The 41,276-nt window shown below is 66.5% G+C and carries 37 protein-coding genes; 17 read left to right on the top strand and 20 right to left on the bottom strand.

Annotated elements, in window-relative coordinates; all coding sequences use genetic code 11:
- The first annotated feature begins 161 nt into the window (after positions 1-161).
- The 4 genes from ACCC94_RS08430 to rarD all read left to right on the top strand — a co-directional run bounded on the left by ACCC94_RS08430 (position 162) and on the right by rarD (position 3,633).
- A complete protein-coding gene (locus ACCC94_RS08430) occupies positions 162-926 on the top strand; it encodes a TOBE domain-containing protein (protein WP_413348860.1) in 765 nt (254 codons plus the stop codon).
- Positions 927-1,045: 119 nt separating this feature from the next.
- Positions 1,046-1,417: a substrate-binding domain-containing protein gene (locus tag ACCC94_RS08425; RefSeq protein ID WP_413348858.1), complete on the top strand. Its 372-nt coding sequence runs from the start codon at positions 1,046-1,048 to the stop codon at positions 1,415-1,417.
- A 68-nt stretch (positions 1,418-1,485) separates the two neighbouring features.
- On the top strand, positions 1,486-2,460 hold the full coding sequence (locus ACCC94_RS08420; RefSeq protein WP_413348857.1) for a serine/threonine protein kinase: 975 nt from the start codon (positions 1,486-1,488) through the stop codon (positions 2,458-2,460).
- Positions 2,461-2,745: 285 nt separating this feature from the next.
- Positions 2,746-3,633, top strand: a complete 888-nt coding sequence (gene rarD / locus ACCC94_RS08415) for an EamA family transporter RarD (RefSeq protein ID WP_413348855.1) — start codon at positions 2,746-2,748, stop codon at positions 3,631-3,633.
- A 645-nt stretch (positions 3,634-4,278) separates the two neighbouring features.
- Here rarD and ACCC94_RS08410 read toward each other — a convergent pair.
- Complete coding sequence (locus ACCC94_RS08410) at positions 4,279-4,797, bottom strand: glycine cleavage system protein R (RefSeq protein WP_017520206.1); 519 nt, start codon at positions 4,795-4,797, stop codon at positions 4,279-4,281.
- 19 nt (positions 4,798-4,816) lie between these two features.
- Positions 4,817-5,266, bottom strand: a complete 450-nt coding sequence (locus tag ACCC94_RS08405) for an N-acetyltransferase family protein (protein WP_413348854.1) — start codon at positions 5,264-5,266, stop codon at positions 4,817-4,819.
- Positions 5,267-5,560: 294 nt separating this feature from the next.
- Between ACCC94_RS08405 and ACCC94_RS08400 the strand changes: the two genes are divergently transcribed.
- Together ACCC94_RS08400 and ACCC94_RS08395 are read left to right on the top strand one after the other, a co-directional pair.
- Entirely contained in the window at positions 5,561-7,750 is a 2,190-nt protein-coding gene (locus ACCC94_RS08400; RefSeq protein ID WP_413348853.1) for a malate synthase G, read from the top strand.
- 577 nt (positions 7,751-8,327) lie between these two features.
- Positions 8,328-9,857 carry an NCS1 family nucleobase:cation symporter-1 gene (locus ACCC94_RS08395; RefSeq protein WP_413348851.1) on the top strand — a complete coding sequence of 510 codons (1,530 nt, stop codon included), beginning with the start codon at positions 8,328-8,330 and terminating at the stop codon, positions 9,855-9,857.
- A gap of 45 nt (positions 9,858-9,902) precedes the next feature.
- Here the strand turns inward: ACCC94_RS08395 and pcaD are convergent, their stop codons facing one another.
- Entirely contained in the window at positions 9,903-10,700 is a 798-nt protein-coding gene (pcaD, locus tag ACCC94_RS08390) for a 3-oxoadipate enol-lactonase (RefSeq protein WP_413348850.1), read from the bottom strand.
- Between the two features lie 95 nt (positions 10,701-10,795).
- Between pcaD and ACCC94_RS08385 the strand changes: the two genes are divergently transcribed.
- Positions 10,796-11,671: a LysR family transcriptional regulator gene (locus ACCC94_RS08385; RefSeq protein WP_413348849.1), complete on the top strand. Its 876-nt coding sequence runs from the start codon at positions 10,796-10,798 to the stop codon at positions 11,669-11,671.
- Here ACCC94_RS08385 and ACCC94_RS08380 read toward each other — a convergent pair whose 3' ends face one another.
- On the bottom strand, positions 11,672-12,424 hold the full coding sequence (locus ACCC94_RS08380) for a glutathione S-transferase family protein (protein WP_413348848.1): 753 nt from the start codon (positions 12,422-12,424) through the stop codon (positions 11,672-11,674).
- Between the two features lie 187 nt (positions 12,425-12,611).
- Here ACCC94_RS08380 and ACCC94_RS08375 point away from each other — a divergent pair, with 187 nt between their 5' ends.
- The 3 genes from ACCC94_RS08375 (at position 12,612) to ACCC94_RS08365 (ending at position 16,709) form a co-directional block, all read left to right on the top strand.
- Positions 12,612-13,115, top strand: coding sequence for an RNA polymerase sigma factor (locus tag ACCC94_RS08375; RefSeq protein ID WP_413348861.1), 504 nt, complete (start codon positions 12,612-12,614; stop codon positions 13,113-13,115).
- Positions 13,112-14,074, top strand: a complete 963-nt coding sequence (locus ACCC94_RS08370; RefSeq protein WP_413348847.1) for a FecR domain-containing protein — start codon at positions 13,112-13,114, stop codon at positions 14,072-14,074. Before ACCC94_RS08375 ends, ACCC94_RS08370 begins: the two co-directional genes overlap by 4 nt.
- Positions 14,075-14,300: 226 nt before the next feature.
- Positions 14,301-16,709 (top strand): TonB-dependent siderophore receptor, encoded by a 2,409-nt coding sequence (locus tag ACCC94_RS08365; protein WP_413348846.1) that lies wholly within the window; start codon positions 14,301-14,303, stop codon positions 16,707-16,709.
- Positions 16,710-17,234: 525 nt separating this feature from the next.
- On the opposite strand, the gene ACCC94_RS08360 is transcribed toward ACCC94_RS08365, so the two are convergent.
- Complete coding sequence (locus tag ACCC94_RS08360) at positions 17,235-18,101, bottom strand: protein phosphatase 2C domain-containing protein (RefSeq protein WP_413348845.1); 867 nt, start codon at positions 18,099-18,101, stop codon at positions 17,235-17,237.
- Positions 18,102-18,181: 80 nt separating this feature from the next.
- Here ACCC94_RS08360 and ACCC94_RS08355 point away from each other — a divergent pair, with 80 nt between their 5' ends.
- Entirely contained in the window at positions 18,182-19,132 is a 951-nt protein-coding gene (locus ACCC94_RS08355) for an SMP-30/gluconolactonase/LRE family protein (RefSeq protein WP_413348844.1), read from the top strand.
- Positions 19,133-19,162: 30 nt separating this feature from the next.
- Positions 19,163-19,786, top strand: a complete 624-nt coding sequence (locus ACCC94_RS08350) for a glutathione S-transferase (protein WP_413348843.1) — start codon at positions 19,163-19,165, stop codon at positions 19,784-19,786.
- Positions 19,787-20,089: 303 nt separating this feature from the next.
- Here ACCC94_RS08350 and ACCC94_RS08345 read toward each other — a convergent pair whose 3' ends face one another.
- The 5 genes from ACCC94_RS08345 to ACCC94_RS08325 all read right to left on the bottom strand — a co-directional run bounded on the left by ACCC94_RS08345 (position 20,090) and on the right by ACCC94_RS08325 (position 24,991).
- A complete protein-coding gene (locus ACCC94_RS08345) occupies positions 20,090-20,389 on the bottom strand; it encodes a hypothetical protein (protein ID WP_413348842.1) in 300 nt (99 codons plus the stop codon).
- A gap of 11 nt (positions 20,390-20,400) precedes the next feature.
- Positions 20,401-21,843 (bottom strand): cell envelope integrity protein CreD, encoded by a 1,443-nt coding sequence (gene creD, locus ACCC94_RS08340; RefSeq protein ID WP_413348841.1) that lies wholly within the window; start codon positions 21,841-21,843, stop codon positions 20,401-20,403.
- A 455-nt stretch (positions 21,844-22,298) separates the two neighbouring features.
- Positions 22,299-23,714, bottom strand: coding sequence for a two-component system sensor histidine kinase CreC (creC, locus tag ACCC94_RS08335; protein WP_413348840.1), 1,416 nt, complete (start codon positions 23,712-23,714; stop codon positions 22,299-22,301).
- A complete protein-coding gene (gene creB / locus ACCC94_RS08330; protein WP_413348839.1) occupies positions 23,714-24,403 on the bottom strand; it encodes a two-component system response regulator CreB in 690 nt (229 codons plus the stop codon). The genes creC and creB overlap by 1 nt, the downstream gene beginning before the upstream one ends.
- Before the next feature lie 66 nt (positions 24,404-24,469).
- Entirely contained in the window at positions 24,470-24,991 is a 522-nt protein-coding gene (locus ACCC94_RS08325; RefSeq protein WP_413348838.1) for an ATP-dependent zinc protease, read from the bottom strand.
- A gap of 138 nt (positions 24,992-25,129) precedes the next feature.
- On the opposite strand from ACCC94_RS08325, the gene ACCC94_RS08320 reads away from it, so the two are divergent.
- Positions 25,130-26,029 carry an acyltransferase gene (locus ACCC94_RS08320; RefSeq protein ID WP_413348837.1) on the top strand — a complete coding sequence of 300 codons (900 nt, stop codon included), beginning with the start codon at positions 25,130-25,132 and terminating at the stop codon, positions 26,027-26,029.
- A gap of 6 nt (positions 26,030-26,035) precedes the next feature.
- Here the strand turns inward: ACCC94_RS08320 and ACCC94_RS08315 are convergent, their stop codons facing one another.
- Positions 26,036-26,599 carry a DUF2780 domain-containing protein gene (locus tag ACCC94_RS08315; RefSeq protein ID WP_413348836.1) on the bottom strand — a complete coding sequence of 188 codons (564 nt, stop codon included), beginning with the start codon at positions 26,597-26,599 and terminating at the stop codon, positions 26,036-26,038.
- A gap of 97 nt (positions 26,600-26,696) precedes the next feature.
- Positions 26,697-27,239: a DUF2780 domain-containing protein gene (locus ACCC94_RS08310; protein ID WP_413348835.1), complete on the bottom strand. Its 543-nt coding sequence runs from the start codon at positions 27,237-27,239 to the stop codon at positions 26,697-26,699.
- A 290-nt stretch (positions 27,240-27,529) separates the two neighbouring features.
- On the opposite strand from ACCC94_RS08310, the gene mdtD reads away from it, so the two are divergent.
- Complete coding sequence (mdtD, locus tag ACCC94_RS08305; RefSeq protein WP_413348834.1) at positions 27,530-28,966, top strand: multidrug transporter subunit MdtD; 1,437 nt, start codon at positions 27,530-27,532, stop codon at positions 28,964-28,966.
- Here the strand turns inward: mdtD and ACCC94_RS08300 are convergent, their stop codons facing one another.
- Positions 28,967-29,479: an ATP-dependent zinc protease gene (locus ACCC94_RS08300; RefSeq protein WP_413348833.1), complete on the bottom strand. Its 513-nt coding sequence runs from the start codon at positions 29,477-29,479 to the stop codon at positions 28,967-28,969. It abuts the gene before it with no gap.
- 94 nt (positions 29,480-29,573) lie between these two features.
- Entirely contained in the window at positions 29,574-29,783 is a 210-nt protein-coding gene (locus ACCC94_RS08295) for a cold-shock protein (protein ID WP_017520182.1), read from the bottom strand.
- A gap of 322 nt (positions 29,784-30,105) precedes the next feature.
- On the opposite strand from ACCC94_RS08295, the gene dbpA reads away from it, so the two are divergent.
- Positions 30,106-31,482, top strand: a complete 1,377-nt coding sequence (gene dbpA, locus ACCC94_RS08290) for an ATP-dependent RNA helicase DbpA (protein WP_413348832.1) — start codon at positions 30,106-30,108, stop codon at positions 31,480-31,482.
- 203 nt (positions 31,483-31,685) lie between these two features.
- Positions 31,686-33,881 (top strand): YccS family putative transporter, encoded by a 2,196-nt coding sequence (yccS, locus tag ACCC94_RS08285; protein ID WP_413348830.1) that lies wholly within the window; start codon positions 31,686-31,688, stop codon positions 33,879-33,881.
- 118 nt (positions 33,882-33,999) lie between these two features.
- Here yccS and ACCC94_RS08280 read toward each other — a convergent pair whose 3' ends face one another.
- From ACCC94_RS08280 to rpmE, 6 genes are all read right to left on the bottom strand, one after another.
- Positions 34,000-34,734, bottom strand: a complete 735-nt coding sequence (locus ACCC94_RS08280; RefSeq protein WP_413348828.1) for a substrate-binding periplasmic protein — start codon at positions 34,732-34,734, stop codon at positions 34,000-34,002.
- A 61-nt stretch (positions 34,735-34,795) separates the two neighbouring features.
- Complete coding sequence (locus ACCC94_RS08275; protein WP_413348827.1) at positions 34,796-35,569, bottom strand: phosphatase PAP2 family protein; 774 nt, start codon at positions 35,567-35,569, stop codon at positions 34,796-34,798.
- 180 nt (positions 35,570-35,749) lie between these two features.
- A complete protein-coding gene (locus ACCC94_RS08270) occupies positions 35,750-37,018 on the bottom strand; it encodes a malic enzyme-like NAD(P)-binding protein (RefSeq protein WP_413348826.1) in 1,269 nt (422 codons plus the stop codon).
- 103 nt (positions 37,019-37,121) lie between these two features.
- Positions 37,122-38,573 carry a M48 family metalloprotease gene (locus ACCC94_RS08265; protein ID WP_413348825.1) on the bottom strand — a complete coding sequence of 484 codons (1,452 nt, stop codon included), beginning with the start codon at positions 38,571-38,573 and terminating at the stop codon, positions 37,122-37,124.
- The gene (locus tag ACCC94_RS08260; RefSeq protein ID WP_413348824.1) at positions 38,570-39,373 is read right to left on the bottom strand and encodes a thermonuclease family protein; all 804 of its coding nucleotides are present in this window, start codon (positions 39,371-39,373) and stop codon (positions 38,570-38,572) included. Before ACCC94_RS08260 ends, ACCC94_RS08265 begins: the two co-directional genes overlap by 4 nt.
- 25 nt (positions 39,374-39,398) lie before the next feature.
- On the bottom strand, positions 39,399-39,614 hold the full coding sequence (rpmE, locus tag ACCC94_RS08255; protein WP_017520174.1) for a 50S ribosomal protein L31: 216 nt from the start codon (positions 39,612-39,614) through the stop codon (positions 39,399-39,401).
- 175 nt (positions 39,615-39,789) lie between these two features.
- Between rpmE and priA the strand changes: the two genes are divergently transcribed.
- Positions 39,790-41,276: primosomal protein N' (gene priA / locus ACCC94_RS08250; protein WP_413348823.1), on the top strand; the 1,487-nt coding region annotated here is incomplete at its 3' end.

The raw sequence follows: 41,276 nt of genomic DNA, 5'->3' as shown, positions 1-41,276 counted from the left end.
AAGACACAGATTCCGGAGCGCGGCGGGTCGACGTCTATTGCCTGGCGCGCACGCCGGCTCCGGAATAGTCGACCGCTGGGCCACATTCCCGATATCTGCCCCTTGCGTTTTGCAGGCGCGCAACGGAGCCTCGCTGCAGACCAATAAATACTTGCGAAACCATGACCACCCTCAGCCTGTTGACCCAACACGTCACCCGCCGCCCGCAGCGCATTGCCCTGCTGGCGCAGATCGCCCAGCTCGGCTCGATCACCCACGCCGCCAAGGCTGCCGGGATGAGCTACAAGACCGCCTGGGACGCCATCGATGAACTGAACAACCTCTCCGACCGGCCGCTGGTGGAGCGCAGCGTCGGCGGCAAGGGTGGTGGTGGCGCCTGCCTGACCGCCGAGGGCGAACGCCTGCTGGCGCTGTACCAGCGCCTGGAAGCCCTGCGCGAACACATAGTCGAGCACGTCGAGCACCAGGCCGACCTGGAGCTGATCGGCCGCCTGATGATGCGCACCAGCGCGCGCAACCAGTTGCACGGACATGTCGTTGCGGTGGAGCCGGCCGGCCTCAACGACCTGGTGCGCATCGAGCTGCCCGGCGGCTCGCGTATCCAGGCGCGGGTCACCCGCGAGAGCACGGAGAAGCTGGAGCTGACCGACGGCGTACCCGTGGTAGCGCTGATGAAGGCCGGCTGGCTTTACGTCGACCTGCCGCACATCCCCTGCCCGGAGGGGCTGAACGCACTGCAAGGCCACGTCGACGACATCCGCGCAGCCGAAGACGGCCCCAGCGAAGTACGCATCCAGCTGCCCAGCGGCCAGATGCTCTGCGCACTGACCGACCCGGAGCGCATCGAGATCCTTGGCTTGAAGCCGGGCTCGGCGGTGCGCGCACAGTTCTCCCCGGCCCAGGTGATCCTCGGCACGCCGCTGTAGTCTCCCGCGACAAGGGTTTCCCTGCCTCATATCAAGCCCGGCAGCACTGCGCCGCGCTCCAATAGCCGACAGAGTTCCGCCCATGCCGGGCGGAACCATGGCCAATCGGAGCTCCCACCATGCGCCGCCCACTCCTGCTGCTCGCCCTGCTGTTCCTGCCCTTCGCCAGCCACGCCGGCCCCGATGTGCTGCGGGTCGGCGCCAGCAACGAGCTGATGGCGATGCTGGAACCCCTGGTGGATCAGTACCAGATCGAGACCCGCAACAAGGTCCTGCTGATCGGCGGCGACGAAGCGGAACTGGCCGAGCAGGTCCGCCAGGGCACACCCTATGACCTGCTGCTGACCCCGCTGCATCAGTCGGACAAGCAGGCCCGGCCGCTCAAGTGCAAAGTCCGTTCGATGCAGAAACTGACCCTGGTGAAGGGCGAGCGCCGGGCGCTGGCCACGGACTTCGTGCAATACCTGAGAAAACACTGCGCCGACCGCTGAGGCGACTGCCCACCCAAACGAAGCGGACTGGGTAAACTAGGCAGCTTTACCATTGCCGGAACGTCGCCATGTCCCATCCCTTTTCCGCCCTCACCCCCGACCTGGTGCTGGATGCGGTGGAAAGCATCGGTTTCCTCAGCGACGCCCGCGTACTCGCGCTCAACAGCTACGAGAACCGCGTCTACCAGGTCGGCATCGAGGACAGCGAGCCGCTGATCGCCAAGTTCTACCGCCCCGGCCGCTGGACCACCGAGGCGATCCTCGAGGAGCACGCCTTCTCCGCCGAGCTCGCGGAATGCGAAGTCCCGGTGGTGGCGCCGCTGGTGCATGAGGGCCAGACGCTCTTCGAGCATGCCGGCTTTCGTTTCACCCTGTTCCCCCGCCGTGGCGGCCGCGCACCGGAGCCGGGCAACCTCGACCAGCTCTATCGCCTAGGCCAGTTGCTCGGCCGCCTGCACGCCGTCGGCGCCAATCGCCCGTTCGAACACCGCGAGGCGTTGACGCCGCAGAACTTCGGCCACCAGTCCCTGGCCACGCTGCTGGACGGCAACTTCATTCCCAGGAGCCTGTTGCCGGCCTACGAGTCCGTCGCCCGTGACCTGCTGAAGAAAATCGACGACCTCTACGCCCGCGTGAAGTACAAGCCCATCCGCATGCATGGCGATTGCCACCCCGGCAACCTGCTGTGCCGCGACGAGACCTTCCATGTCGTCGACCTCGACGACTGCCGCATGGGCCCGGCCGTGCAGGACCTGTGGATGATGCTCGCCGGCGAGCGCCAGGAGCGCCTCGGACAGCTTTCGGAGCTGATCGACGGCTACCAGGAATTCCACGACTTCGACCCGCGCGAGCTGCCGCTGATCGAAGGCCTGCGCGCCCTGCGCCTGATGCACTACAGCGCCTGGCTGGCGCGCCGCTGGGACGACCCGGCATTCCCGCCGAGCTTCCCCTGGTTCGGCAGCGAGCGTTACTGGGGCGAGCAGGTGCTGGTGCTGCGCGAGCAACTGGCGGCGCTGGACGAGGAGCCGTTGCGGCTGTTCTGAGCCACGCATTTTCATTGCCGGCCGGGCGGCCGGATCGCCAACGGAATCCGCCGCCGCTTGCTCTTCGTAGGAGCGAGCTTGCTCGCGAACCCGCCCGGCTCCGGCACCGCCGGGGGAATCCGTTCGCGAGCAAGCTCGCTCCTACAGGTCTGGACTCCCCGTAACGGCTTCGTTACGCACATTCGCCGACACCGCCGCGACATCCACCGCGGCGGCAAAGACAAGCCCACGCGAGCGCCCTAGAATTGTGCAGCCACTCATTAGCTGCCTAACCAAGGATGTTCCATGGCCACCGCCAATCCCCGCCGGGGCTATGCCCTGGGCCTGACTGCCTATGTCATCTGGGGACTCTTCCCGATCTACTTCAAGCTGCTCGAACGCATCCCCGCCCTGGAAATCATCACCCACCGGGCCATCTGGTCGGCGGTGTTCGGCGCCCTGCTCCTGCTGGTGTGGAAGCACCCCGGCTGGTGGCGCGAGCTGCGCGAGAACCCCAAGCGCATCGCCGTGCTCACCGCCAGCGGCCTGCTGATCGCCAGCAACTGGCTGGTCTACGTCTGGGCGGTGAACAACGGCCATATGATCGAGGCCAGCCTGGGCTACTACATCAACCCGCTGGTCAATGTGCTGCTGGGCCTGGTGATCCTTCGCGAGCGCCTGCGCCCACTGCAGTGGCTCGCTGTCGCCCTGGCGGCGCTGGGCGTGGCGCAGCAGTTGTGGCAATTGGGCAGCCTGCCCTGGGTATCGCTCGCGCTGGCGCTGACCTTCGGCTTCTATGGGCTGATCCGCAAGCAGGCGCCGGTGGCCGCGCTGCCGGGCCTGGTGGTGGAGACCTGGATCCTGCTGCCGCTGGCGATCGGCTATCTCGTACTGTTCGCCGATGGCCCGAGCGTGCACGCGGACTTCTGGACCACCCGGGACGCCCTCTGGCTCGCCGCCGCCGGCCCGATCACCCTGGTGCCGCTGGTGTGCTTCAACGCCGCCGCGCGCCACCTGCCCTACGCGACCCTCGGTTTCCTGCAGTACCTGGCGCCGACCCTGGTGCTGCTGCAGGCGATCCTGCTGTTCGGCGAGCACCTGGACAGCACCCGACTGGTCTCACTCTGCTGCATCTGGGCGGGCCTGTTCGTCTACAGCGTGGACATCTGGTACCGCCTCTCGCGCGGCGACTGATCACTAATTGATCCACTGCCTGCAAGCCACGCCAATCGCGGCTTGCAGGCAATCACCCGCAGATTGTCCACAGCTCTATCCCGCATTTGCGGGGATAACGGCTTTTTCTTCCACAAGCCTCCAGCCGTGCTCTTCTTACTGCGGCCCGCTCTGATAGCACACGCCAGAATGATCAATATTTGATCAATCCAACCCAGGCCCCGTGAACTCCAGCCTGCAGAGACATTCCCCCGGCTTTTCCACAGGCTGATCACCGCTTCGTGTGGATGGACGAAAGCCCCCCGATCAGAAAGTGGACAACCGCCTGAGCGCCAGAAGCTACGTGGCCTGCAGCGTTCCATGAACGGCTTCTCCACAGACTCTTCCAGTGGTTTTGTGCACAGTGACGGGATAGCCGCGAACGCCGAGCCCCCGAGCACGCTCTGTACAGAAAACGACCAAATCGTCGCAAGCCGCGGAAACAGGCTGCTTCAAGCACTTATCAACAGAATGCCCACGCCTCGATCCCCGTAATCTGTGCACAGCGGAAAGACAGGCAGTGGATAAGCAGACTGACACGCAGCCCAAGTAAAATGGGCCCTCTGCCAATCCATTAACAGAGAGCCAACAGGTTTTTCCACAATCCGCGCGGTGAGAGTGGAACAGTCATTCCCCGCTGTGGAAATTCAGCTCCACCATCAGGTCGTCCGCCAGTTCTTCCAGCTTCTGCTGCAGGTTTTCCAGCGGCAGGGTCAGCGGCACGGCCAGCAGCGCCTCGGCGTGGAACAGCGGCTCGCTGCTCATGGGCGCGGGCAGCACTTCGGTGCTCAGGCGCTCCAGGTTCACGCCATGCTCGGCCAGCAGCTGGGTAATGTCGCGGACGATGCCGGGGCGGTCGTTGCCCACCAGGTCGAGGTGGATCGGCTTCCAGTTGCAGGCCGGCTCGATGCCGCTTTCCGCCAGCAGCACGCGGATGCCGTGCTCGCTCAGCTCCTGCAGGCCTTCCACCAGCTCGTCATAGCCCTCGGCGGGCACGGCCACGCGAAGGATCCCGGCGAACTGCCCGGCCATCCGCGACATGCGGCTTTCCAGCCAGTTGCCGCCGTGGGCGGCGATGCATTTGGCCACGCGCTCCACCAGACCGGGCTGGTCCTGGGCGATGACGGTCAATACGAGGTGGTCCATGAGCAGTCTCCGCAAAGGGCTAGGCCGTGAGGTCCAGCCAATAGGTGTAGAACTGGTCGTCCCGCTTGTAGCCCAGGCGCTCGTAGAGCGACTGGCCAGCGCGGTTGGTCTTCGCCGTCTCCAGCATCAGGCCGCAGGCGCCGGTGCTCTCGCCGTGGGCGCGGGCGGCGTTCATCAGCGCCTCGCCGTAGCCATCGCGGCGCGCGGCGGGCAGCACGTAAAGATCACTGACCAGCCAGGACGCCTGCAATGCCAGGGAAGCGAAGAACGGATACAGCTGCACGAAGCCTACCGCCAGCCCGTCGATGCTGCGCGCGATGAACACGGTGGACTGGCCGCTGCCGATGCGCGCCTCGAGGAACTCGCGGATCTTCGCGTGGGGCGCGGGCACCTCATAGAAATCGAGGTAGCCGGAAAACAGCGGAACCAGGTCATCCAGATCGGCGGGGGTGGCAAGCGTCACGGACATGCGGGATTCTCCAGAAGGGAAGAAGCAGTATAGGCACGGCGAGGTCTGCCGGCTGCGACGGGCTGCCACAGGTACCCATGCGGGGAATGCGTGTACAGTTTTAAGATTTATCTGGAACAATCCAGATGATTTTTGCGAACATATGACCTGCTACGTGACTGATATGCGTACTTTGGTCTAACCGCGACGCTAGCCCACTGATTTTTCCCACGGCATCATGTAGTATTCCGCGGCTCGGACTACAAGGCGTTTTGCCTGTGTCCAGAGCTGGTCCTGAGCAGAGTGAGGCAAGCAATGACTGAACGCGTTCAAGTCGGTGGCCTGCAGGTCGCCAAAGTCCTTTTCGACTTCGTCAACAACGAAGCCATTCCCGGCACCGGCATTGACGCTGGCAAGTTCTGGGCAGGTGTCGAAACCGTAATCAATGACCTGGCCCCCAAGAACAAGGCCCTGCTCGCCAAGCGCGACGAGATCCAGGCGAAGATCGATGGCTGGCACCAGGCTCGCGCCGGCAAGCCCCATGACGCCGCCGCCTACAAGGCCTTCCTGCAGGAAGTCGGCTACCTGCTGCCCGAGCCGGCCGACTTCCAGGCCAGCACCCAGAACGTCGACGAAGAAATCGCCCGCATGGCCGGCCCGCAGCTGGTGGTGCCGGTGATGAACGCGCGCTTCGCCCTGAACGCCGCCAACGCCCGCTGGGGCTCGCTGTACGACGCACTGTACGGCACCGACGCGATCAGCGAAGAGAACGGCGCCGAGAAGGGCAAGGGCTACAACAAGGTCCGCGGCGACAAGGTGATCGCCTTCGCCCGTGCCTTCCTCGACGAAGCCGCCCCGCTGGAAACCGGCTCCCACGTCGACGCCACCGCCTACGTGGTGAAGAACGGCGCACTGGCCGTGACCCTGAAGAACGGCAGCGAGACCGGCCTGAAGAACGCCGCTCAGTTCCTCGCCTTCCAGGGCGAAGCCGGCAAGCCGAAAGCCGTGCTGCTCAAGCACAACGGCCTGCACTTCGAAATCCAGATCGACCCGACCAGCCCGATCGGCCAGACCGATGCCGCTGGCGTGAAAGACGTCCTGATGGAATCCGCGCTGACTACCATCATGGACTGCGAAGATTCCGTGGCCGCCGTCGATGCCGACGACAAGGTCGTGGTCTACCGCAACTGGCTGGGCCTGATGAAAGGCGACCTCGCCGAGCAGGTCTCCAAGGGCGGCAGCACCTTCACCCGCACCATGAACCCGGACCGCGTCTACACCAAGGCCGACGGTTCCGAGCTGAGCCTGCATGGCCGCTCCCTGCTGTTCGTGCGCAACGTTGGCCACCTGATGACCAACCCGGCGATTCTCGACGCCCAGGGCAATGAAGTACCCGAAGGCATCCAGGACGGCCTGTTCACCAGCCTGATCGCCATTCACAACCTGAACGGCAGCGCGACCCGCAAGAACAGCCGTACCGGCAGCGTGTACATCGTCAAGCCGAAGATGCACGGCCCGGAAGAAGTCGCCTTCGCCGCCGAGATCTTCAGCCGCGTCGAGGACCTGCTGGGCCTGCCGCGCAACACGCTGAAAGTCGGCATCATGGACGAAGAGCGTCGCACCACCGTCAACCTGAAGGCCTGCATCAAGGCCGCCGCCGAGCGCGTGGTGTTCATCAACACCGGCTTCCTCGACCGCACCGGTGACGAGATCCACACCTCCATGGAAGCCGGCGCCATGGTGCGCAAGGGCGCCATGAAGACCGAGAAGTGGATCGGTTCCTACGAGAACAACAACGTCGACGTCGGCCTCGCTACCGGCCTGCAGGGCAAGGCGCAGATCGGCAAGGGCATGTGGGCCATGCCCGACCTGATGGCCGCCATGCTCGAGCAGAAAATCGCTCACCCGCTGGCCGGCGCCAACACCGCCTGGGTTCCGTCGCCGACCGCCGCCACCCTGCATGCGCTGCACTACCACAAGGTCGACGTGTTCGCCCGCCAGGCCGAACTGGCCAAGCGCGCGCCGGCTTCGGTGGACGACATCCTGACCATTCCTCTCGCCCCGAACACCAACTGGAGCGCGGAAGAGATCAAGAACGAGCTGGACAACAACGCCCAGGGCATCCTCGGCTACGTGGTCCGCTGGATCGACCAGGGCGTCGGCTGCTCCAAGGTGCCGGACATCAACGATGTCGGCCTGATGGAAGACCGCGCCACCCTGCGCATCTCCAGCCAGCTGCTGGCCAACTGGCTGCGCCACGGCGTGGTGACCCAGGAGCAGGTGCTGGAAAGCCTCAAGCGCATGGCTTCGGTGGTGGATCGCCAGAACGCCGGTGACGCCCAGTACCGCCCGATGGCGCCGAACTTCGACGACAACGTGGCCTTCCAGGCTGCGCTGGAACTGGTCCTCGAAGGCACCAAGCAGCCCAACGGCTACACCGAGCCGGTGCTGCACCGCCGCCGTCGCGAATTCAAGGTGAAGAGCAAGGCCAGGAACGGCCTGTAAGAGCTTCGCGCTGCGATGAAAAACCGCCCTTCGGGGCGGTTTTTTTATGGCTGCCATTCGACGAACTGGTGCCACGCCCCCAATCGCGGACGAAGTCCGCTCCTACGCAGGGCTCACCCGTTGACGTAGGAGCGGACCTTGTCCGCGAATCCCTCAGGACGCACCGATTTCGCGGAGAAGCTCCGCTCCTACAAGAAGCATAGGCACCTCCCGCGCCAGGACGGAGCACGGATTCAACTCATCGAACGCGGTGTTCTCGTAGGAGCGGACTCCGTCCGCGATAGCTTCCGGGCGCCGCAAACTCGTCACGTAACGCATGTGCACAATTATTGTGTACAAAATCCCCATCGCGGACTTTCGAAGCGCAGCGCCGACCTGACTCTCAAGTCAATGATTGCTATGGAAAATTAATTTCCTGACCACTTGGACAGCCATCAAGGCCGCACCAATAAAGGGCTCACAGGTGATTCGCACTTGGCTTCAACGAGGCTTGAAAAGCTGTAGACGGTGGCCCTGGCACGGAACTGGCTTTGCACACAAACCATAAAAAGCCGTGCATACAAAAGCCGAGTAGCCCATGACCTCCAGCCCTACCCACCTGTCCGGCGTTTCCCCTGTTCAAGCTGTCGATGGCGCGGCTTCCGCGAAGACCGCCGCCCCGACTCTGAGCCCACGTCTGTACAGCGCCGACCTGGCCCCGACCAAGGCCGCCGGGCGCAACTGGGGCCGTTACAGCCTGTTCGCGCTTTGGACCAACGATGTGCACAACATCGCCAACTATTCCTTCGCCATCGGGTTGTTCGCCCTGGGCATGAGCGGTGCGCAGATCCTCGCCGCCTTCGCCCTCGGCGCGATGGTGATCTACGGCCTGATGAACCTGTCCGGCTACATGGGCCAGAAGACCGGCCTGCCCTATCCGGTGATGTGCCGCATCAGCTTCGGCATCCACGGCGCGCAGGTGCCGGCGCTGATCCGCGCGGTGATCGCCATCGCCTGGTTCGGCATCCAGACCTACCTCGCCTCGGTGGTCCTGCGCGTGCTGCTCACCGCCATCGCGCCGAGCCTTGCGGCCTACGACCAGGATTCGATCCTCGGCCTGTCGACCCTCGGCTGGATCACCTTCCTCGGCATCTGGTGCGTGCAGCTGGTGATCTTCGCCTACGGCATGGAGATGGTGCGCCGCTACGAATCCTTCGCCGGGCCGATCATCCTGGTGGCCTTCGCCAGCCTCGCCGGCTGGATGTACTGGCGCGCCGGCCTGTCGATTTCCTGGTCCAGCGGCAACGCGCCGAGTGGCTCGGCAATGTGGCTGAAAGTACTGGGCGCCGCCGCGCTGTGGGTCTCGCTGTACGGCACCATGATCCTCAATTTCTGCGACTTCACCCGCAACTGCCCGGACCGCCGCACCATCAGCGTCGGCAACTTCTGGGGCCTGCCGGTGAACATGCTGGGCTTCGCACTGATCGCCGTGGTGCTGGCCGGCGCGCAGTTCAGCATCGACGGCAAGCTGGTGCAGAACCCCACGGAAATCGTCGCCGCGATCCCCAGTACCTTCGGCCTGGTGCTGGCCTGCCTGGCCTTCCTGATCGTCACCGTGGCGGTGAACATCATGGCCAACTTCGTCGCCCCGGCCTACGTGCTCACCAACCTCGCGCCGAACCTGCTGAACTTCCGCCGCGCCGGCCTGCTCAGCGCCACCATCGCGGTGCTGATCCTGCCCTGGCACCTGTACAACAGCCCGGCGGTGATCGTGTATTTCCTCGGCGGCCTGGGCGCGCTGCTCGGCCCGCTGTACGGGATCATCGTCACCGACTACTACCTGGTGCGCCGCAGCCGGGTGAACCTGCCCGAGCTTTACAGCGAGAGCCGCGACGCCGCCTACCACTACAGCGGCGGCGTGAACCTGCGCGCCGTGGCGGCGTTCGTACCGGCGGCGCTGATCGCCATCGTGCTGGCGCTGGTGCCGGCGTTCGAGGCGCTGTCGCAGTTTTCCTGGTTCTTCGGCGCGGGGCTCGGCGCGCTGATCCACTACACCCTGGCCGACCGCAAGCGCAGCTACGCGGACGTCTGCGGCGAGCCCATCGCGGTGGATGCGGCGCATCACTGACGCCTGTGGATAAACCGCAAGGCCGCCCGAGGGCGGCCTTGTTGCTCAGGGCGCCAGCAGGAAATCCAGCACCGCGCCTTCGAACTCACGGGGGAACTCGATGTTCGACAGGTGCACCGCCGGCAGCGTGAGCAGGCGCGCGCCGGGGATCGCCTGGGCAATCAGCTCGCTGTGGTCCGCAGCGGTCACCGTGTCGAACTGGCCGGCGATCACCAGCGTGGGCAGGCGCACGCCGTGCAATGCGCTGCGCAGATCGGTTTCCTGCACCGCGGCGAAGGAGCCGGCCAGCCCATGCCGGTTGGTCGCCAGCAGCGTGGCGCGGAACGGCTCGACCTCCGACCGCTGCGAATCCAGCCAGGCCGCCGGGAACCAGTTGGCGAGGAAGGTGGCCGCGGTGCCCTGCATATCCTCCGCCGCCAGTACCTCGGCGATGCGCGCGTCCCACTGCTCCTGTGGCCCGAGCCAGGCGGAGGTGTTCGCCAGGACCAGGCGCTCGATGCGCTGCGGCGCGTTCAGCGCCAGCCACTGGCCGACGAAACCGCCGAGGGAAAGCCCGAGGAAATGCGCACGTTGCACACCGAGCGAGTCGAGCAGCTCGCTCACGTCTTCCCCCAGCCGCGCCAGCGCATAGGGGCCGGGCGGCACGCTGGAAGCGCCGTGCCCGCGAGCGTCATAGCGCAGCACGCGGAAGTGTTCGCTCAGCGCGGCGATCTGCCCGTCCCACATGTGCAGGTCGGTGCCGATGGAGTTGGACAGCACCAGCAGCGGCCGATCGGCGGGGCCGTCCAGGCGATAGGCGATGCGGGCGTTGTCGCGGGTGGTCAGGTAGCGCAGCGGGCTCATGGCAGCCTCCTCGGGATGTGATGAGAGCGAGGCTAGTTGCGGCCGGCCTTCGAAGAAATTACAAAGAATGAACGATCCCTGTCAGGAAAGCTGACATGCCAGACTTCACCCTGCACGACCTGCAGTGCTTTGACGCCGTGGTCGAAGCCGGCGGTTTCCAGGCCGCCGCCCAGCAACTGCACCGCTCGCACCCGGCGGTTTTCGCCGCCGTCGCCCGGCTGGAGCGCCAGCTCGGTTTCGAGCTGCTCGACCGCAGCGGCTACCGCGTCGCCCTGACCGGCGCCGGCGCATCCTTCCACCGCCGCGCCCAGGGCCTGCTGCGCGAACTGGGCAACCTGCGGGACCATGCCGTGCACCTGGCGGCGGGCGAGGAAAGCGAATTGCGCGTCGTGCTCGGCGATTTCTGCCCGCGCCCTGCCCTGCTGGAAAAGCTCGCGCGGTTCTTCGCCACGCAGCCCCGCACGCGCTTGCAGCTGTACTTCGAAAGCGTCAGCGGCCCGCTGGAACGGCTGCTCGATGGCGAGGCCGAGCTGATCCTGCACCGCGTGGACAAGGCCGACCCGCGCCTGGAATGGCTCGACCTGGGTACGGTGGAGTTCATCCCGGTGACAGCGCCGACACTACTGGCGGACAGCGATGACATCCGCCCCGAGCACCTGCGCGCGCTCACCCAGTGCGTGATGCGCGACAGCGCCCGCCACTCGCCGCCGGTGGAATTCTTCACCCTCGAAGGAGCGCCGCAATGCACGGTGCCGGATCAGGCGATGAAGAAGGAGCTGGTGCTGCACGGCCTGGCCTGGGGTCACCTGCCGCGTCACCTGATCGAGGAAGAATTGGCCAATGGCCGCCTGCGCGATCTCAGCGGTCCCCAGTTGCCCGGTCGCCGCGAGGAACTGGTCGCCGCACGCCTGCGTGACCGCGCCCACGGTCCGGTCGCGCAGCGTCTCTGGAGTTTTCTGCAGGAGGCCTGATCAGCTGCGGCTCATCGGGCCGCGCACCGGCCGCTCGCGCATGTGGCTGATCTCGCTGACCGGCGCGCCGGCGGCGATCAGCGCCTCGCGCTGCTGAAGAATGGGCGTGCGGGCGATGGCGCGCTCGAACTGGTTGAGCTTCTGGAACGCCGGCAGCGCGAAGGTCGCGGCGAGCATGGCCGCCAGTTTCGGCCAGCGCTGGGCGTCCAGCTCGTAGCGGGCGAACTGCGCGTTGCGCATGAAACAGGCGACGCTGATGTCGGCGATGGACAGCTCGCCGAACAGCCAGCCGCTTTCCGGCCACTGCGCTTCCAGATAATCAAACACGGCCGGCAGATCGTGCTGGTAGGTCTTCTCCAGCAGCGCCGCGTCCGGCTCGCGGCCCCAGACGCCGCGGCCGATCACCAACTGGTCGAACAGCTGCCAGATCACCACCTGGCCCATGCGGCTGTCGGCGAATTCCTCGATCCAGCGCGCGCGGGCGCGCTCGGCGATATCCGCCGGGTACAACGCGGGCTGTGGATAACGCTCCTCCAGGTACTGGCAGATCACCGAGGAATCGTTCAGCACCAGCTCGCCGTCCACCAGCACCGGCACCTGGCGCAGCGGGCTCAGGCGCTCGAAGTCCTCGTTGCCGAAGAACGGCACGACGGAGTCGATGCGGTAGTCCACGCCCTTCATTTCCAGCAGGACCAGCGCCTTGCGCACGTAGGGCGAGAGGAAGGAACCGATGATCAGCACGGGATCGGACATGGCGAGGCTTTCCGCAAAAAGGGTCGTCCGATTGTAGAACGACGCCGAAAAGCGGGCGACTGGCGGCAAAAGCCGACCGGCGCCAATTGCGCGCTTGACTGCACTTTGCGATCATTTGCGAATGGTTATCGTTTTTTAACTTGATCCCATTTGGGATCATTGGGGGAGTAGCTTGTCGGCCATCCGGATGGGTAGCGGCGAACTCGTTGGCACCTTGTATCGCGATCACCGCGACTGGCTGACCGCCTGGCTGAACCGCAGCCTGGGCTGTCCGCAGCGCGCCGAAGACCTGAGCCAGGACACCTTCGTCCGCGTGCTCGGTCGTCGCGAGCTGCCCTCACTGCGTGAACCGCGCGCCTTCCTGGTGACCGTGGCCAAGGGCATTCTCGTGGATCACTGGCGCCGCGTGGCGCTGGAACAGGCCTACCTCGAAGAGCTGAAGTGCCTGCCCGAAGCCGTGCAGCCCTCCGCCGAGGAGCACTGCCTGATCCTCGCCGACCTGCGCGAGATCGACCGCCTGCTGGGCAAGCTGTCCACCCGCGCGCGCAGCGCCTTCCTGCTCAACCGCCTGGACGGCCTGGGCCACGCCGAAATCGCCGAGCAACTGGGCGTTTCCGTCCCGCGCGTACGCCAGTACATCGCCCAGGGCCTGCGCCAGTGCTACATCGCGCTGTACGGCGAGCCGACGTGAAGGGGCCGGTTTCCCTGCAGGTGCTCGACGAGGCGATCAGCTGGCAGCTGCGCCTGAGTTCCGGCGAATCGCGCCCGGACGATGAAGCCGCTTTCGCCCGCTGGCATTCGGCCCACAGCGAACACGCCCGCGCCTGGAGCCAGCTGGGCATGCTCGACCGCAGTCTCGCTGGCGCTGCGCCCAAGGCCGCGCGCAATGCCCTGCTGCGCTCGCCCGGCGAGTCCCGGCGCAAGGTCCGCCGCCTGGCGGGCACCGGCTTGTCGTTGCTGCTCGTCGGCGCGCTGGCGCTGGGTGTCGGCAACCGCTACATGCCGGTGCGCTATGCCTTCTCCGACCTGGTCACCGCCACCGGAGAACAGCGCGAGCTGCGGCTGCCGGACAATACGTTGTTGAAGCTGAACAGCCGCACCGCCGTCGATGTGCGCTTCGACGCGCAGCAGCGGCGCATCGTCCTGCTCAGCGGCGAGATCCTGGTGGAAACCGCCCACGGCGACAGCCGCCCGTTCATCGTCGAGACCGACGAAGGCCGCCTGCGCGCCCTCGGCACGCGCTTCCTGGTGGAGCGCGACGACGGCCACAGCACCTTGCTGAGCGTCCTGCAGTCCGCCGTCGCGGCGCGCCCCGAACAGTTGCCGGACGAACGTGTGATCAACCAGGGCCAGCACGTGCGCGTGCGTGCCGACGGCTTCGGCGCGGTGGAAGCCAACAGCGCCACCGCCGACGCCTGGACCCACGGCATGCTGGTGGTGGACAACGTGCGCCTGGTCGAGCTGATCGACCAACTGGCGCGCTACAGGCCCGGTTACCTGGGCGTCGATCCGGCGCTGGCGGACCTGCGCATCACCGGCAGCTTCCCGCTGAAGAACATCGACCTGGCGCTCAGCTCGCTGGAGCCGACGCTGCCGGTGCGAGTCGAGAAACACGGCCCGTGGTACGCCCGCGTGGTGCCGCGTCGCTGAGATGCCCCTGTAGGAGCGAGCTTGCTCGCGAACAGAGTCCCCCCGAAGCACAGGCGTCAAGGGGGTTCGCGAGCAAGAACTAGGCGTCCCCCTCGATCCTACGAAAAGCCGTTCGCATCAACCACTGCGTACAGCCGGAAAAATTTTTCACCCCCGCCCTATCACTTTTTGAATCTCGTTCGGCAAGGAGGCATCGAGAATCGCTTTCATTCAGGAGTCGTTTTCAATGCGCCGCCCGTTCGAACTGTCGCTCCGCCCCTGCCTGCTGGCCAGTGCCATCCTGCTGGCCACCTCCGCGGCCATCGCCGCCGAAGCCGTGCGTGACTACCAGCTGCCGTCCGGCCCACTGGCCAGCACCCTCAACCGCATCGCCGCCGAAGCCGGCCTGTCGCTGAGCCTCGACCCGGCGCTGGCCCAGGGCCGCAGCGCGCATGCCGTGCAGGGCCGTTACGATGCTGCCGGCGCGCTGCGCCAGGCCCTGCAGGGCAGCGGGCTGGAACTGGTGGAAAGCGAATCGGGCAGCTACAGCCTGCGCCCGGTGCCGAGCGACACCCTGTCGATGTCCGCCACTACCATCAGCGGCGCGCAGGAAGACCCGGACGGCCCCGCCATCGGCTACCTGGCCACCCGCACTCGCGCCGGCACCAAGACCGACACCCCGCTGCTGGAAACCCCGCGCTCCATCTCCGTCGCCACCCGCGAGCAGATGCAGGACCGCAACGTACAGAGCCTGGACGACGCAGTGCGCTACATGCCCGGCGTGATCGCCAGCAGCTACGGCAACGACACCCGCGCCGAGTGGCTGAAGGTGCGCGGCTTCGAGCCGACCCAGTTCCTCGACGGGCTGCCTCTGCCCAAGGGCGCCTACGTGATGCCCAGGCTGGAAACCTGGGACCTGGAGCGCGTCGCCCTGCTGCGCGGGCCGGCCTCCTCGCTGTATGGCCAGACCCCACCCGGCGGCCTGCTGGACATGACCAGCCGCCGCCCGCAGGCCGAAAGCAGCCACGAAGTGCAGCTGCAAGTCGGCAGCTACGAGCACAAGCAGATTTCCTTCGACAGCACCGGCAAGGTCGACGACGCCGGCAACCTGCTCTACCGCGTCAGCGGCGTGGTGCGCGACAGCAACACGCAGGTCGAGCACGTCGACAACAAGCGCTACAACATCGCCCCGAGCCTGACCTGGAACTTCGACGAGGACACCAGGCTGACCTTCCTCTCCCAGTTCAACCGCGACGATACCGGCATCACCAGCCAGTTCCTGCCGCTGCAGGGCACCAAGCTGTCGACCCCGGCGGGCGAGGTGCGCTACCACAAGAACCTCGGCGACCCGGACTGGGAGTTCTACGACAAGACCTACTACGCCCTGGGCTACGCCTTCGAACACCGCATCAACGACGTCTGGCAGTTCCGCCAGAACCTGCGCTACACCAAGAGCGACCTGTCCTTCCAGGGCATCACCGCCGGCGGCAGCGCGACCTCGGTGGCCGACGACGGCACCCTGTCCCGCGGCGCCAACGTGGTGGACGAAGACATCAGCCAGTTCGCCATCGACAACAACCTGCAGGCCGACTTCGCCACCGGCCCGCTCAAGCACACCCTGCTGCTGGGCCTGGATCACCAGCGCGCCAACACCAACTACAAGTGGCTGTACGGCACCGCGCCAACCAGCAACATCAGCAAGCCGATCTATGGCCAGGACTTCAGCAACGTCGTCTACACCGCGTACAACGACTACAACCAGAAGATGCGCGACACCGGTCTGTACGCCCAGGACCAGATCGCCCTGGACAACTGGCGCCTGACCCTCGGCGGCCGCCAGGACTGGGCCCACACCGGTTCGAAGTTCTACAACGCCGATGGCGCCACCGACACCCGCCGCGACAGCCAGTTCAGCGGCAACGCGGCGCTCAGCTACGTGTTCGACAACGGCGTGGCGCCCTACGTGTCCTATGCCGAATCCTTCCAGACCGAAGCCGGCGGCACCAACGGCGCGGCCTTCGAGCCAAGCACCGGCAAGCAGGTCGAGCTGGGCGTGAAGTACCAGCCGGTGGGCACCGACCTGATGCTCAGCGCCGCCGTCTACGACCTGACCCGCAAGAACATCGTCCTCACCGGCAGCGACTTCATCAGCCGACCGGTGGGTGAAGCGCAGGTGCGCGGCTTCGAGCTGGAGGCGGTGGGCAACGTCACCGAGAACCTCAAGGTCACCGCCGCCTACACCTACGCCAACAGCAAGATGACCAAGGTCGCCAACCCGCTGGACAAGAACCGTCCGCTGCCGCTCACCCCGGAGAACCAGGCCTCGCTGTGGGCCGACTACACCTGGCACGACGGCCTGCTCGACGGCTTCGGCCTGGGCTTCGGCACCCGCTACGTCGGCGAGACCCACAACATCGCCATCGGCAGCATGGGCTACGTGCGCGACAAGTCGGACGGCGACACCGGTTCCTACACCCTCTACGACGCCGCGGTGCACTACGACCTCGGCCGCCTGGACAACAGCCTCAACGGCCTGAACGTCGCGCTGAATGCCAACAACGTATTCGACAAGGAATACATCTCCACCTGCGACGGCTTCTACTGCTACTACGGCGACCGTCGCAACGTGGTCGCGAGCGTCAACTACAAGTTCTGAGGTAACAGGCCCTCGTAGGGCACATAACGCGCCAGCGTTATCCGCCGTTCCCTCGGCGGATAACCTGTTCCAGGTTATTCGCCCTACGCTCCGGTGTTTCAGACCACGTAGGAGCGGACTGCGTCCGCGATTGGTCCGCATCGCGCCGGGGGCCATCGCGGACGGAGTCCGCTCCTACCCGAAATATCGCTCCGGGGCATGCCCTCTCCCCCGCCCTGGCTGCGCGCCCCGCTCCAAAGGGAGAGGGCGCCGCCCGTGCCGGCTGACTCGTCGGCTTGAGCTTGCACCATACGGTCCCCTCTCCCTTCAGGGAGAGGGTTAGGGAGAGGGAAAATCCCAAGCACGAACCGTCAGAAGAAAAACGATCGCAGGGCGCATAACGCGCCAGCGTTATCCGCCCCCTCGGCGGATAACCTGTCCCAGGTTATGCGCCCTTCAGTGGAGGCCCGCTCCGTTGTTTCAGGCCACGTAGGAGCGGACTCCGTCCGCGATAGGTCTGCATCGCGCCGGATGTCATCGCCGCTCCTACGCCATGCCCACCATCACTTCTCCCCACACCACGCTCGCATCGTCGTGGATCTTCAGGCGCGGGTATTCCAATGCCTGGCCATCGGCGCTTTCGACCGCGCGCAATTCGTCGATCAGGGCCTCCACGCCCCGCTCGGGCAGCGCCGCGAACAGCGCATCGAGATCGTACTGGCGGAAATCCAGCAAACGGTCGAAGCCATCGGTCACCAGCATGAACGCCTTCAGCCCCGCCGGATCGAGCACCCGGCGCTGCACGTGGGGAATCCAGCGCTCGCTCGGGTCCAGGCACCAGTAGCCTTGCGGTGTGTTGGCCAGAGCGCGGTTGCGCCGCACCCATTCGCGACTGGCCTGCCAGAGTTGCGCGTGGCTCCAGTCCGGATTCGCCTCGCGCAGCGCCAGTAGCCGCTGCACCGACTGGCGATCGATCTCTTCCAGCGGCGTATCGCCGAAGCTCTCGACGCGGCCATCCGCCCAGGCCAGGTGGATGCAGGTATCGCAGAGGTTGAGCAGCTCCAGCGAGCCGTCGCCCAGCACCCGCACCAGGCTCAGGCAGGCGGTCGGCAGGCTAAGGTCCAGGCTCACGGCCACGCCGGAATCGCGCTGGAAATCGGCGGCGATGCCCGCCTGCAGTTGCGCCAGCAAATCCTCGGTCGGTCGATACGGCTGCTCTTCCAGCAGGCGCTGCAGGTGCGCATTGGCGCTCTGCGCCAGCCAGCGCGCGTCGCTCTCGCCACCCACCAGCCCCTGCCCGAGGCTGGTCGCGCCATCCAGCACCCAGGCCGCCTGCGCGGTGTAGCCGATGGCATCGTCGTTCACCGGCGAACCCTGGCGGCAGGCCGCCCCGCGTACGGAAATCGTCGTCACAAGCCGTTCTCCTTCATTTCGTCGGCCACACTGACCGGCGTACAGTCTCACCTGATTCGAACCCTGCCAAGGAGCGCCCCATGCCTCGCGTTCTGTCGCTGCTGCTCGCCGGCCTGTTGCTGGCCACCGGCGCCCACGCCACCCAGGTGAAATACTTCGACCTGCCCAAGGGCTCCGGCCCGCACGATGTGGCCCCCACCGAAGACGGCAAGGTCTGGTACACCGCGCAGAAGCTCGGTGCGCTCGGCCGCCTCGATCCGCAGACCGGGCAGACCGAACAGGTCAGCCTGGGCAAGGGCTCCAGCCCTCATGGCGTGATCGCCGATGGCAACGGCGACGCCTGGATCACCGACAGTGGCCAGAACGCCATCGTCCATGTGGATGCCCAGCGCCTGGGCGTGGAAGTCATCCCGTTGCCCAAGGAAGCGGCCAACGCCAACCTCAACACTGCGGTATTCGATGACGACGGCGTGCTGTGGTTCACCGGGCAGAACGGATTCTACGGCCGCCTCGACCCGAGCAGCCGCGACCTCAAGGTCTGGCCGGCGCCGCGCGGCAAGGGTCCGTACGGCATCGCCGTGGCGCCGGACGGCGGCCTCTGGTACGCCTCGCTGGCGGGCAACTACCTCGGCCAGATCGACGGCCTCGCCAATCGCGTCACCCCATTCGATGCGCCAAGCCCGCAAGGCGGCCCGCGCCGCCTCTGGGCCGACTCCGTGGGGCGGCTCTGGGTCAGCCAGTGGAACGCCGGGAGCCTCGCGCGCTTCGACCCCAGCGACAACCAGTGGAAAACCTGGAAGCTGCCGGGCGATCATCCGCAGCCTTATGCGGTTTACGTCGATGCCATGGACCAGGTATGGCTGAGCGACTTTTCCGCCAATGCGCTGCTGCGCTTCGACCCGCAGAGCGAGACATTCACCGCCTACCCCAGCGACCAGCAACACGCCAACGTCCGCCAGCTGCTTGGCCGGCCCGGCGAGGTGTGGGGCGCCGAATCCGGCACCGATCGCCTGGTGCTGATCCAGAACTGATGCCACGACCAAACCCAGGAGTTGCTGTCGATGAGTACCCGCCCCGTCCTGTTCCACGCCCCTGCCTCGCCCTTCGTGCGCAAGGTCATGGTGCTACTGCACGAGACCGGCCAGGCCGATGCCGTGGAACTGTACGCCGCCGTCCATACGCCCATCGCGCCGGATGCCGGCGTGCTGCACGACAACCCCGCCGGCAAGATTCCCGCCCTGCGCCTGGTCGACGGGCAGACCCTGCACGATAGCCGGGTGATCCTCGAGTACCTCGACCAGCAGCACGCCGGCGAGCCGCTGATTCCCCGCGAAGGCGCCGCGCGCTGGCGCCGTCTCACCCTAGCGTCCCTGGCCGACGCCGTGCTCGATGCGGCCGTGCTGATCCGCTACGAAACCGCCATGCGCCCGCAGGAGAAACACTGGGACAAATGGCTGGACAACCAGCAGCTGAAGATCACCCGCACCCTCGCCTACTTCGACGGCGAGGCCCATGCCGAACTGGCCGCGAACTTCGACATCGCCGCCATCGGCGTAGCCTGCGCCCTGGGCTACCTGGACTTCCGCCAGCCGCACTGGGACTGGCGCGCCGACTACCCGCAACTGGCCCGCTGGTTCGCCGACATCAGCCAGCGGCCGTCGATGCAGGCTACGGCCCCTGCCTGACTCATCGATGGGTATCGCTGCGCTCCCCCCCATCCTATGGGGCGCAGCTCAGGGATCGATCCGCTGTAAGCCATACCCGCCAGCCGGCACCGCCCAGACCCCTCTCCCTTTGGGAGAGGGTTGGGGTGAGGGCATAGCCCGCGCGCCAGAATTTCACCTCGCAGCGAACGTGCCGCATCACCCGACGCTGAAACCGCTCATCACGCACCGCGCGCCGCTGCGGTCCCGGTTCGAACAACCCGGCGATCCGCCGCGCCAGCCGCCGGCCCATCTCGCGCTCTTCGCGCAGTCCGTTCCACGCACTCATGATTGCCTCCCCAGCCGGTAGAGCGGCAGCGCCAGCAGCAGGCCGAGCTGCGCGACGCCCATGCACATTTCCAGGAACGAGCGCACATGAGGATTGTTCGCCGCGTCCTCGACGCCGGTGAGCTGCGTCCACAGCTCGCCCGGCAGCAACAGCGCCAGGTGCGCCAGCGGCTTGCCGGTAGCCACCAGCAGGGCGATCCAGTCGAAGCGGCCCAGCAGCATCAGCACGGGCAGGCACAGGCCACTGACCAGAAGGCCGGCGAACAGGCACAGGGAAAAACGCATCAGGTTGGGCATTTCCAGTCTCCTCAGCGCTGCACGCGCACGTCTTCCAGGGAAAACTCCAGGTCATCGCCACGCGGCTTGCCGAGGCCGTACCAGTCCAGCCGGCGGGTCAGCACCATCACGCCGCCGAGCACGCCGAACAACAGCAGCGAACCCATCAGCAAGGCGTAGTCCTCGGCGCTGAGCAGCGCGTAGAGCATCCCGTAGAGCCCGGCCAACCCTGCGCTGAAACCGGCGCCACGCCCCAGGCTGTGCAGCACGTGGCAGAGGTAGAAGCCGATCAGAGCGACGCAGGCGCCAGCGGACAGCAGGTAGGCGAGTTCGAAACCGATGTGCTCGGAGAGCGACAACAGCAGCAGGTAGAACAGCGCCAGCGCCATGCCCACCAGCGCGTACTGGATGGGATGCACCGACAGGCGCTTGAGCACTTCGAAGAGGAAGAAGCCGGCGAAGGTGAGGACCAGGAACAGCAGCGCGTATTTCACCGCGCGGTCGGTCTTCAGGTACTGGTCCACCGGGTCCACCAGCGCCACGCCGAAGCGGTGCTGGCCGAACTCGCTGCACTCGGCGGAGCTGGCGCGGGCGGTATCCGGATCGACCGCTTCGACTGCACGGGCGACATCGGCCTGGACCGGTGCGGCGCAGGCACGCAGCTGGTCCTCCAGGTTGGTGGCGAAGAAGCTGGTGCGCCAGCGCGCGCTGAAGCCCTGGTCGCTGACGCTGCGTTCGGTGGGCAGGAACTCGCCACCGAAGCTGGGGTGCGGCCAGTCCGAGACCAGGTTGACCTGGCTGTCGCGGCCGACCGGGGTGATGTCCAGTCGGCTGCTGCCCAGCAATGACAGCTCGAACGCATAGTCGAAACGTTGCTCGCGGTCGCTGGTCTTGAGCGGCAGCACCGCGTGCACGCCGTTGCCGAGGAACTGGCTCCGGGTGCCCGGCTGGAAGTCTCGCAGCTCGTCGCCGACCTTCAGCTTCGGCGCGTTCTCGATGCCGCGCACATCGCTGATGCCCACCGCCAGCAGCGGGTCGTCGAAGCGGTAGCTGTCCAGATCGCTGGTGATGCCGTAGTTGGCCGGGATGGCGAAGCTGCCGCTGACCTGGCTGTCGGCATGGTACAGGCGCGCTTCGTAGATGCCGCGGTGACGCAGCTCGGTGCGCATCTGCCCGTCGAGGCTGAACACCTCCGGCAGGAAATACAGCCGCCCGCGCACCTCGCGCTCCTGCAGCACGCGCTGCTGGCTCGCCTTGTCCAGGCGCCAGGAACGGACGGTGCGGGTGTAGGGCACGACCACCAGCGGGCCGGTGAGCTGCTGGCTGTAGCTGGCGCTGCGGGCGATGTCCTGGAGGACTTCGTCGCGGTAGTTCTGACGCTCGTCGACGAGGCCGTCGATCATCAGCAGGGGTATGAGCAAGAGGACGATCAACAGCGCGATGGCGCCGAGCTTGATGCCGAGATGGCGGTTCATCGAGGGCTTCTCCGTAGGTGGACGACGGAGCAAGCCTGGGGCCCGCGCGTGGGAGCGTTCGGGACGGAATGTGGAGACTGTGTGGGTTTTGTGTGGCGCTAGCTTTTCGTGGGAGCGGATTCATCCGCGATGCTGCCCGGCGCGAGGCAAACCTATCGCGGATTAATCCGCTCCTACATCATCTCCTGCGTGATGGTTTGCCCTCTCCCTGAAGGGAGAGGGGACTGGTGCGGAGCAGGATGAAACCATAGCGTCAGCCGGCACAAGTGGCTCCCTCTCCCTTCGGAGCGGGGCACGCAGCCAGGGCTGGGGGAGAGGGAGCCCCAAGCAAGGGCTTTCAGAAGAAGACAGCGGCTCCTACGAAAGCCCGCTCGGTGTTTCATCTTGCCTGTAGGAGCGAGCTTGCTCGCGAACCTGAGCCTCGCAGCGGGGCTGATTCGCGAGCAAGCTCGCTCCTACAAGGGCAGAAGCAGACTCGCGCGCACGCCGCCCTGAACGTTCTCGACGCTCAGCTCGCCGCCATGCAGCGCCGCCACCTCGGCCACGAAATTGAGGCCGAGGCCGGTGCTCTTGCGCCCGCTTGCCGGCCGCGGCAGGGAGTAGAAGCGCTCGGTCAGGCGCGGCAGGGCGAAATCCGGAATGGCCTCGCCCTGGTTGAACAGCTCCACGCGCCAGCCCTCGCCTTCCGGCTGCGCAGCGAAACGGATCACGCCGCCGGCCGGGGTGAAATCCAGCGCGTTGTCCAGCAGGTTGCCCAGCGCCTGGCGCAGCAGGAAGCGCTCGCCGTGCACCATCGCCTGCGGCGCAATGCCATTCTCCAGCTGCACGCCCTGGACGCGTGCCAGGCGCTCGTCGATCAGCTCATCCGCCAGCTCCTGCAACGCCACCGGCACACGCTCCTCCAGCCCCTGGCGCTGCTCCACCTGGGCCAGGTTCAGCAGACGCTCGATCAGTTGTTGCAGGCGCTCGCCTTCCCCGGCGATGTTGCCAACGAAGCGCGCGCGCTGCTCGGCGGGCATCTCGCCTTCGAGCAGCTCAGCGGCGCCACGGATGGCCGCCAACGGGCTCTTCAGTTCGTGGGTCAGCGTGTGCACGTAACGCTCGACGTAGTCCTTGCCCTCCAGCTGCACGCGCATGCGCTCCACCGCGTCGGCCAGTTGCGCCATCTCGCCGCCTCGATAACGCGGCAGTTCCGCGCGCCGGCCTTCGCTGACCGCCTGGGCGTAGCGGGTCAGGCGATCCAGCGAGCGGCTCAGCCACCAGGACAGCCCCGCACCGACCAGCAGCCCGAGCGCGATCAGGCCAGCGCCGAGCCAGGCCAGGCGGCGCTGCGAACGATCGATGTAGGGCTGCAGCGTGCGGTTGGGCTTGGAAACGGAGACCACGCCAATGATCTTCTCGCCATCACGGATCGGCGCGGCGACATACATCACCGAGGATTCCGGATCGTCCGCCGACTCGCGGCTGGAGCGTGCGCCGTACTGGCCGCGCAGGGTCAGGAAGACATCATTCCAGCGCGAATAGTCCTGGCCCACGGCCTGGCCGAGGGAGTCCAGCAGGACGATGCCGTGGGCGTCGGTGACGTAGATGCGGTGGTTCACCGCCGTCTTGTTCACGCCCCAGATGTCCGCCTGCGGGCTGCGCGCGCCATAGGCGCGGAGCATCTCCGGCAGCCGGCTCTGGTCGAGGGTGCCGTTCTTCACGTCGGCCTGCAGCACCTCGGCCAGCAGGTTGGCTGTGTCCACCAGGGTTTCCTCGCTGGACTGCCGCACGCCGGGGCGTATTTCGTCCATCACCGTGCGCAGGACGAACCAGCCGGTCAGTCCGACGAAGAAGAAGTAGACCAGGAAGATCCGCAGCGAAAGACGCATCAGCTCTTGTCCGGCGCGTAGCTGTAGCCCAGGCCGCGATGGGTCTGGATCGGCTCGGCGGCGGGCGCGACCTGGCGCAGCTTGGCGCGCAGGCTCTTGATGTGACTGTCGACGTTGCGCTCGTAGCCGGCGTCGGCGGCGACGCCCAGGGCATCGAGCAATTGCTCGCGGCTGAAGACGCGCTCAGGGCGCGCCAGCAGCGTCTGCAGCAGGCGGAATTCGTGACGGGTCAGGGCCAGCGGGTGGCTGCGGTAGCGGATCTGGAAGCGTTCCTCGTCCACCTCGAACGGGCCGTTGCTAGCGGGTGCAGTGGCCGGCGTTTCGCGCGGCGCGGTGCGCTTGAGGATGGCTTTCACCCGGGCGGCAACTTCGCGCGGGCTGAAGGGCTTGACCACGTAGTCGTCGGCGCCGATCTCCAGCCCCACCACGCGGTCGATCTCGGCGTTGCGCGCGGTGAGGAAGATCACCGGTACTTCGGAAAAGCGTCGCAGCTGTTTGCAGGCTTCGAAGCCGCTGATGTCGGGCAGGCCGACGTCGAGGATGACCAGGTCGAACGCATCGCGCTGCAGGCGCTCGAGGGCGGGTCCGGCGAGGCTCAGCCAGGTGGTCTCGAACCCCTCCGCCTGCAGGGCATAGAGCAGCGTATCGGCGATGGCGGCTTCATCTTCGACGATGAGGATGTGGGGCATGGGATTCCGCTTCCCGGGAAGGTCCGCAGAAGGGTCCATCATGCCCCGCGCCGCGTCAATCGGGGATCAGGAGCAGTCCGGCTTGCCAGCGACGAAGCGCCCGCCCGAGTCGACGGCGACGTGGAACTTGCGCAGGCCCTTGGCGCCCATCAGGAACGGGTAGTTGAAGTGGCTGCGGTCGGTGAGGTTGACCTCGATGGTGCGCTGGTCGCCGCCCAGGCACACCGGCAGCTCGATCACCGGACGCTGGCTGAGGCCGGGAGTGGAAGCTTCCTCGTCCTCGTCGCCGCCACCGTCGGAGCGATTCTTGATCTTCGAGATGCGCGCCAGCTTGTGCTCGTACACCGAGTCGCCGCCGTCCTTGGTGGCCAGCTTGAAGCGTACCCAGTCCTCGCCGTCGCGCTGGAAGATCTGGATGTCCTTGGCCGACAGCGAAGAGGTGTAGGCGCCGGTGTCCATCTTGGCCTGCAGGGTCTGGTTCAGTTCGGGCAGGCTGACCCATTCGTAGCGGCCGTACAGCTTGGCGTCGGCGGCCAGTGCCAGGCCGGGAAGTGCAATCAGGGAAAGCAGGGCGAGGGCGCGTTTCACGCGGAATCTCCGGGGGTGGAATACGTCGCATAGGACTAGCACGGCGGCCATTGGTTCGCCATACCTGCGCCGCTTGGGCCGGAACAATTGTCTGCGTATCATGGCCCGCGCCACCGTCGCACAAGGAAAGGAAAACCCATGCGGGCACGTCCTCTGCAAACGCTGGCCGGCGTGATCGCCGGCCTCCTGTTGCTGCTCAACACCCTGGTCCTGATCGGGCCGATGATGCTGATCGCCCTGCTCAAGCTGGTCGTCCCCGGCCAGGGCGCGAAGGATGCCTGCTCCCGCGGGGTGATGTGGATCGCCGAGACCTGGGCGGAGATCGACAAGGCCATCTTCGCGCTGATGACCCCGACCGTCTGGGACATCCGCGGCGCTGCCCAGTTGCGCGGCGATACCTCGTATCTGGTGATCAGCAACCACCAGTCCTGGGTCGACATTCCCGCCCTGGTGCAGGCTTTCAACCGCAAGACGCCCTACTTCAAGTTCTTCCTGAAGAAGGAGCTGATCTGGGTGCCCTTCCTCGGCCTGGCCTTCTGGGCGCTCGACTACCCCTTCATGAAGCGCTACAGCAAGGCCTTCCTGGAGAAGCACCCGGAGCTCAAGGGCAAGGACCTGGAAATCACCAAGGCCGCCTGCGAGAAATTCAAGCGCATGCCGGTCACCGTGGTGAACTACCTGGAAGGCACGCGCTTCACCCCGGCCAAGCAGGCCCAGCAGCAGTCGCCCTACCAGAACCTGTTGCGGCCCAAGGCGGGCGGCGTGGCCTTCGTGCTGGCGGCACTGGGCGAGCAGCTCGATACCCTGCTGGATGTCACCCTGGTCTACCCGAAGGGCCCGCGGCCGGGCTTCTGGGACCTGCTGTGCGGACGCGTTCCGCGCGTAATCGTCGACATCCAGGCGCGCGAGATCGACCCCGCGCTGTGGCAGGGCGATTACGAGAACGATGCGGAGTTTCGCCAGTACGTGCAGAACTGGGTATCGCAGTTGTGGGAGCAGAAGGACGCGCGCATCGAGCAACTGCGCCAGGAGTTCTGACGCTCGTTACGCCCCCCGCCCGGCCACCGGCGCAGCCGGCGCCAGCGGGGCAGTCGGCGTGCCCCAGAGCCCGCCGAGCGTACCCAGCAACTGGTTACTCAGGCCCTGCTCGGTGAAGTAGTCGAGGATCACTCCGGCGAAGCGGCCGATCATCGACTGGTCCATGCCCAGCACGCCGAAGATCTGGTCGACGTCCTGCAGGTTGTTGATCCCGCCCAGCAGCGCCGCGGCGTTGCCCAGTCCGCCGAAACCACCCAGCGCGCCGCCCAGATCGCCCAGCGAGCTGTTGCCGGCAAGCTGGTCGAGGTTGGGCAGGGTCTTCTGCAATTGCGCCGTGTCGGTGTCCTTGAGGCTGTTCATCGCCATCGCCAGCAGGGCGCCGGTGCCGCCGATGGCCTGCTGTTCACTGACGCCCAATTGTCTGGTGAGGTTGCCCAGCAGCGCGTCGGCCGCCGGCGGCACGCTCTGCGTCTGCGTGACCGGCTCGCTGGTGTCGGTGAAGGTAGCGGCGAACACGGGGGAAGCGGCCAGCCAGGCGGCAGCCAGGAAGACGACGGAACGGGTGGGCATCGACGGCTCCGGAAAACGGATGCCCGGCCCCAGAGCGGGGCCGGATCGTCGATAGGACCCAGGCGGTGGACGGCGGTTCCGCGCCGGCCGGCGGATATCAGGCGCCGGTGCCCCAGAGGCTGCCCAGGGTACCGAGCAGGTTGCTGTTCAGGCCCTGCTTGCCGAGGTAATCCAGCAGCACGCTGGAGAATTTGCCGGTCATCTCCTGGTCCATGCCCAGTGCGCCGAATGCCTTGCTCACGTCGCCCATGCTGCTGACGTTGCCGAGCAGGCCGCTGGACGCGCCGCCGCCGAGGTTGCCGAGCTGGCCGCCGAGGCCGCCCAGGGCATTGCTGCCGGTGAGCTTGTCGAGGCCGGGGACGGTCTTGGCCAGTTGCGAATAATCCGCGGTGCTGAGCTTGTTCTTTGCCAGGCCCAGCAGCGCGCCGGTGCCGCCAAGCGCCTGCTCGTCACTGACGCCGAGCTGGCCGGTGAGGGCATCGAGCAGGCCACTGGTCTGCGGGGTGGAGGCAACGCGCGAGGGATCGGCGCCGGTCGCGCCGGAGACCGCCTTGGCGGCATCGCCGAGGTTGAAGGCAAAGGCGGAGGATGCCGCCAGCAGGGCGGCGAGTGCGAGGGTGACGCGGGGTTTGACGGACATCGCTGGCTCCAGGCAGTTGCAAACGCCATATCGACCCAGCGCGACGGTCATCGTTCCGCCACCGCGGCCGACGCAATCGCAAGGCACGGGCCGATCACGCGGCCAGCCACAGCGCAAACCGGCGCGGTACGCCGGGGAACCTTACGCTCGGCCAACCGCCTCCCCACGGGTCATTCGTACAATCATCGGCGTCTACTGCAGGCAAGAATGGCGCCCGCCTTCGCCGCGTTTTCTCCCGCGATCGGCAAAGATTCCCTAAGCTAGACGCATCCACGCCCAACGGACCGATCATGAGCGAACCCTTCATCCTCACACCCCGCGTGGCCCGCCTGCTGCCCTGGCTGGTGGCCATCGCCTTCTTCATGCAGGCCCTGGACGGCACCATCCTCAACACCGCGCTGCCGAGCATGGCCCGCTCGCTGGCAGAAGATCCGCTGCGCATGCAGGGCGTGGTGATCGCCTACCTGCTCACCGTGGCGCTGCTGATCCCCTCTTCCGGCTGGATTTCCGACCGCTTCGGCACGCGCCGGGTGTTCCTCTTCGCGATCTTCCTGTTCAGCTTCGGCTCGCTGCTCTGCGCGCTCTCGCCGAGTCTCGGCACCCTGGTCGGCGCACGCGTGGTGCAGGGCATAGGCGGCGCGCTGATGATGCCGGTGGGGCGGCTGGTGATCCTGCGTGTTTACCCGCGCACGGAGCTGGTGCGCATCCTCAGCTTCGTCACCATCCCCGGCCTGCTCGGCCCGCTGGCCGGGCCGACCCTGGGCGGCTGGCTGGTGGAATACGCCAGCTGGCACTGGATCTTCCTGATCAACCTGCCGGTGGGGTTGGTCGGCTTCATCGTCGCCCTGCGGCTGATGCCGGACCTGCGCGGGGTGCGCGCGACGCGCTTCGATTCGATCGGCTTCCTGCTGTTCGGCGCCGCCATGGTGCTGATCACCATCGCCCTGGAAGGCCTGGGCGAGCTGCACATGCCCCACGTGCGCGTGGTCCTGCTGCTGGTGGGCGGGTTGGTGCTGCTGGCGGCCTACTGGCTGCGCGCGCTGCGCATCGAGTCGCCGTTGTTCCCGCCGTCGCTGTTCGCCACTCGCACCTTCGCCGTCGGCGTATTGGGCAACCTATTCGCCCGCCTGGGCAGCGGTTCCCTGCCCTTCCTCACGCCGCTGCTGCTGCAGGTCGGCCTGGGCTTCTCGCCGTCGCGGGCGGGCATGACCATGATCCCGATGGCGCTGGCGGCCATGCTGATCAAGTCACTGGCGCGCCCGCTGCTGGACCTGTTCGGGTACCGCAGGCTGCTGGTCGGCAACACGCTGTTGCTGGGCGCGATGATTGCCAGCCTCGGCCTGGTGGACCAGGACACGCCTTACGCGCTGCTGCTGGTGCAACTGGCGATACTGGGCGGCATCAACTCGCTGCAGTTCACCGCGATGAATACCCTTTCCCTCATCGACCTGCGCGACGACAACGCCAGCGCCGGCAACAGCCTGCTCTCGGTGGTCATGCAATTGTCCATCGGCATGGGCATCGCTTGCGCGGCGGCGCTGCTGGGCGGCTTCAATGGCGATCAGGAAAGTGCCCAGGGCGACGTGCTGTCGGCCTTCCACGCCACCTACTTCAGCGTCGGCATCCTCTCGATGCTGGCGGCGGCGATCTTCTTCCAGCTCAACTCGGACGACGGCCGCACCACGCCACGCCGGGTCGATCCGGAACATGGCGTGGACGAGCACTGATCAGGGCTTGCAGGTGGGCGCGACGGTCTGGGTCTTCGACGCGTCCACCGCGCCCAGGTGCTCCAGGGTGCGGCGACCGAGCAGTACCGGGTAATCGAGGGTCTGGCGGTCACGCAGGGTGAATTGCTCGCGGTACACCTTGCCGCCCAGGCACACGTCCATCAGCACCACCGGGCTGCGCTCGACGCCGCCCTCGGTCTTGAACTTGAGCACGCGCTCGACGCGCCGCTCGAAGGGCAGGCGCTCTTCCTTGCCGGTGGCAGGGTCGGTGAGCATCACGTCGTACTGCACCCAGCGCTCGCCGTTCTTCTTGATCCGGACGACGTTGCGCGCGTCCATCACCGAGGTCTGCGCACCGGTATCCAGCTTGGCCTTGAGCGGCGCCTGCTCGGGCATCAGCGTGAGCGTTTCCACCCAGCCCCAGGTGGTGGGCTGCGCGGGCGCGTCGGCGGCGAGGGCGCTGCCCGAGACGAGCAGGCCGGCGATCAGCAGGCGGAAGGCGGGCGATGGCATGGATGGCGGCTCCGGTAATCAATGGCGGCACTGTAGGCAATAAAAAACCCCGGATGTTTCCACCCGGGGCTCTTTTGGCTGACGCCAGGGGATCTTAGATCACCTGTACGCGCTCGGCCTGCATGCCTTTCTGGCCCTGCACGACTTCGAAGCTGACCTTCTGGCCTTCGGCCAGGGTCTTGAAGCCATTACCTTCGATAGCGCGGAAGTGTACGAACACGTCCGGGCCGCTTTCCGGGGTAATGAAGCCGTAGCCTTTGGTCTCGTTGAACCACTTGACGGTGCCGTTCTGACGATTCGACATGGTGTTCTCCTTGGAACGTACTTTTTGAAAATAGCCACGAATGGCCAGGAACTGAGTTGCAAGGAGTTACAAGGAGTCGAGCAGGACGGGGTGGAATAACCGACCGCATCAGGTCACGATCGACGGCGACCCATGCAAACACAGTCCGGAAACTCTACGACAAAAATCTGCGGAAAGCGAATCTCTTGGAAAAACCGTTTATCGCCGCTTCGGCAAATTCGGACGAGCGGGCTCAAACCCTTGCCATACCAGCTTCTCAGCCCTGCTGAGGGTGCTCTCCTGCTACACTGCGCGGCCATATGGATTCACCCGGGTTTGCTTCGTGACCACCTCCGCATTTTCCAGCCTCGCGCTGTCGGCCGACCTGCTGGCCAACCTCGACTCTCTCGGCTACCGCGAGATGACGCCGATCCAGGCCGCCGCCCTGCCGGCGATCCTCAAGGGCCGCGATCTGATCGCCCAGGCCAAGACCGGCAGCGGCAAGACCGCCGCCTTCGGCATCGGCCTGCTCAGCCCGCTGAATCCGCGCTACTTCGGTTGCCAGGCGCTGGTGCTGTGCCCGACCCGCGAGCTGGCCGACCAGGTGGCCAAGGAGATCCGCCGCCTGGCCCGCGCCGCCGACAACATCAAGGTGCTGACCCTCTGCGGCGGCACGCCCTTCGGCCCGCAGATCGGCTCGCTGGAGCACGGCGCCCACGTGGTGGTCGGCACGCCGGGACGCATCCAGGAGCACCTGCGCCGCGGCACCCTGAAGCTCGATGGCCTGAACACCCTGGTACTCGACGAAGCCGACCGCATGCTCGACATGGGCTTCCACGACAGCATCGCCGACATCATCGGCCAGGCACCGGCGCGCCGGCAGACCCTGCTCTTCTCCGCTACCTATCCCGATGGCATCGGCCAGCTCGCGGCGAAGTTCCTGAAGAACCCCGAGCGCGTCGAAGTGGAAGCGCTGCACGACGACAGTCAGATCGAGCAGCACTTCTACGAGATCGATGCGAAGCAGCGTCTGGATGCCGTCGTACGCCTACTTCAGCATTTTCGCCCGCAATCCTGCGTCGCTTTCTGTCATACCCGCCAGCAGTGCATGGAAGTGGTCGAGCAACTCAACGCCCGCAAGATTTCCGCCCTGGCGCTGCACGGAGACCTGGAACAGCGCGAGCGCGACCAGGTGCTGACCATGTTCGCCAACCGCAGCTGCAGCGTGCTGGTGGCCACCGACGTGGCCGCGCGCGGGCTGGATATCGCCGCGCTGGAAGCGGTGATCAACGTCGAGCTGTCGCGCGACGCGCAGGTCCACGTGCACCGCATCGGCCGCAGCGGCCGCGCCGGCGAGAAGGGCCTGGCGCTGTCGCTGGTGACTCCCGCCGAGGCCAGCCGCGCCCAGGCCATCGAAGACCTGCAGGGCGCGCCGCTGAACTGGGAGCGCATCGACTTCCTCAAGGCCAACGACGCCCCGCTGCTGCCGCCGATGACCACCCTGGCGATTGCCGGCGGGCGCAAGGACAAGCTGCGCCCCGGCGACATCCTCGGCGCGCTGACCGGCGACGCCGGCCTCAAGGGCACCCAGGTCGGCAAGATCGCCATCTTCGACTTCCAGGCCTTCGTCGCGGTCGAGCGCGATGTGGCCAGGCAGGCGCTGAAGCACTTCAACGAAGGCAGGATCAAGGGCCGCTCGTTCAAGGCGCGCATCCTCTGACCGGGAACTCCCTGTAGGAGCGAGGGGGACGCCATCGTTATTGCTCGCGAACGCAGCTCGTCGGACTTATCGGTGGCATGCGGTTCGCGAGCAAGCTCGCTCCTACGAAGAGCATCCATGCTGCACCTTGTCGCGCTCGCGATAGCAGCGCGGCAGGCGTTCCGCTAGTCTGAGCGGCAGACATCCGGAAGTCCCGCACGCGCATGTTTTCCTCCCCACTGCTCCAGTCTCTGCGGCGCCTCTGGGCGCTGGACAAGTTCGCCTACAGCCTGCGGGTGTTCGTCGCCCTCAGCGGGGTCATGCTCGCCTGCTGGCTGCAGGGTCAGCCGGCGCTGGTGATCCCGCTGTTCCTCGGCGTCATCGCCAGCGCCCTGGCGGAAACCGACGACCACTGGCTCGGCCGCCTGCAGGCGCTGCTGGTAACCCTGGCCTGCTTCACCGTCGCCTCGCTGGCGGTGGAGCTGCTGTTCCCCTACCCGCTCCTGTTCGTCGCCGGGCTGGCGCTCTCGACCTTCGCCATGACCCTGCTCGGCGCGCTCGGCGAGCGCTACGCAGCCATCGCCTCGGCGACCCTGATCCTGTCGATCTACACCATGATCGGCGTCGACCAGCGCGGCGGCACGCCCAGCGACTTCTGGCGCGAACCGCTGCTGCTGGTGGCCGGCGCGCTCTGGTACGGACTGCTTTCGGTGCTGTGGAACGCGCTGTTCGCCAACCAGCCGGTGCAGCAGAGCCTGGCGAAACTGTTCCTCGAACTGGGCGAGTACCTGAAGATCAAGTCGACCCTGCTGGAGCCGCTGCGCCAGCTCGACGTCGAGGCCCAGCGCCTGGCGCTGGCGCGGCAGAACGGGCGGGTCGTGGTGGCGCTCAACCAGGCCAAGGAAACCATCCTCGCGCGCCTGTCCCACGGACGCCCGAGCCCGAAGATCAGCCGCTACCTGAAGCTCTACTTCATCGCGCAGGACGTCCACGAGCGCGCCAGCTCCTCGCACTATCCGTACAACCAGCTGGCCGAAGCCTTCTTCCACAGCGACGTGCTGTTCCGTTGCCAGCGCCTGCTCAACCAGCAGGGCAAGGCGTGCAAGGCACTGGCGAAGGCCATCCAGCTACGCCACCCGTTCGACTACAACGACAGCGAACTCGCCCTGGCCGACCTCAACGCCTCACTGGAGTACCTGCGCCAGCAGGGCAACCCGGCCTGGCGCGGGCTGCTGCGCTCCCTCGGCGCGCTGGCGGCCAACCTCACCACCCTGGACCGCAAGCTCAGCGGCGCGAGCAACCCGGACGCACTGGACGACGAGCAGGACAGCACCCTGCTGGACCGCTCGCCGCGCTCGCTGAAGGACGCCCTGGAGCGCATCCGCCTGCAGGTTTCGCCGACCTCGCTGCTGTTCCGCCACGCCCTGCGCCTGTCGCTGGCGCTGGCCGCCGGCTACGGCATGCTGCACCTGATCCACCCGACCCAGGGCTACTGGATCATGCTCACCACGGTGTTCGTCTGCCAGCCGAACTACGGCGCCACGCGCATCCGCATGGTGCAGCGGATCCTCGGCACGCTGGTCGGCCTGGTGGCTGGCTGGGCGCTGATCGACCTGTTCCCCAACCCGCTGATCCAGTCGCTGCTGGCGGTGGTCGCCGGGGTCGCCTTCTTCGCCACGCGGAGTACGCGCTACACCCTGGCGACGGCGGCGATCACCTTGCTGGTGCTGTTCTGCTTCAACCAGGTGGGCGACGGCTACGGGCTGATCCTGCCGCGCCTGTTCGACACCCTGCTCGGCGCCCTGATCGCCGGCATCGCGGTGTTCCTGGTGCTGCCCGACTGGCACGGGCGCAGCCTGCACCGCCTGGTCGGCGGCACCCTGGCCTGCAACAGCCGCTACCTGCGGGAAATCATGCAGCAGTACGCCAACGGCAAGCGCGACGACCTCGTTTACCGCACCGCCCGGCGCAACGCGCACAACGCCGACGCGACGCTCTCCACCACGCTGTCGAACATGCTGCTGGAGCCCGGCCACTTCCGGAAGGACGCCGAGATCGGCTTCCGCTTCCTGGTGCTGTCCCACACGCTGCTCAGCTACCTTTCCGCCCTCGGCGCGCACCGCAACCAGCTGCCGCCGGATGTGAACGACGACCTCATCGCCGAAGCCGCCGAACGTCTGACCGCCAGCCTCGACGACATTGCCGCGCGCCTCAACGAGCGACGCCCGGTGGCCATCTACAGCGACGAGGAGGACGCATTGGCCAAGCGCCTGGAAGAGCTGCCCGAGGAACAGGACGACGCCCACCGCCTGGTGCAGACCCAGCTGGCACTCATTTGCCGACAGCTCGCGCCGCTGCGCACCCTGGCGGCGCACCTGCTGAAGAAGGACATCGGCGCGGAGCAGGCCGACGCCGCCTGACGCCCTTGTAGGAGCGAGCTTGCTCGCGAACCGCACGGCACCGCTGTCGCCGGGAGACTCCATTCGCGAGCAAGCTCGCTCCTACGAAAAGCCATCCCGGCAATCCCCACACAGCCCGCTACAACCCATGCTCGCGCATCAGCTCGTCGTAGCTGCCATCCGCGCGCATCTCGCGGATCGCCTGGTTGAACGCCGCGACTATCTCCGCGTGCCGGGGCACATGCCGGCCGACCAGGATGTGCAGGCCATTCTCCGTGAGCGGCAGCGGGAGGAATTCCAGCTGCCCCTTGAGCTCGGCAAGGTCGCCATTGAAGTGCACGCGGGCGGTGATTTCGTCTTCCAGCGTCAGGTCGACGCGGCCGGCCTGCAGCATGAGCGCCGCGTTGACGAAGCTGAACACCGGCACCCGCTGCAGTTTCGGATCGTTGTTGAACGCCTCGGAATAGGCGTAGCCGCGCACCATGGCGATGCGGTACGGGTAGAGATCGGCCAGCCTGGCGAAGGTGATGGGCGAGCCCTGGCGCTTGATCAGGCGTATACGGTTGACCAGGTAGGGCTCGGAATAAATACCGAAGGATTCCCGCTCCGCCGAGTACCAGGCGTCCGCCACCACGTCGTACTCGCCGTTCGCCACCCCGTGCAGCACGCGTGGCCAGGGCACTTCGATGTACTCGCTGGCATAACCGGCGCGCTTGAGCGCTGCCTGCACCAGATGCACGGCGACGCCGTTGCCGGGCAACTGGCGGTCCGCGTAAGGCGGCCAGCGGTCCGCGGCGACGCGCAGCACTTCCCCGGCCCGCGCCGCGCTGGAGACGCACAGGAACAACAGGATCAATAACAGGCGCAGCAGCATCGGGAGTGTCGTCCAGGGAGAAGCTTTCAAGACTAGACGCTGCCCCCGGCGCCACGCCAACTCAGAACAGCATCGCCGCGCGCAGGCTCATGCCGCCGCCGGTCTCCGGCACCACGGTCACGTTGTAGCGCTCGCTCTCCGGTCCTTGGAGGAACAGGTTGTAGGTGAAGTTGGCGAAGAAGTTGCCCACAGCCATCCCCACCAGCACGTCGGTGGGGTAGTGCTTGTCCCCTTCCACGCGCGACAGCGCGGTCAGCCCGTCGAGGGTGTAGAGCCCGGCCTTGGCGGTGTAGCGCCAGGTCGGGTCCATGTCGATGTAGTCCAGGTTGCGGCGGGTGAAGCTGTTGTGCACGGCGGTCACCGCGGTGTGCTTGGAAGGGAAGGAGTCGTCGGGAATCCCGTCCGGCCGCTCGCGCCCGGACCACTCCTTGGCCTCCTCGACGAAGCCGGTCACCGCGTAGCGGTCCGCCGCCAGCAGCGTCAGGTTGCGCCCGCGCCAACTCCACTTCTCCTCGTTGCTCACATCCTGGGGCGAGGCCACCAGGGCCGTGACGACGCTCAGGCCAGTGGCCAGATTGAGCATGCGGTCTGCGGCCTGGTTGGCGTCGCCGCCGAAGAACCAGTCGTGGTTGCTCGCCGACCTCTGCCACTTGTGGTCCCAGTTGCCCGCGGCGATCACCGCCGCACCAGCCACCGGGCCCCAGACGTCGGCGCTGGTGACAGCGCGCTGAGCCGAATCCCCCACGCGCTCCCAGCTCATCTGCGGCGCCCCGGCGCAACCGACGAGCCCCGCGCTGGCCGCCAGGGTGGCGACTGCCAGCAAAGTCCGAATCATGATGTTCCCCCATGCGCCCGGCCCGCTCCAGGGCAGCGGACGCGTCAATGCATGAGGGAGGAAGGATAGTCGGGACGATTCTGACGGCCCCTGCCTTCAGTCATTAATCAGTAACTCCAGGTTTCCTTCAGCAGAAAAAGAAAAACCCCGCCGAGGCGGGGTTCTTCAAATCAGACGGGATCAGCCTTTGAAGACGTCTTCCACCGACTGCAGCGGATAGTGCTTCGGATACGGCAGGGTCGCCACGCCGGTCTCGATGGCAGCCTTGGCCACGGCGTCGGAAACGACGGTGATCAGGCGCTTGTCCATCGGCTTCGGAATGATGTACTCGCGACCGAACTCGATGGCGCTCACGCCGTAGGCGTCGCACACGTCCTTGGGTACCGGCAGCTTGGCCAGGTCACGCAGGGCGAGGGCGGCGGCGATCTTCATCTCTTCGTTGATGCGGGTGGCGCGTACGTCCAGGGCACCGCGGAAGATGAAGGGGAAGCCCAGCACGTTGTTGACCTGGTTCGGGTAGTCCGAACGGCCGGTGGCCATGATCACGTCGTCGCGGGTGGCGTGGGCCAGTTCCGGCTTGATTTCCGGGTCCGGGTTGGAGCAGGCGAAGACGATCGGGTTCGGCGCCATGCGCTTGAGGTCTTCGGCGCTCAGCAGGTTGGCGCCGGACAGGCCGACGAACACGTCGGCGCCTTCCAGGGCGTCAGCCAGGGTGCGCTTGTCGGTCTCGGTGGCGAACACCGCCTTGTACTGGTTCAGGTCGTTGCGGCCGGCGTGGATGACGCCCTGGCGGTCGATCATGTAGATGTTCTCGACCTTGGCGCCCATGCTCACCAGCAGCTTCATGCAGGAGATGGCGGCGGCGCCGGCGCCCAGGCAGACGATCTTCGCGCTTTCCAGCTTCTTGCCGGCGATTTCCAGGGCGTTGAGCATGCCGGCGGCGGTCACGATGGCGGTGCCGTGCTGGTCATCGTGGAACACCGGGATGTCGCACTGCTCGATCAGCGCGCGCTCGATCTCGAAGCACTCGGGTGCCTTGATGTCTTCCAGGTTGATGCCGCCGAAGGTGATGGAGATGCGCTTGACGGTATCGATGAAGGCCTGCGGGCTCTCGGCATCGACTTCGATGTCGAATACGTCGACACCGGCGAAGCGCTTGAACAGTACGCCCTTGCCTTCCATGACCGGCTTGGAGGCCAGCGGGCCGAGGTTGCCCAGGCCGAGGATGGCGGTGCCGTCGGAAATGACCGCGACCAGGTTGCCCTTGCCGGTGTACTTGAAGGCCAGTTCCGGATCACGCGCGATTTCGCGCACCGGCTCGGCGACGCCCGGGCTGTACGCCAGCGACAGGTCGCGGGCGGTGACGGTCGGCTTGGTCAGCTCGACGCTCAGTTTTCCGGGGCGGGGTTGGGCGTGATATTCGAGGGCAGCGGTCTTGAGATCAGACATTTGGGCACTTCCGCTTTTGTTGCTTGTTGGACAGACGGGGGTCCGAGCATACGCACAAACCCCGCACCTGCCAAGGTAGCCCAAGCCCCTGCTGTCAAGACCTCTAGCGTACGACTTTCAGCCAGTCGCCAGGTTTTGGCTGACCAGTTGGATACAAGTCATTCAATAAACGTATACGATTTATCGAGTCAGATTCCGGACCGGATTCAGCCTTCGCGAACTGCTCGACAGACTGCCCGGATTTGACCTGAACGACGGCGATCCGGCGCGGTTGCGCGTATTTCTGTTCGTCTGCGCGCATCGGACGGAAGCTGCGAATGACCTGCATGAACTCGTCGTCCACGCTCTCCAGGGAGGCGCGGCCTTTGACCGCACCCACGAAGAGGTAGGCGCGGTCCTTCTGGTAGACCACCGCGACACGCCGCGCCGGTGACCCCGGCACCACGCCGGTGGCGACCTGCAGGCCGGCCTGCTGGAAGCTTTCTTCGTTCGATAGCCGCCCACCGGTGCCCTTGCGCAGGTATTCCGAGGGGGTCAGCTGGCCTTCGCGCTGCACCAGCTTCATGCCGATGTAGGCCTGCTGGTCGGCGGTATAGCCCACCAGCGCGGTCGGCTGGTTGAGGATGCCCCAGCCCGCCGGGTAGGTCAGGGTGAAGTCCAGTTCCGAGTGGTAGAAGCTCTGCCCACGGCGCACGCCGCTGGAAGCGGAGTCGCCGAAGGGCATGCCGTCGATGGCCTTGAGGTAGCGCTCGGCGCCGACCTCGTGCTGGCTGTTGGCGGCCAGGGTCTGCGCGGGGCCGATGACCTGCTTGAGACGCTGGTCGTTGTCCGGGTGGGTATCGAACAGGCCGTGGTAGCCGACCGGCTGGGCGGCCTGGCCCTTGCGCGCGGCCTCGTCGCGGGCGAAGTCTTCTTGGTTCTTCAGCACCCGCACCACCTGGATCATGGCGGTCGGGTCGTAGCCGGCGCGGGCCAGGTACTTGGCGCCGAGGCCGTCGGCCTCCAGTTCCATGTCGCGGCCGTAGCCGCGCACGAATGCGGTGCCGAGCACGTTGGTGAGATCGGCGGCGGCGTTGACTCCGGTGCCGATGGCCACGGCCTGGCCGAGGATGTTCCAGGCGCTGGACTGGCTCTGCTGGCGCACGCTGTGGCGCGCGGTGACGTGGCCGACTTCGTGGCCGAGCACCGCGGCGAGCTCCGCTTCGGAGCCCAGGTAGGCCATCAGCCCGCGGTGGATATAGATGTAGCCGCCAGGCAAGGCGAAGGCGTTGATGTCCGGAGTGTCGATGACCGTGAAGTGATACTGCAGGTTGGGCCGGTCGCTGGCGCGGGCGACGCGCTCGCCGACCTGCTGCACATAGGCCTGCAGCTTGCCGTCTTCGTAGCGCGGATACTGCTGGGCGATCTGCTGGCTGTACTTCTGCCCCATTTCCAGCTCGCTCTGCTCGCTCATCATCACGAAGTCGGACTTGCCGGTGGCCGGGTTGGTGGCGCAGCCGCCGAGGACGCTCAGCAGCGCCAGCAGGGCCAGGATTCCGAACGAGCGCAAGCTCATGGCAATACCTCCATCATCGCCGGGTCGGTCACAGGCAGCATCCAGCGCGCCTGTCCGGGTTTCACGCCACCACGCTCGGCGCGGTCGATGACCCAGCCGCGCGCCTCCACCTGTCGACCCTTGAGATCGCGCAGGGTTGCATCGTCGAAGCGCTTCACGAGCTTCGCCTCGATCCGCAGCACCAGCGGGCCGTCGAGATCGATCCACAGGCCGCCGCGATTGCGTTGTACCTGCTCGACCCGTCCGCGAACCACCGCGAATCCGCTTTCGTGAAGCTGTTCTGCCGTCTGTACCGGCGAGCGCTTCCACAAACCGAGCCCGGCGTTGCGCGCTTGCCGCTCGGCGGCCTGCTGGCAGGCGGTGAGGTCGGTGTTGGGGGCGATAGCTACAAGGTAGCCCAGGCCTTCGGCGAGCAGGCGCGATTCGAGGTTGTTGCCGTGGGCGTCATAGGCGTGGGCCAGGGTGCGGCCGTACTTGTCCTTGCCCTGCTGGCCGGCAACCAGGCCAACCTCGCCGTCATTGGCCGCCACCAGTTCCTGCAGACGGCGCTGGGCGGCGACGGCAAAAGGCTCCTCGGAGCGGCCGTGATGGGCCAGTTCCGGGGCGTTCACGCCGATCAGGCGGACGCTGCGGCCGTCGGCGAGCTTGAGCGTGTCGCCGTCCACCACCCGCGCCACGCGCACCGTTTGCGCCGACGAAGGTTTCGGGCAGGCAGCGGCGCTGGCGTCCAGGGAAAAAAGGACGGCCATAAAAAAGGCGCCCACGAGGGACGCCTTTTTCGAATTGCCGTGAAAAACCATCGTAGGCCTTTCCCGGAAATCGATCTTACTTCTTGCCGCCGAACATGGCGAAGCGCTGGTTGAAGCGATCGATACGGCCGCCGGTATCCAGGACTTTCTGCTTGCCGGTGTAGAACGGGTGGCATTCGGAGCAGACGTCCAGGTGGATAGCCTTGCACAGGGTCGAACGGGTTTTGATCACGTTGCCGCAGCTGCAGGTGGCTTCGATTTCTTCGTACGCGGGATGGATTTCCGGTTTCATGGTCTCTTCCTCTCGGTGGTGTGCCGCCACCCAGTCTCTGGCAGAAGCCGAGCCACGGCCATCAAGGACCGCGGGCGGGATCTTTTACCGGGCACCGCACGCAAATTAAGGGCGTGGATCATACCAGAGATCGCTTTCAACGCAAGATCAGGCATGACCGACCGTCGCATCGCCCATGCTACCATCCGACGCTCCTCGCCGCCCCGGAATCCGTCGCGTGCCCGCACCCATCCTCCTGCGTCTCGCCCTGCCCTCGCCGCTGCGCCGCCTGTTCGATTACCTGCCGCCGCGCGGGGTCGACGCAGCACGCCTGCAGCCGGGCGTACGCCTGCGCGTGCCGTTCGGCCGCCGCGAGATGGTCGGCGTGCTGGTGGACAAGGTGGAAACCTCCGACGTGCCGGCGGACAAGCTGCGCCCGGCGCTGGCCGTGCTCGACCGCGAGCCGCCGATGCCGGCGCACCTGCTGGAGCTGTGCCGCTGGACGGCGCAGTACTACCAGCACAGCCTGGGCGACACCTTTTCCTGGGCGCTGCCCAACCTGCTGCGCCAGGGCGACCCGGCCGAGGCGCGCCAGCAGCGCTTCTGGCATGCCGAATCCGGCGCCCGCGAGGAAGACCCGCGCCTGGCCCGTGCGCCGCGCCAGCGCGAGACGCTGAAGATCCTCAAGCAGCACCCGCACGGCGTCGCCCACGACCTGCTCAGCCAACTGCAGATCAACAAGGACAGCCTCGACCTGCTGCAGGAGAAGGGACTGGTCACGCTGGAGGTGCGCGTCCACAGCGTGGCGCCGCACCATGGCCCGTGGCTGGCGCAGGCGGAACTGCCGCTGAACGCCGAGCAACGCGCCGCCTTCGAGGCGGTGCGCGCCGGTTTTGGCAACTTCCACAGCTTCCTCCTGGCGGGCGTCACCGGCAGCGGCAAGACCGAGGTCTACCTGCAGCTGATTCGCGAGACCCTCGAAGCCGGCAAGCAGGCGCTGGTGCTGATCCCCGAGATCAACCTCGGCCCGCAGACCCTCTCGCGCTTCGAGCGCCGCTTCAACGCGCGCATCGCCCTGCTGCACTCGGCGCTGACCGACCGCGAGCGTCTCGACGCCTGGCTGGCCGCCCGCGATGGCGAGGCGGACATCATCATCGGCACCCGCTCGGCGCTGTTCACCCCCATGAAGAATCCGGGGCTGATCATCATCGACGAGGAACACGACGCTTCCTATAAACAGCAGGAAGGCCTGCGCTACCACGCCCGTGACCTGGCCATGGTGCGCGCGCGGCTGGAGAGCGTGCCGATCCTGCTGGGCTCGGCCACCCCCGCGCTGGAAAGCCTGCACAACGCCCAGAGCGGCCGCTACGGCCTGCTGCGTCTGACCCAGCGCGCCGGCGGCGCGCACCAGCCGAAGTTCCACCGGCTGGACGTGAAGAGCCTGCCGCTGGATTCGGGCATCTCCATGCCGCTGCAGCGTTCGATCAAGGAAACCCTGGCCGCCGGCCAGCAGGTGCTGGTCTACCTGAACCGCCGCGGCTTCGCCCCGACCCTGCTGTGCCACGACTGCGGCTGGATCAGCCAGTGCCCGCGCTGCGACGCGCGGATGACGGTGCACCAGGGCAGCGGCGAGCTGCGCTGCCACCACTGCGACCACCGCGAGCGGCCGCCGCGCAACTGCCC

The sequence above is a fragment of the Pseudomonas sp. Pseusp97 genome, assembly GCF_047304025.1.
Classification (GTDB): domain Bacteria; phylum Pseudomonadota; class Gammaproteobacteria; order Pseudomonadales; family Pseudomonadaceae; genus Pseudomonas.
Note: the sequence above shows the minus strand (reverse complement) of the source record. Positions and strands in the feature narration are given on the sequence as shown.

Bases quoted from the DNA above. Each gene is read 5' to 3' on its own strand.
- ACCC94_RS08410 (WP_017520206.1), bottom strand. From the start codon at position 4,797: ATGGACCACCTCGTATTGACCGTCATCGCCCAGGACCAGCCCGGTCTG.
- ACCC94_RS08395 (WP_413348851.1), top strand. From the start codon at position 8,328: ATGACCTCCAGCCCTACCCACCTGTCCGGCGTTTCCCCTGTTCAAGCT.
- ACCC94_RS08400 (WP_413348853.1), top strand. From the start codon at position 5,561: ATGACTGAACGCGTTCAAGTCGGTGGCCTGCAGGTCGCCAAAGTCCTT.
- ACCC94_RS08355 (WP_413348844.1), top strand. From the start codon at position 18,182: ATGCCTCGCGTTCTGTCGCTGCTGCTCGCCGGCCTGTTGCTGGCCACC.
- ACCC94_RS08375 (WP_413348861.1), top strand. From the start codon at position 12,612: ATGGGTAGCGGCGAACTCGTTGGCACCTTGTATCGCGATCACCGCGAC.
- rarD (WP_413348855.1), top strand. From the start codon at position 2,746: ATGGCCACCGCCAATCCCCGCCGGGGCTATGCCCTGGGCCTGACTGCC.
- creC (WP_413348840.1), bottom strand. From the start codon at position 23,714: ATGCGTCTTTCGCTGCGGATCTTCCTGGTCTACTTCTTCTTCGTCGGA.
- ACCC94_RS08315 (WP_413348836.1), bottom strand. From the start codon at position 26,599: ATGCCCACCCGTTCCGTCGTCTTCCTGGCTGCCGCCTGGCTGGCCGCT.
- ACCC94_RS08300 (WP_413348833.1), bottom strand. From the start codon at position 29,479: ATGCCATCGCCCGCCTTCCGCCTGCTGATCGCCGGCCTGCTCGTCTCG.
- ACCC94_RS08275 (WP_413348827.1), bottom strand. From the start codon at position 35,569: ATGATTCGGACTTTGCTGGCAGTCGCCACCCTGGCGGCCAGCGCGGGG.
- yccS (WP_413348830.1), top strand. From the start codon at position 31,686: ATGTTTTCCTCCCCACTGCTCCAGTCTCTGCGGCGCCTCTGGGCGCTG.
- ACCC94_RS08420 (WP_413348857.1), top strand. From the start codon at position 1,486: ATGTCCCATCCCTTTTCCGCCCTCACCCCCGACCTGGTGCTGGATGCG.
- ACCC94_RS08430 (WP_413348860.1), top strand. From the start codon at position 162: ATGACCACCCTCAGCCTGTTGACCCAACACGTCACCCGCCGCCCGCAG.
- ACCC94_RS08295 (WP_017520182.1), bottom strand. From the start codon at position 29,783: ATGTCGAATCGTCAGAACGGCACCGTCAAGTGGTTCAACGAGACCAAA.
- ACCC94_RS08270 (WP_413348826.1), bottom strand. From the start codon at position 37,018: ATGTCTGATCTCAAGACCGCTGCCCTCGAATATCACGCCCAACCCCGC.
- ACCC94_RS08260 (WP_413348824.1), bottom strand. From the start codon at position 39,373: ATGGTTTTTCACGGCAATTCGAAAAAGGCGTCCCTCGTGGGCGCCTTT.
- ACCC94_RS08405 (WP_413348854.1), bottom strand. From the start codon at position 5,266: ATGTCCGTGACGCTTGCCACCCCCGCCGATCTGGATGACCTGGTTCCG.
- mdtD (WP_413348834.1), top strand. From the start codon at position 27,530: ATGAGCGAACCCTTCATCCTCACACCCCGCGTGGCCCGCCTGCTGCCC.
- ACCC94_RS08385 (WP_413348849.1), top strand. From the start codon at position 10,796: ATGCCAGACTTCACCCTGCACGACCTGCAGTGCTTTGACGCCGTGGTC.
- rpmE (WP_017520174.1), bottom strand. From the start codon at position 39,614: ATGAAACCGGAAATCCATCCCGCGTACGAAGAAATCGAAGCCACCTGC.
- ACCC94_RS08380 (WP_413348848.1), bottom strand. From the start codon at position 12,424: ATGTCCGATCCCGTGCTGATCATCGGTTCCTTCCTCTCGCCCTACGTG.
- pcaD (WP_413348850.1), bottom strand. From the start codon at position 10,700: ATGAGCCCGCTGCGCTACCTGACCACCCGCGACAACGCCCGCATCGCC.
- ACCC94_RS08265 (WP_413348825.1), bottom strand. From the start codon at position 38,573: ATGAGCTTGCGCTCGTTCGGAATCCTGGCCCTGCTGGCGCTGCTGAGC.
- ACCC94_RS08310 (WP_413348835.1), bottom strand. From the start codon at position 27,239: ATGTCCGTCAAACCCCGCGTCACCCTCGCACTCGCCGCCCTGCTGGCG.
- creD (WP_413348841.1), bottom strand. From the start codon at position 21,843: ATGAACCGCCATCTCGGCATCAAGCTCGGCGCCATCGCGCTGTTGATC.
- ACCC94_RS08345 (WP_413348842.1), bottom strand. From the start codon at position 20,389: ATGCCCAACCTGATGCGTTTTTCCCTGTGCCTGTTCGCCGGCCTTCTG.
- creB (WP_413348839.1), bottom strand. From the start codon at position 24,403: ATGCCCCACATCCTCATCGTCGAAGATGAAGCCGCCATCGCCGATACG.
- ACCC94_RS08350 (WP_413348843.1), top strand. From the start codon at position 19,163: ATGAGTACCCGCCCCGTCCTGTTCCACGCCCCTGCCTCGCCCTTCGTG.
- ACCC94_RS08425 (WP_413348858.1), top strand. From the start codon at position 1,046: ATGCGCCGCCCACTCCTGCTGCTCGCCCTGCTGTTCCTGCCCTTCGCC.
- ACCC94_RS08320 (WP_413348837.1), top strand. From the start codon at position 25,130: ATGCGGGCACGTCCTCTGCAAACGCTGGCCGGCGTGATCGCCGGCCTC.
- ACCC94_RS08280 (WP_413348828.1), bottom strand. From the start codon at position 34,734: ATGCTGCTGCGCCTGTTATTGATCCTGTTGTTCCTGTGCGTCTCCAGC.
- ACCC94_RS08365 (WP_413348846.1), top strand. From the start codon at position 14,301: ATGCGCCGCCCGTTCGAACTGTCGCTCCGCCCCTGCCTGCTGGCCAGT.